The organism is Klebsiella oxytoca, from assembly GCF_009707385.1.
Classification (GTDB): Bacteria; Pseudomonadota; Gammaproteobacteria; order Enterobacterales; family Enterobacteriaceae; genus Klebsiella; species Klebsiella oxytoca_C.
In genome coordinates this window covers 2,359,584-2,415,574 of sequence record NZ_CP046115.1, presented here as the reverse complement: position 1 = coordinate 2,415,574, position 55,991 = coordinate 2,359,584, and the positions used below count along the sequence as shown (strand labels likewise).

Below are 55,991 nucleotides of genomic sequence, written 5' to 3'. Positions count from 1 at the left end.
TCGGTAAGCGGCATAATGTCCTGCGGACAATCGCGCAGCGGCGGCAGGTACAGCGTCAGCACGTTCAGACGATAATAGAGATCTTCGCGGAACAGCCCCTTTTGTACCAGTTCCACCAGGTTTTTCTGGGTAGCGCAAATCACCCGTACATCAACGTGGACTTCATGATCTTCACCGACGCGGCGGAAAGTCCCATCGTTAAGGAAGCGCAGCAGTTTAGTCTGCATACGCGGCGACATTTCACCAATTTCATCCAGCAGAACCGATCCGCCGTTAGCCTGCTCAAAGAACCCCTTTTTCCCCTGGATAGCGTCGCCGAACAGCTCGCTTTCTACCGCGTCTTCCGGGATGGAGCCGCAGTTCAGCGCCAGGTAAGGTTTCCCCGCGCGCGGGCTGGCCAGATGACAGGCGTGGGCCAACAAATCTTTGCCGGTACCGGTATCACCAACGATCAGCAGCGGCGCGCTGAGCATGGCCAGTTTGCGCGCCTGCTCAACGACGTGGCGCATTTTTGGCCCAACGGCGAGGATCTGGCTAAAGGCGCTGGTATCCTGGATAGTCATCGTTTGCAGCTGGCGTCCCATACGCACCGTCGAGCGTAGCATAGCGACCGCGCCGGTTAGCACCTTTTCGCCGTGCTCGCCTTCGAGATAGACCGGAGTGATCTCCAGCAGGAAATTCTGCCCGTTGACCACCACATGTTCGGCATGTGACTCCTGCGGACTGTTTTCCAGCCAGCGCTGGACGTTGAAATCGGTAATCAGCTGTGCGACCGGGTGATTGCGTAGTTTATCCTGGGTCTGACCAAACAGCTGACAGCTGGCCGGGTTAGCCAGTTCAACTTTTCCTTTGGTATCCAGCGAGAGAACCGGTTCCGGCATCGCCACCAGCAGCGCGCTGAGCGCCAGGTGTTCACGCTCTGATGGCATCCACGCGACGGTGCGTACGTCGGTGACGCCGGCGATGCGGCGAATTTCCGCCATCAGGCTGCTGAAGCTGGCAAACTCCAGCTCGGCGAAATTGAGATAGATTCGGCCAATAGGGTCAATCTCGATCCCCCGCAGGTCGATACCGCGCAGCACCAGTAAATCGAGTAATTCACGAGTCAGACCAAGACGGTCTTCACAAAAGACTTCAAGACGCATAGGAGTTTTCACCCTAAAAAGGCCAAGGACGGATGAATAATAGGACAGTTATTTGCTGGCGTGAAGATAGCTGTCAACAATTATTGACAGTATGGCGGAAAAATGGCCTTTCTGCCGTAAAGTTATGCGCTGGGAGGGAAAAATGGCAATGAGAACCGGTCATCACCGCCGCTGCTTTTCTCCCCGGATTGCGCTGCGCATCGCCGGGCTACAGGTGACAGCCTTCTGTAGAGCGGTATCCCGGCTAAAGCGTTCACGCTGTAAGCCGGGAATGCTTAAACGGCTTATTTGTCCGGGCTGCTTTTACTCTTCTGCAAAGTGTCTTTTAACTGGCCAATCAGCTCACGGCGAAAATCGCCCAGCCGCGGTTTATCGTCGGCGATCCACGGTAGAGGACGGCAGAGCTCCATGGCTTTAATTCCCAGCCGCGCGGTCAGCAGCCCGGCGCCGATACCCTGCGCCGCCCGCGCCGACAGCCTGGCCGCGAGATCCTGCGACATCCAGTCCATCCCCACTTCCCGCACCAGCTCGCTGGCCCCGGCAAAAGCGATATTCAGCAGCACCAGACGGAACAGGCGCAGACGGCTGTAGTAGCCCAGCTCAATGCCGTACAGGGTAGCGATGCGGTTGATAAGACGTAAATTACGCCAGGCGATAAATGCCATGTCCACCAGCGCCAGCGGGCTGACGGCAATCATCAGCGTCGACTCCGCCGCCGAGCGGCTGATTTCACGCCGCGCCTGCGCATCGAGCACCGGCTGCACGATCTGCGCGTACAGGCTCACCACTTCACGATCGTTCTGGGTTTCGTGGATCGCCGCATACCAGCGCTGCAGAGCCGGGTGCGATTGATCCAGCCCCGCCTGCTGAGCCAGCTTCTCGCAAAAGGCGCGTCCTTTGCCGACCGCATGGCTGTGCATCAGATCCCGCGCCTCATCACGCTCATGCGCACGCTGGCGCAGTCGCCACAGCCGGCGCCATTCGGTAGCTACTGAACCGACGCCGGCGCCAACGATCAGCGCCCCGGCAGCGCAGCCGCCGAGCGCGATCCAATCCTGAGTTTGCCAGGCGGTCATGGTCCATTGCACGCCCTGCGCCGCCACGCTGACGCCAAAGATAGCCAGACCAGCGCTAACCATTTTTCGCCACAGGCTACGCCTGGGCCGCAGCACCGACTCGACCACCGCTTCTGCCGCCCCTTCTTCTTCCTCAAGTACTTCAAGGCGCGCAGGAGCGAATTTCGCCGCGTCGGCACCGTCAAAAGCGCGGGCGGATTTCAGCGTTTGCGCTTTTTCCGCCTCCAGCGGACCGTCAAAATCGATACGCGGTTTCAAAGGTTCGGTCATCGCAATTTATCTCCGATCAAAAATTCCAGCGCCGCATCGAGGCGAATATGCGGCAGCGGTTTATCAACGTCCATCGCCTGCGGGCGGAAGTTTTCAAACTGAAAGCCCTGCTGCTCCCAGAATGCCTGCCCCGGCAGGCGGGCCGGTACCTCTCCTGGATAGACGGTCAACGGCTGTCCGTCGCTTAAGCGGTGGCCTCGCAGCGCGGGGATTTTTTCGCCGTTCACCTCGATAAGCCCGCTCTGCGTCGCCTGAATCGACGCCAGCCCCAGGCAGTCCATACTGATCCCTTCAAAAGCCGCGTTCTGCCAGGCATCCTGAATCAGCTGCTGCAGTAGCGAGACCATATTGCTGTGCTGATCGACGGTCACGTGATCCGCTTTGGTCGCGGCAAACAGCAGCTTATCAATAACCGGCGAAAACAGGCGACGGAACAGCGTGCGCTGGCCATAGTGGAAACTTTGCATCAGCTGCGTCAGCGCCAGGCGCATGTCGTTAAATGCCTGTGGTCCGCTGTTAAGCGGCTGCAGACAGTCAACCAGCACGATTTGCCGGTCAAAGCGCAGGAAATGCTCTTTGTAGAAGCCTTTAACCACTTTCTCGCAGTAGTATTTAAAACGCTCGCGCAGCATTCCGGCATTCGTCTGTTTGTCCGCCTGCGCCAGCCTGGCCTCGCCAAAGGCATCAACGTCTGGCCAGGGGAAGAACTGTAGCGCCGGAGCGCCGGCCATTTCGCCGGGCAGCACAAAGCGCCCCGGCTGAATAAAGTGCATCCCTTCACGCTTACAGGTATGCAGATAGTCGGTCCACGCCTCGGCGATCTCCGCCAGACGGCTTTCATCGGCGGGAGCAAGCGGATCCAGCCCTTCGCATAACTGCCGCCAGCGAGCAGACCATTCCCCCCGCTGCCCCTGCAGCAAGCCGGTCATCTGCCGTGACCAGGTCAGATAATCCTGAGCCAGCATCGGCAGATCCAGCAGCCACTCGCCAGGATAATCAACAATCTCCAGATACAGGGTCGACGTCTCTTTAAAGTGGCGTAGCAGCGACTCGTCAGAGCGATAGCGCAGCGCCAGGCGGATTTCGCTGACGCCGCGGGTGGGCGTCGGCCAGACCGGCGGCTGGCCGTACAGCTGGACCAGGCCTTCATCATAGGTGAAGCGCGGTATGCCGAAATCCCGCTGCGGTACGCGTTTGACGCCCAGCAGGCGCTCTTCTCTGGCCGCACTGAGCAGCGGTAGCCGCGCGCCGGCGTGAATATTCAGCAGCTGATTGACCAGCGCGGTGATAAAGGCGGTCTTGCCGCTGCGGCTGAGGCCGGTGACGGCCAGACGAAGATGCCGGTCAACCCCACGATTAACCAGCGCATTAAATTCTGTTTTGAGTCGCTTCATCGCCATCCTGTTGAGCCTGAAGAACGGGGGAAATACATATGAGGACTAATCAATAGAGTGCAATAGCCCCGCTGCGACGGGGCTGAAGATTATTTACTGGCGCTTTTCGGCCGATCTATCTGGCTAAGCCCACCGGCATTCACCACCTGCGTATAGCCCATTTCGGTCAACATTTGCTGGGCCTGACCCGACTGTCGACCAACGTTGCAATAGACGTTAATGGTATCGTTTTTATCCGGCACTTCGGCCGCAATGCGCGTTTTTAGTTCCGCCAGCGGGATATTCACCGCGCCCTCAACGTGTTCTTTTTGATACTGCTGCGGAATACGCACGTCAATCCAGTGCTCCGCCGCGGATACGGGTAAGGCAACCGCCAGCGCTAAACCGAGAAGCCATTTTCGTAGCATTTTATCTTCCTGATAGAGTGAGTTTTTAGGCCCTCATAACATACGCCATCCGCGACGTTTAGAAAACCGCAGCGCTGCCCGGCTGAGCATCGGTTCCAGAACAAGCATCAGCAGCATTTTCAGCGGCCGACGCGCGACGGATTTTACCGCCCAGCCTGCGACGCCTGCCGGACCGTAGCGCAGCGCGGTGAGCAGCACCAGCTTTCCTGCGATTTTCAGACCCGGTTTAACTTTTTGCCCGGCCTGCTGCCATTTCATGTTCATCGTTAACCTCAATTTCAATTACAGCTGACGAAAACGGCTACGTAACGAGAAGGTATCGGAGGTAACGTAGCGCTCCATTTCGCGCAAACGACGCTCACCGGCCGCCAGCTCTTTATCCGCCGCCGCTAACAGCTCCCCGCTGCTCGGCATTTTTTCACCATACAGTTCGCTTTCGGGCATCGGATCCAGCGCAAACGAGAGAATGATGTAGGCCACCACCACAAACAGGAACAGGCCAAAGATCATTGCCAGTACGGTAATCAGACGCACCAGCTTAACCGGCACGTCAAGATATTGCGCAATACCGGCGCAAACGCCTTTCACCATGCCCTGCTGCGGAATACGCCACAGTTTTTTACTCAAATCCAGTCCACCCATTATTTCTCTCTCCAGTTCGGATGCTCTGCATCAAGAATGGCTTCCAGCGCCTGAATACGTTCGCGCATACGCTTCGCGTCATCGGTCAGCTGCAGCAGACGCTGCTGTTCATTCTGCGATAAGCTGCCGCTGGCGGTGCGGTTGTTGTAATGCAGCCAGAGCCAGACCGGCAAAACAAACAGCACAAACAACGTCAAAGGGATGGCGAGAAAAAGCATGCTCATATGAACTCCTTGCAGATGGCGGCGGCACGTCTCGGTGCCGCCCGAATACATTACTGGTTATTTTGATTCATTTTGGCTTTTAACGCCGCCAGCTGCTCGCTGATTTCATCGTCCGCTTTCAGGTCAGCGAACTGTTGATCCAGCGATTTATCTTTGCCGAAACGGTGGCTTTCCGCTTCTGCTTCCATATGATCGATACGGCGTTCGAATGATTCAAAACGCGCCATCGCTTCGTCAATCTTGCCGCTATCCAGCTGACGGCGGACGTCGCGGGAGGAGTTTGCGGCCTGATGACGCAGCATCAGCGCCTGCTGACGAGCGCGGGTTTCGCTGAGTTTGTTTTCCAGCTCGCCAATCTCTTTTTTCATCCGCGTCAGCGTGTCATCAACCAGCTGCGCTTCATGTTCCAGGCTACCGATAAGGTCGGTCAGCTTCTGCTTTTCGATCAACGCCGCACGGGCCAGATCCTCTTTCTCTTTACGCAGCGCCAGTTCGGCTTTTTCCTGCCATTCCGCCTGCTGGGCAACGGCCTGTTCAATACGACGGGTCAGCTGTTTCTTTTCAGCCAGCGCCCGCGCCGAGGTCGAACGCACTTCAACCAGCGTGTCTTCCATCTCCTGAATCATCAGTCGAACCAGCTTCTGCGGATCTTCTGCTTTTTCCAGCAGGGAGTTGATGTTGGCGTTCACGATGTCGGCAAAACGAGAAAAAATACCCATAATTTCAATCCTCATAGTTCTGGTGTCAGGCATCGGCCTGTGCGATAGCTAATACAAATGCCGTGCCAACTTTTTATGTTATTGATTTTAATAGGTGTGGTTGTTATCTGGCCGGCACATTGCTACAGTGACCTGGTGAATCACACTACTAAATGGCGAAATTCATCATGGCGGATTACAAAGACAACCTGCTCGGCGAGGCCAATAGCTTTCTTGAAGTACTGGAACAGGTCTCCCGGCTGGCGCCGCTCGACAAACCGGTGCTGGTCATCGGCGAGCGCGGTACCGGCAAGGAGCTGATCGCCAGCCGCCTGCACTTTCTCTCTTCCCGCTGGCAGGGGCCGTTTATTTCGCTGAACTGCGCGGCGCTCAATGAAAATTTGCTCGACTCGGAGTTATTCGGTCATGAGGCCGGGGCATTTACGGGAGCCAGTAAACGTCATCCGGGGCGCTTCGAACGCGCCGACGGCGGTACCCTGTTTCTTGATGAACTGGCGACCGCACCGATGCTGGTACAGGAAAAGCTGCTGCGCGTCATTGAATATGGCGAACTGGAGCGAGTCGGCGGCAGCCAGCCGCTGCAGGTCAACGTCCGTCTGGTGTGTGCCACCAACGCCGATCTGCCGCAAATGGTGGAAGATGGGCTTTTTCGCGCCGACCTTCTCGACAGGCTGGCTTTCGATGTGGTGCAGCTGCCTCCTCTGCGCGAGCGTCAGAGCGACATCATGCTGCTCGCCACGCAGTTTGCTATCCAGATGTGCCGTGAGCTCGGACTGCCGCTGTTTCCAGGCTTTAGCGAACAAGCCGCCGCGACGCTGCAAAACTACCGTTGGCCGGGGAATATCCGTGAATTAAAAAACGTGGTTGAACGCTCGGTTTACCGCCACGGCAGCAGCGAAAGCGAGCTGGATAACATTATTATTAACCCCTTTCGCCAGCAGCACGCTGCGCCGGTCGCCGCAGCGGAGAAGACGCCCGGTCCCGCTCTGCCCCTCGATTTGCGCGCTTTCCAGCAGGAACAAGAAAAAAGCCTGCTCGAGAGAAGCCTTGAGCAGGCGAAGTACAATCAAAAACAGGCGGCCGAGCTACTGGGGCTGACCTACCACCAGCTGAGAGCATTGCTGAAAAAGCATCAGCTTTGAGCGTCGCGCGGCAGCAGCAGCGCGCTGACCGCTATTGACCCGAGACAGAGCGCGGCGTTAAACCACAGCGCATACTGCGCCGCGCGCGCCATCCCCAGCGGTAAAAACAGTGCAAAAAGTGACGCCGTCACGGCGATGCCCATCGCCCCACCGAGCGAGCTTCCCATTTTATAGATCCCCGAAGCCACGCCGACCTTACCCTCCGGAGCGTTGACCACCGCCGTATCCGTTGAAGGGGTGGCGTAGCAGCCGAGCCCGAAACCAAACAGCACGTTGCTGAAAAAAACCGTAACGACATAGGTCGATTTATCGAGAAATGTACACGAGATAAAGAGAATGCCGAGCGCGGTAAAGACCGGACCGGTCATCATCGGCAAACGCGCGCCGTAGCGTTGCAGTAGCTTCTCACCCACGCGGATCATCGCCAGAACGGTGACCAGATAGCCAAGCGTCATCATTCCGCTCTGCAGGGGGCTAAGCTGATGCCCCTGCTGCAACCAGATGCTAGCAATCATCATGGTACCGATGGCGCCGTTAAGCATAAAGTTCGACAGCACCGCAGCGCTGTAGGCCCGGTTACGGAACAGCGCAAAATCAATCAGCGCCGCGTCGCCTTTGCGCCGGCCGCTGCGGATAAAAAATAACCCCGCCGCCAGCGCGCCGGTCAGCATCGCCAGCGAGATGGCGCTGCTCCAGCCCCAGCCGTGACCTTTACTGATAAACAGATTCAACAGCACCAGAGAAAGGATCAGACTAAGCAGTCCGCTGATATCCAGCTTATGCTGCTGTGCGCTGGCGCTACGGCTTTCCGGAGTACCGCGCAGCAAGAATAGCGCCGCCAGCGCTACCGCAATGGAAAAAACAAAGATCCAACGCCAGCCCAGACCGGTGGCAATTGCTCCGCCGACAAACGAACACAGCCCGCTGCCGCCCCACGATCCGATAACCCAGAAGCTCACCGCCCGCTGCCGTGATTTGCCCTCGTACCAGGTTTTTATTAGCGCCAGCGTCGCCGGCATAATGCAGGCGGCGGAAAGCCCCTGTAAAACGCGCCCGCACAGAAATAGCGCTGGTCCCTGCGACAGAACCAGCATCGCGCTGCCGATAATGCTCAGAATCAACCCTAGCGTGGTCATACGCATACGGCCAAATTTATCCGCCAGACCGCCGCTGGCCACCACAAAGCAGCCGCTGAATAAGGCGCTCAGGCTCACCGCCAGAGTCAGCGTTTCCAGCGAAATATCAAGGCTGCTTTTCATTGCCGGAACCACGTTAATGACCGACTGAGCAAACAGCCAGAAGGTCAGAACGCTCAATACAATCCCCGTCAGCAGACGATCGGTGCCGACGAACTGCGCTTCGCTTAGCGATACAGAACTCATAACAGGGTCCTCTCGTTGCGGAAATTAACGCAAATAGTGTTCCGTCAGGGCGCACCACAGCGCGGCGCCTTTCAGCAGCAGGGCATCGTTGAAGTCGTATCCCGGGTTATGCACCATACAGCGATCCGCTTCATCTCCGGCCCCGATGGTGAAATAGCAGCCGTTCGGATTGCGTTCGAGCATAAAGGCAAAATCTTCGCTGCCCATAAACGGCTTCACCTCACCGACCTGCGTCTCGCCAAACAGCGAGGTCGCTACCTGACGGACCATCTCATTGGCTGCCGGGTTATTTCTTAAAACCGGGCTGCCGTTAACGTGCGTTAAAGTTGCGCTGGCGTTGAAACTTTCGGCCTGAGCGACGGCAATATCATGAATGCGATGCAATACCGTCTCGCGGACCTGTTCATTCAGCGTGCGCACCGTGAGTTTCATTAACACCTTGTCGTTGATAATGTTCGGCGCGTGCCCGGCCTGAATGCTGCCCACGGTCACCACCACCGGTTCAAACGGCGTGATATTTCGGGAAACGATGGATTGCAGCGCCAGGGTGATATGACAAGCAACGAGGGTGGCATCGACGGTGTGCTCCGGCACCGCCCCGTGTCCTCCCACACCTTTGACCTCAATATGCAACGTATCGGAGGAGGCCATCATCGCACCGTCGCGCAGGCCTATTCTGCCTGTCGGCTGCCCCGGCATATTATGCAGCCCAAAAATGGCATCGCAGGGAAACTGTTCAAACAGGCCGTCCTCCAGCATCACTCGACCGCCATAAAGCAGTTCTTCTGCAGGCTGGAAAATAAGCTGCAGCGTGCCGTTAAACTGTCGGGTGCGCGCCAGGTATTCAGCGGCATACAGTAAGGTGGTGGTGTGGCCATCATGACCACAGCCGTGAAAACGCCCGTCGACCTGGCTGGACCACGCTTTGCCGCTCATCTCCTGCATCGGCAGCGCGTCCATATCCGCCCGTAGTCCCAGCCGTTTTTTACCGTTTCCCACGCTTAAGGTAGCGACCACGCCGGTGCCCGCCAGACCGCGATGAACCTGATAGCCCCACTCGCCGAGCAGACGGGCAACCTCCTCGCTGGTTTTATGCTCTTCAAAACCGATTTCCGGCTGCTGGTGGAAACGGCGGCGAAGCGCAACAAACTGCGCCTCGTTAACCTGTAATGCCTCAATAATCGGGTGTGTCATTTTTATTATTCCTGTGTTGTGTTTGCACGACACATTCGAGTTTATGCATCCCTGACGGCTTTAAAATGCGCTTTTTTGTTTTATAGTGACGGATTATTAATGAGTGTTTTTCATACAAAACGGTTATGACAAAAAACAACACGTTGTTTTTTGTCTTCAGGAGGTCGGCGGTGGAGCACCATTCAGTAGACTTTAAGGTTGCGGTTCGCGATATCCGGCAGTTAAGTCAGGAGGAAACCGATGGCCTGACGCTGATATGGTTGCTTGAAGGCAGCGTGGAACTGCACCACGGCGCTCAACATCAAGGCCTGCAGGCTGATGAACTGGCGATAGTCAATCGCGACCACCGCTGGAGCCTGAGCAGCAAAACGGCAAATGTAGTGATGGCGTTGTCGCTAAGCGCCGGGTGGCTAACGCGCCTCGACGGTGATTTTTTCTCCAGCGATTATCAGAGCCGCCCTGAAACGGCCGATGCCGAAGACTCGCTGCGTCATTTGATGCGGCAGCTGCTGGTTCTTAATCTGGTCAATCCGCAAACCCACTACCGGCTGGAAGCCAACCGCTGGCTCAGCGAAATCGCCCTTCTGCTGGCCTCACGATTCCGCCATCCTCTGACGGCCCAGCCACCGCGCGGCGCTGAACGTCGGAGTCAGCGAATCAACAGAGTGGTGGCACGAATCGACGGCAACTTTCAACGGCGACTGTCGCTGCAGGAGATAGCCGCAGCGGAGTTTGTTTCTGAAGCCTGGTTGTCGCGTCTGTTTCGTAAAGAGGTAGGCATTAGCTTTATGCAGTACATCACCGGGCTGCGGCTGCGCAAAGCAGCCGAACAGCTGACGACCACCCGCAAGTCAATACAGCAAATAGCGCAGCAGCATGGTTTCGCCAGCAGCCGGGTGATGAGTGACCTGTTTAAACGCGAGCATGGTCTGACACCACGCCAGTTTCGCCAGCGGCAAGCGCAGCCCGCGGTTGAATCACCCCGTCCGCCTGGCCATCAGCCCGATCGCTGGCAGGCGGTGTCATTCGACCGTCTTTACTCCCGGCTTAACGCGCCGCCAGCTCACGGCGTGGATAGCCCGCCGCTGCGCCTTAATCCCCAGCAAACCCGCCATCTTGATCTGCGTCAGCTACCGGCTCGCGCCGCGCCGCTGCGTCATACCCGAATGGTGGTTACCGTTCGTGAACTCGACGATCTGCTACGCGAGGATATTCGCCGCGAGCTGGAGCAGCTGCACGCCTCGCTCCCCATTTTCGCCATCGATATCCACGATCCTTTTCTGAGTAGCCGTCTGTTTGGTACCGGCTGGGACGATCCGCAAATGACCGGATACGCCTGCTGGTACAATCTGCAGCATATATTTAGCTGGCTGGCGACCATGGGCTGGGCGGTAATACTGCATACCGGGCTTACCACTCGCGGCGATCTGCTTCAACGCTTTCTGCGTTTATCCGCCAACCATTTTCCGCCGGCCACTCTGGCCAGCTGGCGTTTTGTCTGGCACTGGTCTCCTCAGGCCAGCGATGACGCTCGGGATCACGCGTGGCAGCAACAAAAGTCGATCCTGCACAAATTTTCGCCGCAGTCGGCGCTGGGGATCTGGCATCGTTTTCCGCAGTCGGTTGAGGACGATCCTCTTCTGCATTCGCCGCTGCTGGCAGAGGCTGATTTTCTTGCCTGCCAGGCCGATGCCAACGAACTGCTGGATCTGGCGCAGGTTGACGGCCAGAATCTGGCCGCCAGCGAACACTACCCGGTCCACAAATTGCGCAAGCTGCACAGCGCGCTGCGCCAGCGGCAGCTTCTGCTGCCGATCTGGCTACTCTCATGGAATACCCTGACCGGCGATACCCGCGATACCAACGGCCGTTTCTTTCGCGGCGCGCTGCTGATGGATAATCTGCTGGGGCTGGCGGATCAGGTATGGCTAGCAGGGTTCTGGCTGAATTCAGGTTTGCAGGGAGAAGCTCGAGCTAACGGCAAGCTTGATACCTCAAGCCTGGCGCTGCACTATCTCCACGGTCTGCCGCGCCCGGTCTACTGGGTTTTGTGGTTATGGCACAGGCTGCGGGGTGAGGTGGTAATCAACGACAAAAATTTGCTGCTACTGCGCGATAACGACAATTTCCAGCTGCTGTTGCGCAATACGGTCGTGTTTAACCCCTGGCTCTCCAGCGAAGAGGCGTTTATTCAGCGCTTCAGCCAGCCCTGGAGCGTGCATATCAGTGGCCTTGAGGGGCGCTGGCGAATCAAACAGCACCTGTTCGATCGACAGCACGGCGCGCTCTTCCCGCTGTTCGATAATTTCCGTAGCCAAAGCGGGCCCGATGATGAAGACTATCGCTGGCTGATGCACCGCGCGCGCCCGGCGCTGCGGGTCAGTGAAGAAACGCCGGACCGCGACCGTTGGCTGCTCGTCGACTCGCTGGAGAGCAACGCGCTGGCGCTATATGAATTTACTTCTCTCGGTGATTAATCAGTGACAGTGTCACAACAGCCCACTCTTCTATCAGCGTCAGCACGGACGAGGAATGAGACTTTCAAAAGAGCGAAACCATCCGATGATGGTTAAAAAATTGTAACTAGTAAGATTCCTTGATGTGAACTATCATCTGCGCATCTTGAGCCAATGGACTGAAAATACAGATGATTCCGGTTAACTCCTCCACGCTTAGCCGCTATGCAGCACACGTCAGCCTGGTCCATACCATGAAGAGCCACAAAGCTCCGGCCCTCTCGGTGATGATGATCTTTTCAGACCTGATGATTCGCTCAACCGAGGATTCCTATCGGCAACAGGGCTGGGAAATAACCCCGCATAAAAGCGGCCTGGTACTGCGAACTTATATCGCTAACCATCACGATGGCGGAATGCTGGAAATTACGCCCAAAGACTATATCGCTCGATATAACCGACTCCTTCCGCTGTAACCCTTCATTTCTCCAGCCAGCCGTGCTTTCACGGCTAGCTGGAGAAACCGCTAATAAACAGATACCATGTGGCACTTATTGGGGCGCCAGAGAGCAAAACAGCGCCATGCTTGATACGAATTGAGCCTTCGAACCGTACTGCATATGAATCTACAGAATGACTTTCTTAATCAACGCCTCGCTTGTCTGCTGCCAAACGCAGGGTGATTTAAGAGGTATACTCGAAGTTAACAAGCGGTATGAATTTGAATCAGTTGGCCAAATATCCAACGCAGCCATCGCTTACATTATCTCCATAAGCAATAAGGTGGTGGTAAATGTCATTTAATATTAATAAGATAGAGCCCTGCTCTATAATCAAAAAGAAACTATGCGCCTGAAATTGTCTTCTCTCCTGGCAGCGGTAACTCTGCTGTGCGGGCAAGCTTTTGCCACGCCCACGCTGCCTGCGAACGCGGATATTCGTGATAGCGGCTTTGTTTATTGCGTGAGCGGTCAGGTTAACACCTTCAATCCACAAAAGGTCAGCAGCGGCCTGATCGTTGATACCCTGGCCGCCCAGCTCTACGACCGACTGCTGGATGTCGACCCTTATACCTACCGCCTGGTCCCTGAACTGGCGGAAAGCTGGGAGGTGCTGGACAACGGCGCAACCTACCGCTTCCACCTGCGTAGCGGCGTGCCTTTCCAGACCACGTCCTGGTTCAAACCGACCCGTAATTTTAATGCCGATGACGTCATTTTCACCTTTGGCCGGATTTTCAATCGCGACCATCCGTGGCACAACGTTAACGGCAGCAGCTTCCCCTATTTCGACAGTTTACAGTTTGCCGACAGCGTAGAGAGCGTACGTAAGCTGGATAATCAGACCGTCGAGTTTCGTCTTAAGCGTCCGGATGCCTCTTTTCTGTGGCACCTGGCGACCCATTACGCCTCAGTGATGTCGGCAGAGTATGCCACCAGGCTGGCCCACAACGATCGTCAGGAATTGATCGACCGTCAACCGATCGGTACCGGTCCGTTCCAGCTAGAAGAATACCGCAGCGGTCAATACATCCGCCTGCAGCGCCACCCGGCCTACTGGCGCGGCAAGCCGCTGATGCCGCAGGTGGTGGTCGATCTCGGTTCCGGCGGCACCGGGCGCCTGTCAAAATTGCTCACCGGCGAATGCGACGTGCTGGCCTGGCCCGCCGCGAGCCAGATCTCGATTTTGCGTGACGATCCGCGCCTGCGCCTGACGCTGCGCCCAGGGATGAATATCGCCTGGCTGGCGTTTAACACCGCCAAGCCGCCGCTTGATAACCCGGAGGTCCGCCATGCGCTGGCGCTGGCGATTAACAATCAGCGTCTGATGCAGTCAATCTACTACGGCACGGCGGAAACCGCGGCCTCTATGCTGCCTCGCGCCTCCTGGGCCTACGACAACGATGCCAGGATCACGGAATATAATCCGACGGAAGCCCGCGCCCGACTTAAAGCCCTGGGGCTGGAAAAACTGACGTTGAAGCTGTGGGTACCGACCAGTTCGCAGGCGTGGAACCCTAGCCCGTTGAAAACCGCCGAGCTTATTCAGGCTGATATGGCGCAAATTGGCGTTAAGGTGGTGATTGTGCCGGTTGAGGGGCGCTTTCAGGAGGCCAGATTAATGGACATGAACCACGATCTGACGCTTTCAGGATGGGCTACCGACAGTAACGATCCGGACAGCTTTTTCCGCCCGCTGCTGAGCTGCGCGGCGATTGCCTCGCAAACCAACTATGCTCACTGGTGTAATCGCCAGTTCGACGAGGTGCTGCAAAAAGCGCTTACCTCCCAGCAGCTGGCCTCGCGAATTGAGGCGTATAAAGAAGCGCAGCACATTCTTGCTACTGAACTGCCGGTGCTGCCGCTGGCATCCTCCCTGCGTTTGCAAGCCTACCGTTACGACATGAAAGGTCTGGTACTGAGCCCATTTGGTAACGCCTCTTTTGCTGGCGTTTCGCGGGAAAAAGAAGACGAGGTGAAAAAACCATGATTATTTTTACCCTGCGTCGCCTGCTGCTGCTGTTAATTACGCTTTTCCTGCTGACCTTTGTCGGTTTCAGCCTGAGCTACTTTACTCCCCACGCGCCGCTGCAGGGGGCCTCGCTCTGGAATGCCTGGCTGTTCTGGTTTGAGGGCGTACTGCACTGGGATTTTGGCGTTTCCAGCATCAACGGGCAGCTGATTTCCGAGCAGCTTAAAGAGGTCTTTCCCGCCACGATGGAGCTCTGTATCCTCGCCTTCGGCTTTGCGCTGGTCGTCGGAATTCCCGTCGGCATGCTGGCGGGGATTATGCGAAATAAATGGCAGGATACCCTGATTAGCGCCCTTGCGCTGCTGGGCTTTTCTATTCCTGTATTCTGGCTGGCGCTGCTGCTGACCCTGTTTTTCTCCCTCACCCTGGGCTGGTTTCCGGTCTCAGGACGCTTCGATTTGTTGTATGAAGTGAAGACGGTTACCGGCTTCGCGTTGATCGACGCGTGGCTTTCCGATTCACCGTGGCGCCATGAAATGATCGTCAGCGCGGCGCGTCATATGGTGCTGCCGGTACTGACCCTGGCGGTCGCACCGACAACGGAGGTGATCCGTTTGATGCGCATCAGCACCAGCGAAGTGTATGACACCAATTATGTAAAAGCCGCCGCCACTCGCGGCGTATCGCGACGGACGATTTTACATCGCCACGTACTGCACAACGCCCTGCCGCCAGTGATCCCGCGCCTGGGACTCCAGTTTTCCACCATGCTAACGCTGGCGATGATTACCGAAATGGTTTTCAGTTGGCCCGGACTGGGGCGCTGGCTAATCAACGCCATTCGTCAACAGGACTACGCCGCTATTTCCGCAGGCGTGATGGTTATTGGCGCGCTGGTGATTATTGTGAACGTAATATCCGATATTTTGGGTGCGATGGCGAACCCACTGAAACACAAGGAATGGTATGCCCTACGATAGCAATTATGTAAATTGCAAATAAATCATTTAAAATCATTAAGTTAATTAATTATTTTTTGATTTCAAATTGATTTAAATACACAAATTTGTACACATTATTTTCTTCGTTCGCTCCGACAGTCGTTTGTTGATCTGGCTGTCGGAGCTATCCCCCTTCAAACCATACCTCCTATATTTTCAGTCTGAAGACTGGAGGTAACCATGTGTGGACGTTTTGCTCAATCACAGACTCGCGAAGAATATCTGGCTTATCTAGCAGAAGAGGCTGAGCGGGATATCGCCTTTGACCCCGAACCGATCGATCGTTACAACGTGGCGCCCGGTACCAAAGTTCTGTTGCTGAGTGAACGCAACGAAGAACTGCACCTCGATCCGGTTCATTGGGGTTACGCGCCAGGGTGGTGGGATAAGCCAGCGCTCATTAACGCTCGCGTAGAAACCGCGGCGACAAGCAGAATGTTTAAGCAGCTATGGCAACATGGCCGGGCGATCTGTTTCGCCGATGGTTGGTTTGAATGGAAGCGTGAAGGAGACAAGAAACAGCCTTACTTCATCCACCGTAAAGACGGCAAGCCCATATTCATGTCGGCGATCGGAATCACCCCATTTGAGGTGGTGATGAGGCGGAAGAGTTTCTCATTGCCACGGCCGCAGCTGATAAAGGCCTCGTTGATGTACATGTTCGGCGCCCACTTGTCCTGGTACAGGAAGCCGCCTGAAAGTCTTCAATACGGCCCCGATGGGTGTGAGGCTCCTAGTTTTATCCGTGTCATAACCTGCCGGAGATATTGACTACACTTGAGATGATGCCGGTATTATGAATACGCGGCAGGCTGTAACAGATACTCTCTTTCGGCAATAAGGAGGCGCCCATGGCGTCCTGCTCTCCTCCCGATGAAGTTATACTAGACTCTGCTATTGATAAGGCTCTTGCCACGCTGCCACCGCTTCCCGAAGGCGTAATTATAGCTATTGGATGGGCGATAAGCTCAGAGCAAGGCGTGGTAGTGGATGAAGATATTCACTTTCGTGGTCAGGCTCTGCAGTACGATGGTACAAAAACCGCGCCTGACCAACAGACATTATTTAAGCTGGCTTCAGTCAGTAAACTCTTCACCGCGCTGGCTTATTCTTATTCGTTATCCGATCCGGATTGTCAGATTAATGAGGAGACGACACTACAGTCGTTGATGACGTTCTCCGGAACGATGGCGCCAGCGCTTAATCCGCTGCCTCTGTTATCTCTAGCGAATTACACCAGCGGGCTGCCAGCTGATAATGTAAGCTCACCTCCGCCAGGACTGCACCCTGACCCGAGCCCCTATAAGATATACAGTGTTGATGAAATGCAGAGCTTTTTGGATAGCACCCACTTCTTCGTTTTTCCGCGCGGAGAGTTTTATCATTATTCCGATCTGGGATTTTCTTTGCTGGGTGCAGCCGTGGCAAGGGCCTATGGTATGGATAATATAAATGACTGGATGAGAGCCTATCTTTTCGAGAATACGACGATGAATATGACGGCGTCACGTTATTGTCCGCTTCCTCCAGAGTCCAGGCCGGACAATTTCCCTGTCGGTTTTGAGTATATTCAGGGGGATAAAAAATATAACGAAGTTCAGGAATTTTATGATGGATTGTTTGGCGCTTATTACGGAGGTGGCGGCGTGATGCTCCCAGCCGCAGATATGATGACCTGGATGAAGTTTAACATGGGATGTTTGGCACCGTTCCCTGATACCCCGCAGATACTTGCCCGAATGCAGAACAGTTCGACGCCGGTACGTACTCCGAATGATGAGGCGTTAGGATTAGGATGGTTTATTTCCCAGGAGCAACCGTTGCTTGCTAAGAATGGCGATTTGCCAGGGGTTAATACTGCTATTGTGATTTCGAATAGTCCTCAGCCGGGAACAGTATCGTCATCCGTTGGTGTGTTTGTCTTAATCAACCTTTCTGGTGCTGGCGATTTGGCGACGAATATCGCAACGCAAATATTTCAGACTATCAACCGAAGCCCAGTCATTCCACCAATTACGGGAGCCTGATTTAGCCGGGGGATTGTTCCGCCGCAGATACGCGGCGGAATTATGAATATTGTCGTCGTTTAGCCACTTCTACCAGGCCGCAGCTCAGCAGGTAATAAACCAGTCCGGTAAATATAAATATTCCCATCGTGTAGATTTATGTCTATTTAAATGGAATATTCTCTTTTAGAGACCCTAAGACATACACTTAAAGAGAACTTCGCAATTCGCTCATAGCGGCCTCCACTAGCTACAGAACCAGCAATAACACATTTCAAAAGGTATTTTTATGGCGGCGATCGGCAGCGTACCTTTTGAACGCGGCGACGAAGCTGAAGGATTTTTGATTGTGACCGCCGCAGCTGATCAGGGTCTCGTCGATATTCACGACCGCCGGCCACTCGTCCTGGCACCGGAAGCCGCACGCGAATGGATGAGGCAGGATATCGGAGGGAAAGAGGTGGAGGAAATAATTGCTGATGGTGCTGTGTCAGCGGACCATTTCACCTGGCATCCCGTCTCCCGTGCGGTGGGTAACGTTAAGAATCAGGCGCCGGAATTAATTGAAGCTATTGAGCGCCTATAAATTCATAATGTCCGCAATGTGTCAAGCGGACATTTGTATACGCGACAATTTTGAATTTTCTAAGTAAAACTGGACTTCCTACTTAGTATGGAGGCCTCTAGAAATAATCATTTTAAAATCCGTTAACATTTGGTAATATGTATTCGATAGCTATCTTTATTTCCTATCTCCACTACGGTTCTGAGATAGGAAAGTTGATATGGATGTCGTAATGATGACGACACCAATGGTGCTCTGTTTGTCGCTGATAAAAGCTGAGGTCTCATGATTAATGTATTTATATCCTATGCAAGAGAAGATGTTTTAATTGCAAAAAAACTAACCGAAGAGCTTAGTCGATATGATTACAATGTATTTTTGGACCAACAATCGATTCGGCTTGGGTCTCATTGGCAAGAGGATATACTAAAGCATTTAAAAAACGCTGATGTATTTATCGCACTTGTTACTGAACATAGCGATAAGTCTTACTATTTTAATATAGAGGTTACTGGTGCTATATCCTATGTTGCTAATAGCAATCGGGATAAGCTTGTTTTGCCAGTGGTACTGGATAAAGAAGCTCTTAATGATAGTGATCTTGGGGCGTTCCAGGCATTATTCGCACGTTCTGATGATATGACAAACCTCGTTAATGAAATTGTAAATGCTATCAGCCGCTTCGAAGGAGCCCGAGTAGCTCAGGAAGAGAGAAAAGAAATTCGAGCAAAAGTTCTTAAAGATGAATCAGCCGATTATATAAGTGAAACAATTGAGGATCTTAAGGCGCGCGAAAAAGATGGTCGTCAATTATCTTCAAGATGGCATTTTGCTGGATATGGGGCATTAGTAGCTTCTGTCCTTTTCGTATTAATTCTTTGGTTTTTAGCTGAGCGTTCATTTGTACAATCACCTCTTGATACTACTAGACTGATTTTCGATGCTATTAAAGGTGTAACAGTTGTAGCGTTACTTTTGGGCTTGGCAAGGTATTCATTTTTAATGGCAAAAACGCATCAATTAGAAGCTTTGAAGAATGCCGATCGACTGCACGCAATTTCGTTCGGGAAGTTCTATATGCGCGTTTTTTCTACGCAAATATCTCAAACTGAATTGAAAGAAGTATTCCAACATTGGAATACTTCAGGGGCATCAGATTTGTCGCATCTTGATGTAGATAAAATTGATTCAAGATTTATTGAACTCTTTGGGAAAATCTCTGAAAAATTTGATATTAAAAATAAATCTTAACTAAAGATTCTACTTATCAAGACTAGCAATCAAGTTAAGTCCGTTCCTCGCTCAAGCTGTGTGAAAACGTTTGTGATTGCAGAAACAGCCAAGAGCAGAGCTGAAAAACGCACTCATACGTAAAATCTGACGCTGCTTGAGCAGTCGAACGGTTCTACATTTTGCATAGCCTCACGCACTTCGGTGCTCGGTCTGAGTTTTCACTCGGTCTGCGCTCTGAACGGACTCCTGTAGGAGTAGAATCGGCGATAGTACAATGCAATACTGATGGGCTGAATCACCTGACTTTGAGCAAGTCACTATATCTCGTGGTGTACCGAGGCGAAAGCATTTCTCGCTTCATCTGCCAGGCGGCCTGGATTCCCTGTCCTGCAAAATACAGCGTCCCCCTACCATCCTTTGCGTTGAGATGGTCGAGAACCTCCATCAGTTTCTCGCTGTTCTGCCGTGGTGCGTTCTCATCAAAGAGGTTGAGCTGCGCTACGCCCTGGCTGTAGAAATCGCCCAACATTACACCTGCTTTCTGATAACGTTGCCCATCTCGCCAGATTGCATCAAGGCATTTCGTCGCCGCGGTGATTATGTCCCTACTGTCTTGTGTAGGCGTTAGCAGCTTTACTGATGCACTGTTGCCGTAATACGGCTCGTTCAGGGCAAAAGGACTGGTTTTAACGAACGCGGAGATAAACCGGCAGTACTGATGTTCGCCACGGAGTTTCTCAGCTGCCCGCGAAGCGTATGAGCATATAGCCTGCCTCATCTGCTCGTATTCAGTGACTCGTTCGCCAAATGACCTGCTACAAACAATTTCCTGTTTTACCGGTGCAAATTCTTCAAGGCCAAGGCATGGTTCGCCACGTAGCTCCCGCACTGTGCGCTCAAGAACAACATTAAAATGCTTCCGGATAAAACGGATATCTGTGTCGGCAAGTTTTAGCACCGTGTCTATCCCCATAGCCTCCAGCTTTTTGCTAATACGGCGCCCAACACCCCATACTTCATCAACCGGCAGGAGAGCCATTAACTTTCTCTGCCGTTCCAGATTCGACAAATCAACCACACCCCCGGTCTGCCGCTGCCACTGTTTCGCAGCGTGGTTAGCCAGTTTTGCCAAGGTTTTAGTCTGGGCTATGCCAACACCAACGGTAAGATGCGTCCTGCGATGCACAGTCTCGCGAATTTCCCGGCCAAAGTCGGTAAGGTCGCGGCAGTTACGGACACCGGTAAGATCGCAAAATGCTTCGTCGATACTGTAAATTTCGCATCGCGGGGCCAACTCCTCCAGGGTCGTCATTACACGGTTAGACATATCCGCATAGAGCTCATAGTTGCTACTAAACGCGATAATGCCGTGCCGGCTGAACATATCCTTCTGCTTGAAATATGGCTCCCCCATTTTGACGAAGGGCTTCGCCTCAGCAGAACGAGCTATCACGCATCCATCGTTATTCGAGAGGACGACAACTGGCCGTCCTTTCAAATCTGGCCTGAATACCGTTTCGCATGATGCATAGAAAGAGTTCACATCACAGAGCGCAAGCATAGTCAGCCTGCAGATTTAACGATGTATGTGACAACACCAAACACATCCAGTGTATCTTCGCTTCCGACGATAATCGGGGAATAGGCGCTATTCATTGGGTTAAGCTGTACCCGGGGATGCAACTGTAGTTTTTTTACCGTGAACTCACCATCAACAGCCGCGATGACGATATTTCCATGTACAGGCTTACGGGAACTATCGACGACGAGTAAATCCCCTTCACTGATCCCCCCCTCAATCATGCTGTCGCCAGCAGCTTTCACAAAATACGTCGCACTGGGGTGATTAACTAATAACTCATTCAGGTCAATGCGTTGCTCAATGTAATCCTGTGCAGGACTCGGAAATCCGCACTGCACAAGGTCACTATATAGCGGAATCAGGATAACCCTGCGTAACTCGACTGGCGTGTAGAACTGCATAATATACTCGCTCACATAAATACTGTTTATATATACAGTAGTTTTATCTTAGCGACATATCAATATAGGTTTTGGCTATCAATTTTAGTCATTGAAGTAACGTATTGATGACTCAGGAAAGGCGAGTACTAGCACCATTTTCACTTGTCGATTTTCTACTCAACCATGATAGAGGATAGATTTCAGGCCTCCCGTTTGCGTGCTACTTCTTGACACTGTGTATTTATACAGCATGGGTTTGAGGAGTATTTAACAAGAGGATGAAAAATGAACAATTCCATAACGAATGATGATTTACGTGCCGACTTAATTTCAAGCGAGCAAGGGATGGGTGACAGCCTTGTTAACACGCTCCCAGGAGTCAATTCAGTAAAGCCCGCTTAGTAAAAGATAAGCTAGACGATTTTCCTTGTATCTTAGATTACGCAACTGATAGCGTAAATGATGATACAATGCGCTTTAAAAGAGTTCTTCAGGAAGGTCATAAAGTTGTTAAATTGCCACAACGTTCAATTGCAGGAGCCCTGAGAGTCGGTGAACTGGATATTACTTCTCCATTGGTTATTGAGGGACAAGGTGTAACTTCCATTAACTCACTTAGCTCTACTATTATTAAAATTGCAGACGCATCATATGGAATACAATTTCTAGGAAATAAAGATAACCGGCCTCACGGTGGCGGACTTCGTTATATTGATATTCGGGGAGAAACAGATAACTCAACAGGTATACTTCTTCGTGTAGAATCGTGGTCATATTTTTGGTGCGAAATGCTAGCGCTACAAAATCTTGCGGGCTGGGGTTTATCATTGCGAAATGTTGCTGAAGGCGGCATTAATACTTATCTTTGCAGAAGGCTGGGTAGCGATACTACAGGATGTATACAGTTTGAAGATTATCTGGATAACAAAAACAACAATGTGAACAATTTTAGTCTTACACGTGGAACGCTTGGGTTTAACTCTGGAAACTGGATTTATGGAACTGATTACTCTAATCTTGATGCCATCTGGATTGATAAAAACAAGTTCGAATATGATGATAAGCCTGCATCTGGAAACATTACTTCAAAGCATGTTATATATTTAGGACAGGCAAACAGAGTAAGTATCGACCATAATGTATTTACTAACTATAAGCTTACCAACACTAACATTTACTCTCATTGTATAAAGATTGGTGAAAACTCTCGTGTACAACCTACCATCACGAAAAATAAATTTCACGGTTGTGACAATGTCTTGATTGAGATAGCTGGCGGCTCTGTCGGTGGCAGCGAAAACGAATCTAATCGAGGTAATGCAACAGCAGATGGAACTTTTATTTGCACATCTAACCTTCCTCAGGATATCCAACCATTGATATTTCATTCTAACAATGGAGTTAAGAATAAGAGATCCCACTTTGATGTACTAGGATTTATTTCTTCCCATCAAATGATTGGAACTGTCAATAACCCATTTGTACCTGATTCAAGCTCTATGACTCACTACCTTACCGTAATGTCAGTTCCTGCTTCTACCGAAATTCGTCGCGGAACGATATCCTCAGCACTTATTTCTGAAAAAGATTTTGTTCATATCAGTGCCCGCTTGAAGAATGTATCAGATATAACCTCGGATGTTATACTTACTCTTGATGGTGTTAATTACGGGCCAGTGAGTGTCTCAGCTGATGGCATTTGGAAAAACTATAAATGGCAAATTCGACCTGATAAAATATCAGTTGGGGCATTCATCCTAACAAATGGAGCTGCTCCAGTACTATTCGATGGTGTTTTTATCGAAAGGAAAGAATATTTCGACTGGTCTTTTGCATGGAATCCTGGAGCTATTGCTGCTGGTCAGTCAGCAACCTCCCCTGTACAAAGCGTGAAAGACACAATTGGATTTCTACCATGGGTAGTTAAAGCAACTGCCAACGGGTCTACATCGGGAGCTGAACTACAGGAAAGTGTGGATACATTAGGTAACGTAACTATTATTTGCAGGAATAATACTACAACATCGATAACCCCCTCATTTTCTCGGATTCGTATACGATATGAATCTTAATTTCAAATAGCCAAGTTACACATATATTTTAAACAATATTAATAAACATAGGGGATTATTTTTTACGAATTTATCACTATTTCGGCCAACAATCTGAAGAAAATTTTTGCTAGATATGCCCCCTCCATAGCATTTGGCTCACCTGCGGGCTCTTGCATACGCTTCGCAAGTGAGCCACCTTACCCAACAGGCAAATATTTATAAATGGTCTTTACCCCTACCTCGATCACGTTGGCCACTTGCTGGCGGGTGGCTCCGTTCGCCAGCATTCGGCGGCATCATTCGACGACCTCTTTCAGTCATTACTCGCCGGCGATCACCTATCCGGCTCTGCTCTCTCTACTGCTTTTCAGGTTTTTGGGTGTCAGGCTATCAATTCGTTCACCATCTCAAGTAGCGCATTCATCACGCAGAAAGAGCTAGCAATCAAGTATCTATCGAGCTCATCAGGCTCTAAAAACTTCCCCTACGCGCATGCAAGCGGAAAGCTCATTTCTGAAAAGAATAAATTCGCAGTTATCTCTCTTGCAAAAAATACTGTTTATTTATACAGTTATTTTAATACAATACATAACCGATAGAGAGTTAATATGAGTAATCTTTTTGATGACAATAGTTTACGAGCTGACCTAAGCTCAAGTGAAGAAGGGTTGGGCAGTGCTCTTTCTATGCATCATGACGGAAAAACAGTCGCCAAACACATCGACGACTATCTCGATTTAAGGCGTAACATCACAACGCTTGCAGCTCTGAAATTAACCGCTGACGGCTGGACTGATCAAACGGCGGCATTCCAGGAGATACTTGATACATTTGCAGCCGGGGATGATTACTGGCAAATTGACGGTAACGGTCAAACGATTGTCATCAGTGATATGATAACAATTGACGTAGCCCGTGTCGGATTATGCAACATTGTAATCAAACATACCATTGTGTCCTCTCCGACCCCAATATATGCCCTTAAAATAAATGGTTCTGCTTTCAGTGATCGGAGAAGCAAGGGGAGATTCGCTAAATGGGAAGGCGTATGGCTGCAGGGTGCTGTTAGCAGAAATCAGGGGAACGTGCATGGAGTTCTGATATCCCCCACCAACTCAATTGCACAAGTTGCAATGAGAGATATTGACATTCAGCGCTTCGATGGTGGCCTGGTACTGGATACTAATACTTATCTACCGATATTTGAAAACTGGACAATTCACAACTGTAATATATGCCTGACAACAACTACGTATACTGAGTATAAAGCCACGGGCACTCCCGGCACCGCTTTATCCAATTCAGGTGAAAACATTCGTTTCAATAACTGCCTGTTTTCAGATTCAAATATGCTTGCTCGCCCTATGGGTATCGAGGGCTTTTTTCACTTCCTGAATACGTCATTCGATTACAGCGGATCATCATCTAGCCAAAACTATGACCAGTTTGCAGATTTCCGCCAGGGCTCTAGTGTGTATTGTACAGGATGCCATTTCGAATCCGGCAATGCCTCCGATAACTGGAGAGGTAATGTATTTCGTGTTAATACTTCTGTCGGGGTATCTCTCGATAAATGCACTATCCGCGCAAGCAATACATATAATGCGGCTCCGTACTTCTTCTACGACGAGGGTACCTATGGTCAGTTCTCAATGGATGACTGTAACGTATGGGGCCAGGGCGTTGTTTGGTGGAGTAACCGTGGACTGACAAAGTTCTACCCAATGATTAACGTCCAGTCGTCGGCCGTCCGTGGGTATATTTCTGAGAAAAGCGACTTAATTACTGACCCGGATTTTAGCCAGTCATCAGGAATCGACCTGGTTGATAACTGGCATGTTGTTGACGGTACACGGTCCGGGGCAGTGGTCAGTGATATTCTGTCCTGTGAAGTTGTTACACACACTGACGGAGAAAATAATACTTATAGCTCTCTGAAAATAACGAAACTGAAAGCATTGACAGGTGCAACTCTTCGTCTATACGTAAAGGCGCCGAGAACAGACTTTGCACCACTTGGGCATGTGTCAATTTGCTCAGATAATATCCTGACGCCTACAGGTGTTGTTTCCGTTACGGTGGGCCTTGCTAAAACAAAAGGTCTATTTGATATGTATGGTATGCCGGTTCTCACAAAGGTTGTGCCAAAATACTCAAAGACAGTGCCTTCAATTAATACCACTATGACCAGAGTAAACGCTCGTGGAGTACTGACAAAATCAGATGAAAATAATGGTTATGACTATATATTCCTGTCTGTGAACCTCGGCGGACTGGCTGCGAAAGATGTTGTTTATATCTCAGGCGTAAATGTCGAAGTACCTAAAAGAGCATAATATGATTCCGTTTCAAAACCGCATTTACAGGAATGAGTTTGCTATAACTAAATTAGATGAGATCAGTGATGGTTTTATTTTTATTGCCTCATCCAGCGCTTTCGGTTCACCATCTGAAAACTTAATCAACGCCATCACGGATTACAGGAAAGAAGATGTGTCGGATGGTTACCTAGTACAGGTTATTTAGTAACAAACACCATTATTAGTGGGAAAGCATAACTTAATTTACCCAGGATTTTAAGATATGCATAAACCTTTCCTTCTAAATTTAGCCTTTTAATAGGAGAACCTAAGTAAGTTTGCGGCTATCATAAAATTGATAGCCGCATTTAGATAAATCCCCCGGTACCACCAGGGGAGTTTTACGTCATTACGGCAGCGCAGATGGACTTGTGGGTATAGTGTCACTGGAGTATTTACCGCCAGCACCAAAATTGACATTAAGCAGTTGCTGTTCCGCAGCAGTGAGTTCTGTAAAGGTCATCCCGGATGCCGTTACATCAACCAGATGGCACCGATAAAGAATCCAGGATTTACAGGCGTTATTTACCAACGAACCGAACCCGGACGCAGCCCCCCACACGGGTAAATCCTGATAATAAACCGTTGAGGTCAGGTCTGCCCCTGCCTTATCTGAGAGCTGACTGTGCAAGCCTGCCTCATCTGAAATCATGTTAGGAAGCCGCGAGATAATCAGCCGATTTGCTGAGGGGGATACCTGCGATGAAATAATGCACTCGACCGCCTGTTGCGCGCCTGTGCCTCCACCTGTCCTCGTTACCTGATAATGCATGAATAATGCAAACTGGCGCTCATTCTGATGTGCTGCGATATATTCCATGATGCCGGGGCACTGGAAGCGCCCACGGTGTCCTACCTGTTGATTGAGCAGCGACACGATACCGTGAATTCCCCCTTTATCCGTCCTTTCAAACAAGGCTTCTGGTGCTTCACCAGTAGTTACCAGCGAGTTATTCCATGCTAGCCGCAAATCCTTCGCCGTTTTAGCCGTCAGTTCCTCCGCCACTTCAGCAGCCAGATTATCTGTATACGTCGTAACTGCTGTGGCAGAAAAATTAAAATCTGCGGCTATTTTCTCAGCATCGAGCAGCATCAGCGATCCTGCGCAGAGTCCAGGATAGTTGTATAAAATAGGCAGGCGAGTATCTGTGAAATTTGCGCCATTCAGACTAACCATTTGTCCCATATGTCACCTCATTTAAAGAAAAAGTTATTATTCAGAATGTCCGCTATTCCCTCGCGGGCTGGGATGTTGGTATAGCTGTTACCCAGGTTAAAACCATTTCCACCATATGCCAGCGCCTGGCCGCCAGTCGGACTCATATGGGTAATATCGATGGCGATTTCTGACCATGTTCCGTTATTGTTCACGATGACATTACCTACAGTTCCTGCTGCAATGCGCAGGTAGTAATCAGCGTGTGATCCACCGGTTGGCGTTCCTGCGTTGCTCCATGTTCCCTGGTAGTTCAGCATGTTTGTTGTCAGTCCTGCTGGCATCTGAGCGTTGGCAAAAAATGACCAGGGAAGCACGCCATATTTCGCGGCGACCTGTTTCTCTGTCATGCCAGGGAATGTTGGATCGAAAGCGTCTGTTGCTGCGGATAGCATGATTTCGTATACAACTGCGTGTTGTTCAGGGAAAACACGGCGATACCACTCTGTGAGCTCATAGAGATAGCCGGTCTGCGCAAACTGATTTTCGTGCTGTGAGTAAACCAGCCTGACTCCGTTCCATGTCGCCTCACGCTGACCCATGATTGTCAGAAACAGGACGCGGATGAACAACGCGCCGGCAAGCCTGTGTATCTCCATTGAGCCTTCGCGGATCTGCGCGGCCCGGGCATCGGTTTTGGGTTGGTTGTTCTGTCCATGCCATGCCGCCATCGTCTGGCCAGCCCACCGATCCCCCCAGGAAATAATCTCCTGCTTCAGCATGCCGACGACCTGATCGCTTGTTGACCCACCGTAAGAACGGACTTCTCCACTTCGGCCCGTAGCAGCGATAATTGTTGCACCAGATGAACCGCTGCCAAACATTGAATCGCCAATCAGCAGCAACTTTTTGCCCAGGCCTTTACGCAGAGCCGAGGCGACCTGCGTTTGAAGGCGTATACCGACCGTGGTTGCTTCTTTATCCGCGCGCCGGAATTCCCACTCATCCGCATTCGCAGCACATCGCAGGCTGATACTTTGCCCGGCTGGAACCGTCACGGCTTCATCATTCGCAATTCGCACCCAACTGATGCCGTCAAATATTGCGTAGTCACCTGCCGTGTAACTTTCCCCGCCTGTATTCCCACTGGCAGATGCCTGGTAAACCACATTCGGACGGTCTGACGCCGGATAGCCTGCTGCCGGGGAAAACTCCCCGCCATAAAGCAGGAGATCACTGGTAGTGTTCAGAGCAGCAAATTGTGGCTGCAGGAATCCACCGCCTGCGGTTTGCAAGGTCAGGAATAACAGTGCGTCACCAGGAGAGAGCGTCATTCCTGCAAATGTTCCAGCCGAGGTGACCAGATACCAGGTATCGTTCTTTCGCGCTGCTCCTGAGCCAGGGGAACGCTGAATACGCCAGCTGGTGCCGTCATAGACCAGCAGATCGCCGAGATAGACGGACTGGCCGTTCCAGTTGCCCGGAACGGTTTCCGAAACGCTGGAGTTGACGTTGTATGCTTCGTAGCTGTAATAGTCGCCAGCAGAAAAAGAACCGGATGGAGTAGAGATAGTCGGACTGGTCAGCCGACCGCGGCGGTTAGTCGATGGCACGGCGCCAGGGTCATACGGCGCACCCTGCGCTTTCCCTGCGACTTTCAGACCAAATGAACGGCGGTACTCCATGATTCAGGGATCGACGTGTCGTCATCTTCATCATCATCTGACGTCTGCCCGATAAGCGAGATTGCATCCCCGGAAACAGCAACGGCATCAGCGCTGATGCTCACGTTACCCGGGTGTAGTTGGTACCTCCTCCCCCATACCTCCTGACACGACCAATCCTTTACCATAAATGTTTGAGTCAGCTTTAATCACTCCTCCGGTAAAGACGCCACCAGTGGTATTTAAGTTATGTCCAAACTTTATACCTGTATACTGTGGTGTTCTTACTGTAACCGTCAGTCATATAGTCCTTAACACTAACTATTTTATAGATACCATCAAGCTCTTTCTGAACAGTAGTACCGGCAGCTGTAACAACCAAGCTTGTGCCAGAGTTGGTGAATAAATTACCTGCGATTGAAACTTTCGATTGTGACAAAGGCATATCTGGTTCTCCAAAAAAACGATAGGAATTAAGGGGTATAGTGATATAGATTAAAACGTTCGCTGCCTGGTGTTATATATTCGCCGGGATCATCGTCCAGAACTGTCAGCCGCATATAAACTCCAATAAAAAAACCCCGCATAAACGAGGCTATTAAAATCATACTGCTAGTGATTAAATATATTTATCCAGTTGCTTCGCAAGTATTCTGTTAAACAATTCTTTAGAAACGGTTACTAATGTCCCGATACTTGCATCTTTGAAACTTGTTTTTAATGTTGCCCAAACTTCTTTATTCCGTATAGCCTCTAAAAAATCATGTCCGTTTGCTGTGAGACGTAGGGGTAAAACAGACCAAGAACCTCCGTCATCTGCTGATTCAGAGAATCCAAACCCACTACGCCCATCAGTTCTTGCTATCAAGTTGCGATCATCCAACAAGCGCATATGGAATAAAAACTCTGTGGTTTGATAACTAAATCCGAGATCATGCAAATGTCGTATATCTGTTTCTGGTTTATCAGAACACTCAAAAGCTTCTAGCAACCCCTTCAAATACTCATGGTCTATTTTCATGCAAAATCCTCTGTCGCATTTCCTCGGATACTTTAGCATTATCACAGGCACTCAGTGAATGCCTGCTGTAATGCCTTACTTAACCGTTTCGATGGTTGAGCCGTGGGAATTCATCACATATACCTGGTCGCCGGGATAGATGAACTGGTATCGAACACCGTCGAATGCCTTGCGCTTTGCGTGCTCAGGGCTTTCGAAGTCTTCTACCAGAATGGCAATGGCATCTTCATCCAGAACACCCTCGCGCTCGCTGACGATTAACTCTTCTTCCTGAAGCGCATCTGTGCATTGTGGGTCTGAATAGACACCTGGCAGCCAGATAGCGAAATCAGGGTTTGAGTGATCGTTTGTCTGCAAGAGAATATCGTCGAAACGCTCACACCCCGCGCGGGCAATGGTCACACTCGGCTGTTCGCAGATGTGGGTCACGCCGTTGATAATAGTCTTAACTGTAAACATGGTATTTCCTTCTTCTTCTGGTAATAAAAAGCCCCGCTATTGCGAGGCTCTGAACTCATAACTTGATTTTGCGAAGCACAGGTAGTCAGAAAGTATCGTGGCATGTCCTATGCATAAATCCCTCCGGCAATTCCGATTACTACAGCAAGTAACAGTAAAGTGATTGCTGTTTTCGGCATTAAAACACCATAAAAGGAGAAAGCTAGCCCTACGAAAGCAACAAGCAGCACCGGCCACATATCCAATAAAAGAAAGAGATAGCCTTTGAGGGCACTGTCAATTAGCACGCCCACATCACGAATTCCTTTAAGAAACAATACCGCTTGAATTTTATCACGAACAACCCTCACATGATCCGTTAATCGACCATCATGAGCTTACTCATTATTGATAGGTTCCCTTGGATAGTTAGCATGCACTGGTTTCTGAAGCCTCTATCGACACAGAAAATCATGATTTACCTCTTCGTTTTCGGATTCGGTGCACGCACTAACGTAGTACTATCCATATCTTCATATAATCATTAACATCATTCCCGCTCAAAATTGGCGGGATTTTTTTATCTGTCTTTCTTTACGCTGTCCGGCATTACTGTATCAACGATACTGACCAGCACTACACCACCAGCAATTACCGTCTTTTGGATGCCCGAAGGAAGCTAATAATCACTCTGTTCGGCGGTTTTCTTGCTGTACCCTACACGAATAGCGGCCTGTGTGATGGCTATGAAAAAGGCCGCAAAAGAGATGCGGCCTTTTGTCGTGCACAGTTATCGATTAAATAAACTCTCAGGAGCCACCGGGAGAGATGTATCTAAATGAGTAACTGACCTCCGACAGACTGGTGTTGGGACGGAGGTGCAATGAGAGTAGTGTGTTTCATTTTTTTTCATACCAGCAACCACGCAATATTGGCAGTTCTTCTTGTTAATCGATAATTACTATTCAATTAGTCTGGCCAGACAGATGATTGTCCTGCAAGGGGTTATCACGCTTACACAATTAAAATCTTTAAAAAAACATTAAGCGATTCACTCGCCATCGAACAGGTGCGATGGCCTTGCTCTGACGAAATTAGCTTTAATCTTTCGTTGCCATCTTCCGTATAAACAAAAATAGTCACAAAAAAATAAAGGTTAAAAAGTGAGCTATTTACTGTCCTGTGGTGTATGGTTAGCAATCACTCACGAGGATAAAAACCATGTCTATACTCAAAGACAAGATACGTACACTCAGGCCTGTAAAAAGCACCTGTCCTCACTGCTCTCGCCAGTCCACATATAGCCTGTCGAGAATTAAAAACGATATAACATTGATCTGCCCATACTGCGGAAATATTTTCCTTCCCTCAGAAAGTAAACCTATCAAGTAACTGATTGACTGCTTTTCTGAAGCTTAAGTACATTCTTAGGCTTCAGTAACCGAAACCACTCAACAATCAGCATCAGGGCGCGCTACAGCTCGACACGCCCACATACAGGCTTCCTGCATTTTGGTGCGAGCAATATCAAGGCAACGTAACGCCTCATTACGCTCGGACTCTTCTTTAACCACTCCATCCATAGTGGAATTGTGCTCTGTATCCAGAAGATTGCAAAAGTGACGACTCACATCTTTCAGGCGATTCATCCGCTCAATGTCGCCCGTGGTTAATGTGCGGTAGCCCTTAACGGTACTGCCGTCCTGCGGTTTAGCTTCGCTCATTTCGTAGCCTTTTCGGTTGGTTGCGGGCAGTTAGCCTGCACTGATTTGTTGTGCGCCAGAATGTCTCGCTTCGTCTGCATGTCCAGCGCGTCGATATCATGATCAGTCAGGTAGATGATCCGCACCCAACTGCACGCGGTATCAACCACCACCGGGGCGGGTGAATTGTTCGCGCAGCTCGCGATCAACATCGACATTGCCCATACGTTTAACGCTCTCTTCAACATCGCGGGCCTCTTTTGTTACTTCAGCTTTTCGCTCTGCCGCGGCGATGCTGGCAGCGGCGTGCTCTTCGGTACGCTGTTGTTTGGCTTTGGACTCCGCTTTATTTGTGCCGCGAGCATGTCCAATACCGAAAGCGCCAGCTATTAAACCAAACAGAATGGCCACCAGCCCCGCGATAGCTTCTATTCCCATGATCATCCCACCAGTACCGATTTTGCTTTCAGGAAACGTGCACGGCGATCATCAATACCGTTCTGTCCACCGTTGATAATCTGGGTCACGCGCCCTAAATCACCTAGATATTTCAAACACCCTTTTGAGGTGTAAAACCAGGCAGCGCTGCGGGCTGCGTTAATATCCTTCTCCAGTAACTCAGGATTGCTGACTAAATCCAGTTTCAGTGCATTACCGCACTTCATGTAATTATCGAGGAAGGTGATCCCGATAATTCCACGCCCGCGAAACTTCCAGCCATCGCCTGCAGCCTGATTGCCAAAGCGATTGCTGTAGACCAGATTAGCGATCGCTCGTTGACGTTCGAGCGGTACAACTTTTTCGTAAGTTTTACGTCCTAAAGTGTTCGCCTGGTCCTGAGTGATGCGCTTTGCCTTCACAAAACCAGCCAAGCCGGCAACACTATAGTTAAAGCTTTCGACCAACTGGGTAAATGACGTGCTTTCGTGTCCACACTGCGCTATGAACATCGCTCGATCGAGAGGACTAGTGATTCTGAATTCGTTCATTGCAGTATCAATGTGCGGAAACCAGCGCGCAGCTAATCCGGCGCTAATACCAGCCGCCCTTTGAAATTGTGATTGGTTCATCAGTTCCTCAATGCATCTATCAGGCGGGCAACATTTCCCCTGAACCAGAGAACCGCGCCGCAGATAAGAATGTTAGCCATCACCACAAGCCAATTTGATGACTCGTAAAGGCCAAACAGGAAACGAAAAGGGATGCTGGCATAAACCAGCACCATCAGATAAGCCAGCACAGATATGCCAGGACGGTGGCGCGCGTTCCCTCGCTGATAAAACATCAAGGCAAGCACGATAACGGCACATATGATGGAATTAGCCAGCGCTGAATGATCATTTACCACTTGACCCCCCTCCCCGAAATCGGGTCAGCATATTGAACAAGCTATTAAGGTCCTGGCTATGCAGGAAAGTGAGCACTTTTATGATTAGAGCAGAGATTAATACAGCTCCCAGGGCATCAAGCGGTCGCTCGCGGTATCCTGTCCAGCTTGTAAGCTTCGAACCCACCAGACCGGCCCCCAGAACACCAACAATAAATGAAGTTAGGAAGTAACCGCTCAAACGAATACGACTCACATTTGCCGCTGTGGCAACATAAAACACCGCTCCAGCAAACGCACCGAACACAACACCATAATCAATACCGGTTAGCAGCATCAAGGGTAACGCGAACGCGATGCTCTGAGAGAAAGGCCGCCACCAAAATAAATTTACTCAATAAAACCAGCCGTCAGACGTTTCCTTGGTTTCTGGCAGAATTTGCTCAATTCGTTCTTCGTCGCCCTTATCACCACCAAGAACGCTGAGACCATCCATACTGGCGCGGCGAAGTGACAGCGAGAAATCACAATACTTCTCATCAATTCTGCGCATCAGTTCTTCCTGCAACGCCGCTAAAGCACCTTCAGGCAACTTCTTGTTCTTATCGATGGTTACTTCGATTCTCATAGTCTCCCTTCCTGCGAAAATACTGTATAAATACACAGTACACCTAACTCACTGAATGAGCAATAACTTAAGAGCACAAATCGTTAGTTATTGTCAGTAATGAGAAAAGAAAACCCGCCGTAGCGGGTTGATTTTATAGTCTTTTTAGACAAGAGCTTTATATATGGGCAGGAGCATAAATCGCGATGAACAAAATTCAATCAACTCGTGTGAGTTCAAAAGAGTCATTTAGAAGTACACTTTTTTAAATACATGGAGGCCAAATGTAAGTGCGATTGACAGTACAATTATTTGATAGAAGCCTCGGACAAGTGCGCCATACTCTTTGAATGTTATCTATAGACAAGTTCAAGAAAAAAGATGCCTAAGTCATATAGTCTAGGAAAATCCATTTTTATTAAAAAATCATTATAAATGTCTTAATTGTCAATACCCTTAAGAAAATCATTATGAAAGAGCATGAACTCATAATCACCTCCTTTTTTTCTAACCAGTTCAATTTCAAAATCTGGCCACGGATATTTATAACGCAAAAAAAGGCATTTTGACTCAATATCTATCGCCCCCTTAAGACCAAAAGAAAAACATTCAACAATATTGTGCTCTTTAATTTTCTTCACTATAACCAACGGACTTAATTTCTTGTTCTCAGAGCACAAGTTTAGATATGCACGGTTGAAAACCACCTCATTTCCTCGTGAATCATTTGCCATGATAAATCCTCAGTCATCCCTATGTAAAAGACTTAAAAATCAAGTAACAGAAGACTCCGGTACTTGATGGTTCCATTTTGCAGAAGACAATAGCAGCTTTAATGGAGTAAAGATTCAACTATTTTCAAATTGAGAACTTTCCAAATCATTTAAACTAAAACACATATTAATTAGCGCACCACGCGAATTTAATTCAATAATTTCAAACGATAATTTCAAACACAGTCGCATTCTCAGCTTTATAATACATCAGGCGGCTACATCCTTCTTTTGACATAATTCAGGTAAATTAGCCCTCACCAATGCCTCAGCAATAGAGCCTTAAGTCATAGGCGTCGTCCATTGCGGCCAGCGCCATGCGCGCCAATTCTTCAATTTCAGCATGAGACGGCGGCAGTGTCATTGCACGATGAAAGTTAGCGATTAGCTCAATGCGCTCTCTGATTAATTTGCTGGTCATTTGTTAGCCCTCACCCATTCCTTCGTTGTGCTGAGGATTTTTCCGATGACTGAATCTCTGAAGGTCAAAATCAATGGTCGCCCGCAGGTCGCGGAACAAACCAAGACGCCCGTAGCGAATGACCTTCCCGGTTCTGACTGCAGCCTGGAAATACCGGCCAGCTGTATCCCGGCACATGCGTAGTTCTGCACAAGCTTCTTTCACCGTCAGGCGCCCTTTCTCGCGGGTTAGTTCGATAATCGCCTGGACGCAGGCCTGCTTTTGTTCACGTGATTTGTTAGCCATGATTCCGTCCTCTCCCCAGACCGAACTTCGCGCGGATCTCCGCGATTTTGTTTAATCCCTGCTCGTTACTCAGCGGACGTCCGCCGAGTTTTGGGATCTGCTTAACCGGTTCTGGAATCGTTTCTCCAGCGTTCAAGCGACGAACCATACGCAACAGCTCACCCGATGCTTTACGACGTAGCTCTGAATCGCTGAGGCCGTTTGCGCGCATATCGGTATACAGTCCGGTTACCATCCAGTACTGTTCTCTTCACCGAACTGAAAGGTAAAGCCGTGCAGCGCTACTTCATGGTTGATGCGAAGAACAAAGTTGAGGCCGCAATAAATTCTCTTCCTAACCCTGGGGATCCAGAAGCCGAAGTTTTATTCACGAAGGCTGAAAGCACATTGACCTCATCGCGCCGCCATCTTGGTGATGAACTGTATGACCAGTTCCGCATCACCCTTGACGACATGAAACCGGAATACGTGGGCTAACCAGATTGGGAGGGGTGCCCTCCCGATTAAGGAATGTTTATGCGACTAATAAACCGAAGCAAGCAATCTCCTCTCGGACGCCAGGCCTGCGAAACGGCACTGGCGAAGCACGTTGAGCTATACGGCGATTATGGACGTCAGAAGACAAAGCGGACCTACACCATTGAGGTTAATGGCTCAAAGATTACGGTTGAGGTAGTAAACAGAAAATGCAGTTATGTGGCCACAGCAATGAACTGCGCACGCAGGCTGCAGCATCTGCCAGGACAATCTAATTAAAGGTTTTTTATGAATAACACCTCGCATTTTAAAGATGAGATATTGATAACCGATGACGTTTTGTCCAGGTACAAAATTTCACGCAGCACGCTGTATTTCTGGAGTACCCTCTCCCGGATGCCGGCCTACTTTTCTCAGCCATTCCCCAAGCCGAAAATAAACGGCAGTCCTAAGAGGTGGAGACTTTCAGACCTTCTGGCCTGGGAAGATAACGTGGGTATCAAACCAGAGGCTGACCAATCAGCTTTTCAAGATGAGTCTGCCATACCGCAAGCCAATGCCGCTGTTCATCCAGATAGTCATGCAGGTTATACCGCGCCATGACCCCAGACATATGATGACCAAGCAATTTCTCAATCACATGTGGCGGCGCGCCTAATTCAGAAAGGCGCGTTGCTATTGTTCTTCTAAGGTCGTGAAGCGACCACGTTTTCATTCCCGTTTTGGCTATGATTTGAGCCGAGAACAAGGCAACGTTGGGTTGCTGCGGAGGACGATCGTCTTCTGGCCCTTTGTATCGTGACAGTGTCACAACATGATTTGAGACGGATGTTTCCTTTTCTGTCTTCATCATGTTGACCACCGCTTCAGGTAGCGCCCGCCTTACTGACTTACCGGTTTTGTAATCACTTGCTGGAATAGTCCAGGTTCCCTCCTGGAAATCAAACCATTCCCATTTAGCTGTTCTTATCTCAGTACTCCGGCAACCGGTCAGGATAAGAAACTTCATAATCAGCTGCTGCCTGTACTTCATTTCCGGCAGCGTATTCCAGACCGTTTTGATTTCTTCGTCACTTAACCAGCGATCTTTAACCGCAGCAGTAAGCCCAACGTCAGAACGCCTTAAGCTTTCTATGGGGTTTACGTTAATAACTCCTCTGTTGGAGCAGAAACGGAATGTACGCTGCATTAAACCCAGCATCTGACCGGTAACCACCCTTCTTCCCATATCATCAAAAAGGCTTAGCCAGTGTGCTTTCGTTGTCTGGTCAACAATCATGTCACCGAGCACAGGAGCGATATGATTATTAAAGTCCCGGCGATTAACTTTTATTTTGACCAGTCCTTCTGGAATGCAGTAATACTTTTCCCAGTAGTCGAACGCTTCTTTAACTGTCAGTGCTTCTGTTTTTTTCTGTTTCTCCAGCACTGTTTTCCGTCTCGGATCCAGTCCTTCCGTCAACCACGCCCTGAACTGCTGCCGGCGCTCTCGGGCCTGAGATAATGATATGGTTGGATAATCGCCAATCGTCAGCTGAACGGCTTTCCCGTTCCATCTGTAACGATAAAAGAATGTTATACTGCCGGAAGTAGACAACCTGACATTCAAGCCGTGAGCGTCTGAAATGACCTCAATTTTGTCTCTTTTTTTGCCAAGAGATTTTCTAAGTTTTGTGTCGGTAAGCAATGTGTACACTCCGGAAGATGATATACACATCAGTGTACACATTATACGTAAATTGATAACCTTCAAATTAATGCAAAATAAAGAATCTTAAAGCGCAAAATTGAAGTAACGTGTTGTTGGTATTGAAGAATTTTAAAAGACATCAATCATGATTAACAAACATAAAACAGGTTTATATGCCCTACGATAGCGTCTATCTGGAGAAGCGCCCGCCGGGTGCGCTGCGCACCGTATGGCGAAAATTCTACGGTGATACTACCGCTATGGTCGGCCTGTACGGCTGTGCGGCTCTGGTACTGTTGTGCGTTTTCGGCGGCTGGTTCGCGCCTTACGGCATCGACCAGCAGTTTCTTGGCTATCAGCTGCTGCCGCCGTCATGGTCGCGCTACGGTGAGGTGTCATTCTTCCTTGGTACTGACGATCTGGGTCGCGACGTTCTTAGCCGTCTGCTGAGCGGCGCGGCGCCAACGGTCGGCGGGGCATTTGTAGTGACGCTGGGCGCCTCTCTGCTGGGCCTGGTACTTGGCGTGATTGCCGGTGCGACTCACGGCCTGCGTTCTGCTGTGATGAACCATATTCTCGACACCCTGCTGTCGATTCCCTCCCTGCTGCTGGCGATTATCGTCGTCGCCTTCGCGGGCCCGCATCTTAGCCACGCAATGTTTGCCGTATGGCTGGCGCTCCTGCCGCGCATGGTGCGGTCGGTTTACAGCATGGTGCATGATGAACTGGAAAAAGAGTACGTCATCGCCGCGCGCCTCGACGGGGCGTCGACGCTGAATATTTTATGGTTCGCGGTGCTGCCGAATATCACCTCTGGCCTGGTCACCGAGATCACCCGGGCGCTGTCGATGGCGATCCTGGATATCGCCGCGCTGGGTTTCCTCGACCTCGGCGCTCAGCTTCCTTCCCCTGAATGGGGAGCAATGCTCGGCGATGCGCTGGAGCTGATTTACGTCGCACCGTGGACGGTGATGCTGCCGGGCGCGGCAATTATGATAAGCGTCCTGCTGGTTAACCTGCTGGGCGACGGGATCCGCCGCGCAATCGTCGCCGGGGTGGAATAATGCCGTTACTCGATATTCGTAATTTAACGATTGAATTTAAAACCAATGAAGGCTGGGTGAAAGCCGTCGACCGCGTCAGCCTGACCCTGGCTGAAGGGGAAATTCGCGGCCTGGTCGGAGAATCCGGCTCGGGTAAAAGCTTAATTGCCAAAGCAATTTGCGGCGTCACCAAAGACAACTGGCGGGTGACCGCCGACCGCATGCGTTTCGACGATATCGATCTGCTGCGCCTGTCAGTACGCGAGCGGCGTAAGCTGGTGGGCCATAACGTCTCGATGATCTTTCAGGAGCCCCAGTCCTGCCTCGACCCTTCTGAACGAATCGGCCAGCAGCTGACGCAGAACATTCCCGGCTGGACCTTTAAAGGACGCTGGTGGCAGCGCTTTGGCTGGCGTAAACGGCGCGCGATTGAGCTCTTACACCGGGTGGGGATCAAAGATCATAAAGATGCGATGCGCAGCTTTCCCTACGAGCTGACGGACGGAGAGTGCCAGAAGGTCATGATTGCTATTGCGCTGGCAAACCAGCCTCGCCTGCTTATCGCCGATGAACCGACCAACGCCATGGAGCCGACGACTCAGGCGCAAATTATTCGCCTGCTGACGCGATTGAACCAAAATAACAACACCACGATTCTGCTAATCAGCCACGATATGCAGATGCTCAGTAAATGGGCGGACAAAATTAACGTCATGTACTGCGGGCAAACGGTGGAAAGCGCGCCGAGCGAAGAACTGGTGACCATTCCTCATCATCCATATACGCAGGCGCTGATTCGGGCGATCCCGGACTTCGGTAGCGCCATGCAACACAAAAGTCGGCTCAACACCCTGCCGGGGGCTATTCCGCTGCTCGAACAACTGCCTATCGGCTGCCGCCTCGGGCCCCGTTGCCCCTACGCCCAGCGCGAATGTATCGAAACGCCACGCCTGGTGGGCGCGCGCAACCACCTCTATGCCTGTCATTTCCCGCTGAACATGGAGAAAGAGTGAAATGGTCGAAACGTTGCTTGAAGTACGCAATTTGAGTAAGACCTTTCGCTACCGTACCGGTTGGTTTCATCGGCAAACGGTAGAAGCCGTTAAGCCGCTGAGCTTCACCCTTCGTGAACGCCAGACGCTGGCGATCATCGGCGAGAACGGCTCCGGCAAATCAACGCTGGCGAAAATGCTCGCCGGAATGGTCGAACCCAGCACCGGCGAACTGCTGATTGATGACCATCGGCTGGAGTTTGGTGATTACTCTTTCCGCAGCCAGAAGATTCGCATGATCTTTCAGGATCCGTCGACATCACTCAACCCACGGCAGCGTATTTCGCAAATCCTCGATTTTCCGCTGCGTCTGAATACCGACCTCGAGCCAGAGGCGCGGCAGAAGCAGATTATCGAAACGTTGCGCATGGTTGGCCTGCTGCCTGACCATGTCAGCTACTATCCGCATATGCTGGCGCCGGGGCAAAAACAGCGTCTGGGCCTCGCGCGGGCACTGATTCTGCGTCCGAAAGTGATTGTCTGCGATGAGGCGCTGGCGTCGCTGGATATGTCTATGCGTTCGCAGCTGATAAACCTGATGCTGGAGCTGCAGGAAAAGCAGGGTATTTCCTACATTTACGTGACTCAGCATCTGGGGATGATGAAGCATATTAGCGACCAGGTACTGGTGATGCATCACGGTGAAGTGGTCGAGCGCGGCAGCACCGCCGATGTTCTGGCGTCTCCGCTACACGAGCTGACTAAACGTCTTATTGCCGGCCATTTTGGCGAGGCGCTTACCGCCGATGCCTGGCGTAAAGACGGTAAATAATCCGAGGCATACATTCAGATGATTGTTCCGGTTCAGTTTTCGACCCTGCCCGTCACGCCGTGGAAAAACGGCGCGGGCGAAACGCGCGAAATTGTCAGCATCCCTTCGCCGGATGCGCCGTTTATCTGGCGCGCGAGCATCGCCACGCTGGAAAATGACGGCCCGTTTTCTCTTTTTCCCGGCGTCGACCGGGTCATCACCCTGCTTGAAGGGCAACCGCTATGGCTACGGGGCGATAATATCGCCCAGCGCCTGGAGCTCTGGCAACCCTGGGCGTTTGCCGGTGAGTGGCCTCTTGCCAGCGAGGGGATTAGCGGACGCGGCCTGGACTTCAATATAATGACCCAGCGTTCGCGCGCCCGCGCCCGGGTCAGCGTCGTCACGCAGCGGCAGCGGCCCGGCGCGGAGGGCATCGCGTGGATACTGCAGGGCCATTGGCTGTTGGCTGACACCGTCTGTGTGGCCGGGTCGGGGATCTGGTGGCAGGACGAACCGCCGGGCGAACTGATTCCACACGCTGCGCATGCCCGCCTGCTACTGGTTGAAATAGAACGCCGCTAGCGCCAGATACCTATAATCTTAAAGGGGATACTCTGGTACAGATGGTAGCCATGTGCGCCATATAGCGAGGGGAATGGCAGAAAAATATCGTGACAGAGGGGGTCGTCAGTGAGATATAATTCTTGGCTAAATTTGAGTTATTTTGAAATAACAACGTTAATCAAATGATTGTTAAAGTAAAAATAAGCAATAACGATAAGGATTAAAAGCTATGGGTTTTCTTTCCGGTAAGCGCATTCTGTTGACTGGCCTTGCCAGCAAACTGTCCATCGCCTGGGGCATCGCGCAAGCTATGCACCGTGAAGGGGCTGAACTGGCGTTCACCTATCAGAACGAAAAACTGAAAGGTCGTGTGGAAGAATTTGCCGCCGCGCTGGGCTCTAACATCGTCCTGCCGTGTGACGTATCTGAAGATGAGAGTATTGAGTCACTGTTCACCGAGCTGGCGAAAGTGTGGCCAAAATTCGACGGTTTCGTACACTCCATCGGCTATGCTCCGGCAGATCAGCTGGACGGCGACTACGTTAACGCAGTAACGCGTGAAGGTTTTAAAATCGCTCACGATATCAGCGCCTACAGCTTTGTTGCGATGGCGAAAGCCTGCCGCGGTATGCTGAACCCGGGCTCCGCCCTGCTGACCCTTTCCTACCTGGGCGCAGAGCGCGCTATCCCGAACTATAACGTAATGGGCCTGGCGAAAGCTTCTCTTGAAGCAAACGTCCGTTACATGGCTAACGCCATGGGTCCGGAAGGCGTTCGCGTTAACGCCATCTCCGCCGGTCCAATCCGTACTCTGGCGGCTTCCGGTATTAAAGATTTCCGTAAGATGCTGGCGCACTGCGAAGCGGTTACCCCGATTCGTCGCACCGTCACCACTGAAGACGTCGGTAACAGCGCAGCCTTCCTGTGCTCTGACCTGTCTGCAGGCATCTCCGGTGAAGTTGTTCACGTTGACGGCGGCTTCAGCATCGCCGCAATGAACGAGCTGGAACTGCAATAAGTTGCCCACCCTCCTCGCCCCAGTGAGGAGGGTTTATCCCCGCGTTCTTCCTCTGTTATTCCAATCCGCTATTTGTTAGCACGTATCAATATTTTCTCCCGCATCAGGGTTAAGCCAGGATAGTTCCCTATAGCATGACCGCGAAATGGCGGTTTGCCACATATCGAACAAGGAACGCCCATGGAGCAACGCCGCGTTTACGGCAAAAACCACTGGTATCATGAGACCCAGTCAACAATCTGCCCGGTGGATGTCTTGCCGCTCGTCCCTGAAGCCGCCCATGTCGAAGATCGTTTTCTTCTCGATCTGGCTCTGCCTGAAGAGCTGCGCAAAGCGCATGCGCGCTGGCTTCCGCTGGCTCGTCGGCTGGCCGATGCCCTTTTTCCCACGACGGTGAGCGTTAATCGTCTGCAGACATTTAGCGCCTATGACCGGCTCAGCACGGCGCTGACCGTCGCTCAGGTATATGGCGTTCAGCGCCTGTGTAATCATTATGCGGCCCGGCTGGCGCCGCTTCCAGGCCCGGACTCCTCGCGTGAAAGCAATCGTCGCCTGGCGCAAATTACCCAGTACGCGCGCCAGCTCGCGAGCTCGCCTGCGCTGATTAACGCGCAGTCCCGCCATCAGCTTGATGAAGTCGGCCTGACCAGTCGCGATATTATCCTTATCAATCAGATTATTGGTTTCGTTAGCTTCCAGGCCCGCGCTATCGCCGCGTTCCACGCGGCTCTTGGTTACCCGGTGCGCTGGATCCCCGGAATGCCGCAGCAGGACGACGCGCCAGAAACCCTTTTCGTCGCCAGTGACTGCGACTGGCATCCAGGGCTCGACGATGCAGATTTACGCTATGCCGACGATGAGCGCCAGTCGCTGTTAGCGGGCTGGCAAAAACATCCGGGCCTGTTCGAGCTGGCTCCGCTGCTGGCGGCTCAGGAGCCTCCGCTGGATATGCAGGAACAGCTTCTGAGCCACCTCAGCGAGCCGCAGCCGTTCGCCGCGCAGGTGGCGCTGATTGCTGCGCGCATCAACGGTAGCATCAGCTGCTTTAACGCCTGGGCCTCGCGATGTCCGAACCTGACCGCGCTTTCGGGCGCGTTACGCGGCAATCCATCCAGCGTTCACCGGTGGGGGGAAAACCCGGCATTCGAGCGCCAGCTGTTACAATCCATCCAGCTTTTAACCCGTTCCCCTGACCGCTTCAGCGCAGCCCACCTGAATCCCCTGATTGAATACGGGCTCTCCCGGACATCTGCCATCGATCTTCTCGCCTGGTGCGGGCTGTGCGGATGGATGAATCGTCTAAAAATCGCCCTCGGGAATGTGAGTCAGCAGACGTAAAATGCTGAAACAGCGCTTGCTGCGGCAGGCATATTCGCGTAAAAATGTCAGCCGCTCTTTTAGCCACGAAAATACGAAATTATGTTTCAGGACAACCCGCTGCTAGCGCAGCTTAAACAGCAACTGCATTCCCAGACGCCACGCGTTGAAGGCGTCGTTAAGGGGACGGAAAAAGGATTTGGCTTCCTCGAAGTCGACTCTCAGAAAAGCTATTTCATTCCGCCGCCGCAAATGAAGAAAGTGATGCATGGCGATCGTATTATCGCCGTGGTCAACACTGAAAAAGAACGCGAAAGCGCTGAACCGGAAGAACTGGTTGAGCCGTTCCTGACGCGTTTTGTCGGCAAAGTTCATAAGAAAGACGATCGTCTCTCTATCGTTCCTGATCATCCGCTGCTGAAAGATGCCATTCCCTGCCGTGCCGCTCGCGGCGTAGAGCATGATTTTAAAGAAGGTGACTGGGCCGTTGCCGAAATGCGCCGTCATCCGTTAAAAGGCGACCGCGGTTTCTATGCTGAACTCACCCAGTATATTACCTATGGGGACGATCATTTCGTGCCGTGGTGGGTCACTCTGGCTCGTCATAATCTGGAAAAAGAAGCGCCGGACGGCGTTTCAACCGAGATGCTTGATGAAGGACTTAATCGCCGTGACTTAACGGCGCTGGCTTTCGTGACCATCGACAGCGCCAGCACCGAGGATATGGACGATGCTCTGTACGCCGAGCTCGCCGCTGACGGTAAACTGCACCTGACCGTCGCCATTGCCGATCCGACCGCCTGGATTGCCGAAGGCAGCAAGCTGGACAATACGGCAAAAATTCGTGCCTTTACCAACTACCTGCCGGGCTTCAATATCCCGATGCTGCCGCGCGAGCTGTCTGATGACCTCTGCTCTCTGCGCCCCAACGAGGTTCGTCCGGTACTGGCCTGCCGCATGACGCTGGCTGCTGACGGTACCATTGAAGATGATATCGAATTCTTCGCCGCGACCATCGAGTCTAAAGCCAGGCTGGCCTACGATGACATTTCCGACTGGCTGGAAAAAACCGGCAGCTGGCAACCGGAGAGCGAGACTATCGCTCAGCAAATAAAGCTGTTGCACGATGCCTGCCTGCGCCGTAGCGAATGGCGGAAAAACCACGCCCTGGTCTTCAAAGATCGCCCGGATTACCGCTTTGTGCTGGGTGAAAAAGGCGAAGTCCTGGATATCGTTGCCGAACCGCGTCGTATCGCTAACCGCATCGTTGAAGAGTCGATGATTGCCGCTAACATCTGCGCTGCCCGCGTGCTGCGCGATAAGCTTGGCTTTGGCGTTTACAACGTCCACACCGGGTTCGATCCGGCGAATACTGAACAGCTGGCAGCCTTACTGAAAACTCACGATGTACATGTGGATCCGGTGGAAGTTTTAACGCTTGAGGGCTTCTGTAAACTACGCCGCGAGCTGGACGCGCAGCCGTCCGGTTTCCTCGACAGCCGGATCCGCCGCTTCCAGTCGTTTGCCGAAATCAGCACCGAACCGGGCCCGCATTTTGGCCTGGGTCTGGAAGCCTATGCAACCTGGACCTCTCCAATCCGTAAGTATGGCGATATGATTAACCACCGTCTGCTGAAAGCGATTATCAAAGGGGAAACTATTTCACGTCCGCAGGATGATGTTGCGGTGCAAATGGCAGAGCGTCGTCGCCTTAACCGCATGGCGGAGCGCGACGTCGGAGACTGGCTGTACGCTCGTTATTTGCATCCGCAAGCGGGTACGGATACTCGTTTTGCCGCTGAAATCATTGATGTCAGCCGCGGCGGTATGCGCGTACGTCTGATTGATAACGGCGCGGTTGCTTTTATTCCGGCCCCGTTCCTGCATGCCGTGCGTGATGAACTGGTGTGCAGCCAGGAAAGCGGGACTGTGCAGATCAAAGGCGAAGTTGTCTATAAAGTTACGGATGTGATCGATGTGACGATTGCCGAAGTCCGTATGGAAACTCGTAGCGTTATTGCGCGTCCTGCCGCCTGATAAAGTGCCCTTTGCGGCTCCCGGGCAGGGAGCCGCATTATCGTCCCACCCGTTATTTTTCCGCGCCTTGCCCGCTAATCATCATCGATGAGTTAGATTGTTCGTTTTTTCGCTTCTCTTTTTCATCCGTTTTTAGCATCATTGATTTTATTCATATTTGTAACCAGGATAACGCCATGTCAGATTTGAATGCCCGTCTGCTCGCCCAACGTATCGATACCGTGCTGGATATTCTGGTTGCCGGGGATTATCACTCCGCGATCCATAACCTGGAAATTCTCAAAGCCGAACTACTGGCGCTTTCCAGCGACGAACAGGAAAATAAACCCGGTCAGCCTAAAGCGCCGTGGGAAATTTGATAATCCTTATCGCCGCGGTCGGTTTTACACAGCCGATCGTTAGCCCAAACAGCCCTTAACTGTGATGTTGCTATGAACGCCCGACAACAAAGTATTTTGCAAATGGTCATCGATAAAGGCCGTATGAGCGTGGCCGATCTCGCGAAGATGACCGGTGTCTCTGAAGTCACCATTCGCCAGGATTTGAATTCATTAGAGAAGCAGAGCTACCTGCGCCGTACCCACGGCTATGCCGTTCCGCTGGATAGTGAAGATGTGGAAACCCGCATGATGACCAATTTCGCTATAAAGCGAGAGCTGGCCGCGCGGGCAGCTGAGCTTGTGTCGTCCGGTGAGACGATATTTATCGAGAACGGTAGCTGTAATGCCCTGCTCGCCCGTACGCTTGCTGAACGCGGCGATATCACAATTATCACCGTCAGCAGCTATATTGCGCATCTGCTTAAAGAGACGCCGGGTGAAGTCATTCTGCTGGGCGGTATCTATCAAAAGCGTAGCGAAAGCATGGTGGGCCCGCTAACGCGGCAGTTTATCCAGCACGTCCATTTCAGCAAGGCCTTTATCGGCATTGACGGCTGGCAGGCAGAAACCGGTTTTACCGGAAGAGATATGATGCGCGCCGATGTAGTCAACGCGGTGCTGGAAAAAGGCTGTGAGGCGATTGTGCTGAGCGACAGCTCAAAGTTCAGCGTTGTTCATCCTTATCCACTCGGCCCGGTTGGTCGTTTTAACCGCATTATTACAGACGATAATCTTAATGATATCGTTCGCAACCAGCTCACTGATTGCGGATTAACCGTTGATATCGTTAAACATCCCTGATTTTCTCTTCCGATTCCACCTCAACTGTGCCGGCGATATCCGGCACAGGCTTTGTCTGAGACTTTTCCGACACCTGAATTCAGACTTTTTACCTCCCTGAAAAATTTATAGAAAGTAGAATTAATGTTAGCGATATAACAGGAAGTAACTATCACCTGCGTGAATAGAGTAACACCTGCGCAACTAAAGCTTCATGGAATAACCCCTGAGCAGGAGTAACCAGCTATGCTTAAGGGAAGTTGTATCCATGAATAGATTATTCAGGAGAAAAAAAATGATGACTTCAATGAACAAAAAAATGGCCGCTGTGGTTCTGGCCGTCACTGTTGCAATGTCTCTGAGCGCTTGTTCTAACTGGTCTAAACGCGATCGTAACACCGCTATCGGCGCAGGCGCCGGTGCTCTCGGTGGTGCGGTACTAACTGACGGCAGCACCCTGGGTACCCTGGGCGGTGCAGCGGTCGGCGGTATTATCGGCCACCAGGTGGGCAAATAATTTTAACCACCAACAATAAAGCGAAACTTTTTATTAGCTGACATGCACACCAGCAGAAAAATGAAGGCCACGATATTTATCGTGGCCTTATTTATTGGTTAACCGCCGGCAAGCTTAACTTTCATTCCTTTGGCTTCCAGAAGCGATTTCAGCAAATCGCGTTTATCGCCCTGAATCTCAATCACGCCATCCTTAACCGCCCCGCCGCAGCCGCATTTCTTTTTCAGCTCTGCAGCTAACTTAGCCAGCGTCTCGTCATCTTCGTCTATTCCGCTAATCAGGCAGACGCCCTTTCCCTTACGACCGCTGGTCTGACGCTGAATACGTACGATGCCGTCACCTTTTGGACGCGCTTGTACCTGCCTGGGCTCATCAATACGACCGCCGTCCGTCGAATAAACCAGACGACTGTTGGAATCGCTCATCATGCCCCCTTGTTCAATGATGCATTGATATCGCGCAGCGTGGCGGCTGGATCGACAGACTGGGTGACGGGACGACCTATCACCATGTAATCAACGCCCGCCGCCTGTGCCTGTTCAGGCGTCATGATGCGACGCTGATCGCCAGCATCGCTACCCTGAGGGCGAATGCCCGGCGTTACCAGTTTGAACGCCTGACCAAGCTCCTGTTTGAAGCGCACGGCTTCCTGAGCCGAACAAACTACGCCATCCAGCCCGCAGCGCTGGGTCAGCGCCGCCAGCTTCGCCGCATGGTCGGCCGGAGAAAGCGTAATCCCCAGATCCTGCAAATCGCTGGCTTCCATGCTGGTTAACACGGTAACGGCGATCAGCAGCGGCGCATCCTTGCCGAATGGTAGCAGGGCTTCACGCGCGGCGGTCATCATACGTGCGCCACCGGAGGCGTGGACATTAACCATCCAGACGCCGAGCTCAGCCGCTGCGGCGACCGCGCGTGCGGTCGTATTCGGAATATCGTGAAATTTAAGGTCGAGGAAAACGTCGAAACCGCGCTGGTGCAGGTCACGAACAAACTGCGGACCCAGCAAAGTAAACATCTCTTTACCCACCTTCAGGCGACAGTCGCGCGGGTCGATACGGTCGACAAACGCCAGCGCTTTATCACGGTTATCATAATCGAGAGCAACGACGATGGGAGAGGATGTGACAACACGAGAAGAGGATGCAGCAGTAGACGTCATGACCGGACCTTAATTGTTGATGAGCGCCGGTTCGGCGCAAAAAAGGTAAACGGGCAGCATTCTACCTGCGATACGCCGAAAATAACAGGCTGCTTTTCCCTCCCTGCCGGACGCTGTGGGTGCCGTAGCCGGAGGAGACGACTAAAAAAACTTAAGTATGTTGTAACTAAATTGCGGCTTTTTTTTGATGCTATTGCCCATCGAGCCCGCGAATAGGCTTAATGGTTGACCAGGAGCGGCAGGACGGACAGTGCCAGTACAGCGTATGCGCGGTAAAACCACATTTCTGGCAGCGGTAGCGCGGCTTGCTGCGGACTTGTTCTCCAACCATATGACGCAGAACGCCCAGGCTCTGTTTCGCACGCCCCTCTTCGGCTTCATTGATGTGGTAATCGATCAACTTATGGAACACGCGCATCGTCGGATGTTGCTCCAGCTGACGGGTGACGTAATTTTGCGCGGACTCAATCCCTTCACGCTGCTCAAGAATTTGCGCCAGCATAAGGTCAGCCGTGGCCCCGGTATTTTCCTCCGCGCAGCGGCGCAAAAAAGCTTCCCACTCGTCGGTTTTCCCCGACTGCTGGTAACAGACCTGCAGCATGTCGAGGGTTTCTCCGACCAGTTCTTTATCCTGTTCGAGGACCCGTTCCAGACTCTCAATCGCTTTCGCGTAGTCGCCCTTTTCCATCCACACCCGCCCCATCATAATGGAAACGCGCGCGCTGTTGCGATCCGCGGCGGCGCCTTTTTTCAGCAACGCCATCGCTTTATCGAGATCGTTGCCCGCCATTTGCTGCAGCGCCAGTTCACACCAGAAATTGGCGATTTCGCCGCGATGCTTCTCTTTCCCCAGCTTAACCAGGCGTTCGGCTACTTCTATCGCCGACTGCCAGTCGCTGGTTGCCTGGTAAATTTGCAGCAGCTGCTGCAGAGCGCCCAGACGGAAATCTGTCTCATCCACCAGCTGCTTGAACATGCCCTCTGCCCGGTCATACAGACCTGCGGCCATATAATCACGTCCCAGCTGTTGAACAGCCAGCAGGCGCTGGTCGTAAGTTAGCGCCGCGCTTTCCATTAAGCTTTGGTGAATACGAATAGCGCGATCGACTTCGCCGCGCGAGCGGAACAGGTTGCCAAGCGTAAGGTGGGCTTCGACGGTGCCGGTATCTTCTTTCAGCATATCGAGGAACAGATCGACGGCTTTATCCTGCTGATTGCTCAGCAGGAAGTTGACCCCTGCAACGTAGTCACGTGACAGACGGCTCGCATCGTCCTGTTTGGACTGTTGTGCACTTCTGCGCCCCATGTACCAGCCATAAGCAGCGGCAACGGGCAAAAGCAGAAACAACAACTCCAGCATAGATGATTATTCCTTCACCGCAGGAACACCGGCTTCTACAGGTGCAGCGCTGACGGGGGCAATCTGGTGCTCCAGACGCTTAATTTTACGCTCGGCACGCGCCAGCGAAACGCGAACGCGTAGCCAGAAAAGGCCGCAAACCAGCCAGCCGATGGCAAAACCCGCGGCAAAAAGCACGGCCAACAGCGTCGAAATCCGGAATTCACCCTGCGCGAGCAAATAGTTGAACGTGACCATCTGATCGTTCTGCGCACCAAGCGTTACTGAAATGACGAAGATTGCTAACACCAGTAAGAAAATAAGTAAATATTTCACATGACTTCCCGTTATGTGGGTTGCGCGAAAAAGTCTCGCGTTCAGCCCTATAAAGTATCATTTTCGCCGCAGCGGTGAAATGGAAATGCATGACACCAGTACAGGATATGCGGCCTGATACTGGTAATATCAACATTATTCCGGTGCTGCCGCCCTTTTTTTAATATCCTGAACCTCTTCGCCCGGGGGCGATAATGGTCCGCAGAACCGTTGGGCAAGCCAGGTCGCAAGGGTCACCAGTAGCCAGGAAATCAGCGTCGCGACGATTAAATCCTGCGGCCAGTGCATACCCAACGCCAGACGGCTTCCCATCACCGCCGTCGCCCACGTCAGCAGCAGCCCAATGGTTACCCAACGACGTCGCGGCCACAGCAGGCCCACGCCGAGCAGGGCCCAGCTGGCAGCGAACATCGTATGCCCTGAAGGGAAAGCGAAGCCGGTCTCTTTTTGCCAGTGCTTACGCAAAAAATGAGGAATTTTTTGCTCTTGCGCCAGCTGCTCATGCACCAGTTTAGCGCGATCTTTGCGTTTCAACGCGTAGAATTGATTGACCGGAAGCTGATGCGCCTTTTCCAGCCAGATAACAAACGGACGTGACTCCTGAACCCGATCTTTAATCAACGACTTCACTCCCTGCCCGACCAGTATCGCTGCGGCCAAAATGAGAAACAGCACTATCGCCGCTCGCAGACGAAAACGCAGGCACCAGAGGAACCAGGCGCACAGGATAACGTGAGTAATGATGCCCCAGGGCTGGGTTACGGTCTCGGTGATCCAGTACAACAGCTTCATGACATCAGCCGATAGTCCCGGATGCCATTTCCAGCCGGAAATCCAGACCACGGCGGGCATGATTAATAACAAGGCCGCGCCTACGGCGGTTCGTCTGGCAATCAACAGCATCTTGTCTCCTTATCATTGAACTCAATATCATAACGGAAAGTAGCTCGTTTGTGCGCTTTGCGCGCAGGTGACCGTACGCAATTAGGAGAACGTCGCGCCGTTGTGGCAAAATAGCGGCAAACAGAAGCACAGTCAGGTGCTGATAGAATCTGGAGAATCACATGCAGCTTAAACGTGTGGCAGAAGCCAAACTGCCAACCCCATGGGGCGATTTTCTCATGGTGGGTTTTGAAGAACTGGCAACCGGGCAGGATCACGTCGCGCTGGTTTTCGGCGATATTTCGGGGCAGTCCCCGGTTCTGGCTCGCGTACACTCTGAGTGTCTAACGGGCGACGCCCTTTTTAGCCTGCGCTGTGATTGTGGATTTCAGCTGGAAGCGGCGTTGTCGCATATTGCCGAAGAGGGGCGCGGCATCCTGCTGTACCATCGTCAGGAAGGACGTAACATTGGCCTGCTGAACAAAATCCGCGCTTACGCCTTACAGGATCAAGGCTACGATACCGTAGAAGCCAACCACCAGCTGGGTTTTGCCGCTGATGAACGCGATTTTACCCTGTGTGCTGATATGTTTAAGCTGCTCAACGTCGACCAGGTTCGTTTGTTAACCAATAATCCGAAGAAGGTTGAAATTCTCACCGAAGCGGGTATCAACATTGTTGAGCGCGTTCCATTAATTGTCGGCCGTAACCCCAAAAACGCGCACTATCTCGACACTAAGGCGGCCAAAATGGGGCATCTGCTCAGTAAATAATCCACCGCAAACATGAAGGGCCAGCATATGCTGGCCCTTTTGCTTAAAACGAGATGAATTACAGCATATTACGGATCACATAGTGCAAAATACCGTCGTTCTGGTAGTAGGTCAGCTCAGTGGCGGTATCGATACGGCAGCGGCAATCAATGATTTCCTGCTTGCCATCCGCACGCGTAAGCGTAACCGGCACCGTCATACCGGGCTTTAACGCCTGCAGGTTGCGGATATCAATGCGTTCTTCCCCGCTTAGCCCCAGCGTTTTACGCGTCACGCCCTGCGGAAACTCCAGCGGCAGGATCCCCATCCCAATCAGGTTGGAACGGTGGATTCGTTCGAAGGACTCGGCAATAACCACCCTGACCCCAAGCAAACGAGGTCCTTTAGCCGCCCAGTCGCGGCTGGAGCCAGAACCGTACTCTTTGCCTGCAATAACCGCCAGCGGCGTGCCCTCTTTTTTATAGAGCATTGCGGCATCGTAAATAGCGACAGGTTGACTATCCGGAAGATGGCGCGTCATCCCTCCTTCAACGCCGGGGACCATTTCGTTACGAATACGGATATTGGCAAACGTACCGCGCATCATCACTTCATGGTTCCCGCGACGGGAGCCGTAGGAGTTAAAATCGATGCGTTCGACGCCGTGATTTTGCAGATAACGCCCCGCCGGACTATCGGCTTTAATGCTCCCCGCCGGGGAGATATGGTCGGTGGTCACCGAATCGCCCAGCATGGCCAGAATACGCGCTCCCTGAATATCCTCCACCGGCTTAGGTTCAACGCCCATATCGTCGAAGAATGGCGACAGGCGAATGTAGGTTGAATCATCCTGCCAGTCGTAGGTATCAGAACGTTCTACTTTGATCGCCTTCCACTCGGCGGTTCCTTCAAAGACTTCGGCGTACTCTTTACGGAACATCTCCGTTGAAACTTGCTCAACCGCACGCGCGACTTCGCTCCCGCTCGGCCAGATATCTTTTAAATAAACCGGTCGACCATCTTTACCCGTACCTAAAGGCTCACGGGTCAGGTCGAGATTCATATTTCCTGCCAGAGCATAGGCAACTACCAGCGGCGGCGAAGCCAGCCAGTTCGTTTTTACCAGAGGATGAATGCGGCCTTCAAAGTTGCGGTTCCCGGAAAGCACGGCCCCAACGGTCAAATCGCCCTGCTTGATGGCGCGCTCGATCGGATCAGGCAAGGGTCCTGAGTTACCAATGCAGGTTGTACAGCCATAACCGACGAGGTTAAAGCCCAGCTCATCCAGATAGGGGGTCAGCTTCGCATGGGCCAGATAGTCGGAAACCACCTTCGAACCCGGCGCCAGCGACGCTTTCACCCACGGCTGCGGCTTCAGTCCCAGCTCAACGGCTTTCTTCGCCAGTAAGCCGGCGGCCATCAGCACGCTAGGGTTAGATGTATTGGTACATGAGGTAATAGCGGCAATCACCACCGCGCCGTCCGGTAACGAATATTGCTGTCCGTTCAGCGTATAGTCGATTGGCCGTTTATCTTTCTGCGCGTGGTTAACCTCCAGCTCGGTGCTGGCGGCAAAAGCTTTAGGTACGTCTCCGAGGGCAACGCGATCCTGAGGACGCTTCGGACCTGCCAGACTGGCCTCGACGCTCCCCATATCCAGCGCCAGAGTGCTGGTGAACACCGGCTCGTCTCCGGGCTGACGCCACATCCCCTGCGCTTTCGCATAGGCTTCAACCAGCGCCACCTGCTCCTCGCTGCGTCCGGTCAGGCGCATATAGTCAAGCGTAACGGCATCAATCGGGAAGAAACCGCAGGTCGCGCCATATTCCGGCGACATATTGGCAATAGTCGCGCGGTCCGCCAGCGGCAGAGAATCGAGGCCATCGCCGTAAAATTCAACAAATTTACCCACTACGCCATGTTTGCGCAGCATCTGGGTAACGGTCAGCACCAGGTCCGTGGCGGTGATACCTTCCCGCAGTTTTCCGCTTAGCTTAAAGCCGACGACGTCGGGGATGAGCATCGACACCGGCTGACCCAGCATCGCAGCTTCCGCTTCAATACCGCCTACCCCCCAACCCAGCACGCCCAGACCGTTGATCATGGTAGTATGCGAATCGGTCCCGACCAGCGTGTCCGGGAAGGCTACCCATTCACCGTTTTGCTGCTCACCCCATACCGCCCGGCCAAGATATTCCAGGTTAACCTGGTGACAAATTCCTGTCCCCGGCGGAACTACGCTGAAGCGGCTAAACGCCTGCTGCCCCCAGCGTAAAAAAACGTAGCGCTCATGGTTGCGCTCCATCTCAAGACGGACGTTCTCTTCAAAAGCATCATCATCGCCAAAACGGTCTACCGTGACGGAGTGGTCAATCACCAGATCGACGGGAGAAAGCGGGTTTACTTTGGCGGTATCTCCTCCCAGGCGTTTTACCGCTTCGCGCATCGCCGCCAGATCGACCACGGCGGGAACGCCGGTGAAGTCCTGCATCAGGACGCGCGCCGGACGGTAAGCAATTTCTTTGTCGGCATGGGCATGTTTCAGCCATCCGGCGAGGGCGTGAATATCTTCGGCGGTAACTGATTCACCGTCCTGCCAGCGCAGAAGGTTTTCCAGTAGCACTTTGAGGGATTTGGGCAAACGCGAGAGATCGCCCAGTTCTTTGGCAGCCAGCGGTAAGCTGTAGTAATGCCAAATTTTATCTTTAACCTGTAACGTATCCTTGCTGGCTGCTCGTAGGGTTGACGACATAGCTCCTCCTTTACCTTAGGGATAGCATCCCCTGATCCTCCTCAGGGTCATTATTAAAGATAACACATCTTTCACGTAACACTTTGATAACAACTCAAATTGCTAAAATGGGTAAAAAACATTCAGACAGGAAATTTGAATAATAAGAGCGGATATATTGCGAAAGGTTGAAGAAGAAAGGTTTGTTTCGGCATTCGCATCGTATTCATGCGCGAGGACAAAGAAGAACTAATCGCCTCTAACATGGGCGATTAGTTCTATCAGATGAATTTATCAAGAGAGTCAAAAAAGAGAAAACGCTATCTTCCTTACTGCTGTTTTTTTATCAAATAGAAAGAGTTCTCAATATTTCATTTATCACAAAACTGACATAACCATTCTGACTGGAAATGCGCTCTAACTAAGAAACCAAACATTGCAGACAATCAGAGCAATGACGCTCCAGAACATCGCAAGCCCAAGGATAACGGCGCTCCAGGCCTTACTTCTCAAAACCGGATCTATCTCGGTCTTGTCACGTTCCTGTGACATCGCTAACTTCATATAATCGATATCACTCATCATTTTTTCACCACCAATCGCTAGAATCAACCAACCACAGATAAATATTAATTATGTATTCGACGTTAATCCAGCGAATTCCCCGGCCAAAAGATATCTTTCATCAATATTTTGATCGTGGCAGGGATATTTGCAAATGTGGTAGGAGGAGTTAATGAAAATTGTGATTCAGGCGAGGTTTAAATATTCATTTTGGAGCCACTATAGTTTTTTGGCATCCTCGAAAGGATGCCATTATTTTTTCGGTTATTTTTCCGGCAATTTAATATCTTTAAACATCGCTTCAATATCTTCATTTGAGCGTAAAGCGACGGCCGTGTCGACCACATCCCGCGTCAGGTGCGGAGCAAATCGTTGAATAAAATCATACATATAGCTTCGCAAGAAGGTACTTCGGCGGAAGCCTATCTTGGTAGTGCTGTGGCTGAAAATACCGTTAGCATCCAGCTTGACCAGATCCGGATCGGAAACGGGATCCACCGCCATGCTCGCTATCACGCCGACCCCCAGGCCAAGCCGCACATAGGTTTTAATCACATCGGCGTCAGTAGCAGTAAATACGATTCGCGGCGTTAGACCGGCGCGATTAAAGGCGGTATCCAGCTCAGAACGTCCGGTGAACCCGAAGGTATAGGTCACCAGCGGATACTGCGCCAGCTCCTCAATCGTTACCGCCTCTCGCGACGCCAGAGGATGCTCGGGAGTGACGACTACCGAACGGTTCCAGTGATAACACGGCAGCATCACCAAATCATCGTAGAGATGGAGCGCTTCGGTTGCGATAGCAAAGTCGGCATTACCTTTCGAAACCGCCTCAGCGATTTGCGTTGGCGATCCCTGGTGCATATGCAACGAGACGCGAGGATAGCGTTCGATAAAACCTTTGATGACGCCGGGTAGCGCGTAGCGGGCCTGAGTGTGGGTGGTTGCAACGTACAGTGACCCTTTGTCAGGCCAGGTATGTTCGCCGGCCACCGACTTTATCGCATCCACCTTCGATAAGACTTCACGAGCGATGCGTATGATCTCCTGGCCCGCAGGGGTAACCTGGGTCAGATGTTTGCCGCTGCGGGCGAAAATCTGAATGCCCAGCTCATCTTCCAGCATGCGAACCTGCTTGCTGATGCCGGGTTGCGAGGTATACAGGCCTTCGGCGGTAGAGGAGACGTTCAGATTATGGTTAACAACCTCAACGATATAGCGGAGCTGCTGTAGTTTCATGGCTGATATCCGATAGCGCGTAAAATGAACCCGCTTAATACATTTTACGTTCAGGCCACTTCCTGGCCGGCATTTTGGCCCAACCATCCCTGCGACTCGCCATTCTGGCGCCACAACGTATCCTGAAAACGATGATGTATAAGACGATTTAATAATAAAAAAGAGATTAGCTATAACCACTATATCATTTATATCTACTGTGTATAGATACTAACGAAAAATAATAAGCCGGTTATAAGGCGGATAAGATAATGAGAA

General features: G+C 51.5%; 58 protein-coding genes and 6 pseudogenes (1 of these 64 only partly in view). 26 read left to right on the top strand and 38 right to left on the bottom strand.

The window, feature by feature from the left end; all coding sequences use genetic code 11:
• From tyrR to pspA, 8 genes are all read right to left on the bottom strand, one after another.
• Nucleotides 1-1,145: the 5' portion of a transcriptional regulator TyrR gene (gene tyrR / locus GJ746_RS11170; protein ID WP_154680251.1), read on the bottom strand. Its footprint begins 397 nt before the window's first position; the window shows 1,145 of its 1,542 coding nt (coding positions 1-1,145); the start codon lies at nt 1,143-1,145; the stop codon falls past the left edge of the window.
• A 284-nt stretch (nt 1,146-1,429) separates the two neighbouring features.
• Nucleotides 1,430-2,491, bottom strand: a complete 1,062-nt coding sequence (locus GJ746_RS11165; RefSeq protein WP_154680250.1) for a YcjF family protein — start codon at nt 2,489-2,491, stop codon at nt 1,430-1,432.
• Nucleotides 2,488-3,885, bottom strand: a complete 1,398-nt coding sequence (locus GJ746_RS11160; RefSeq protein WP_154680249.1) for a YcjX family protein — start codon at nt 3,883-3,885, stop codon at nt 2,488-2,490. Before GJ746_RS11160 ends, GJ746_RS11165 begins: the two co-directional genes overlap by 4 nt.
• 89 nt (nt 3,886-3,974) lie before the next feature.
• Nucleotides 3,975-4,292: a thiosulfate sulfurtransferase PspE gene (pspE, locus tag GJ746_RS11155; RefSeq protein ID WP_154680248.1), complete on the bottom strand. Its 318-nt coding sequence runs from the start codon at nt 4,290-4,292 to the stop codon at nt 3,975-3,977.
• A 33-nt stretch (nt 4,293-4,325) separates the two neighbouring features.
• A complete protein-coding gene (gene pspD, locus GJ746_RS11150) occupies nt 4,326-4,556 on the bottom strand; it encodes a phage shock protein PspD (RefSeq protein ID WP_139538234.1) in 231 nt (76 codons plus the stop codon).
• Nucleotides 4,557-4,574: 18 nt separating this feature from the next.
• Nucleotides 4,575-4,934 carry an envelope stress response membrane protein PspC gene (pspC, locus tag GJ746_RS11145; RefSeq protein WP_154680247.1) on the bottom strand — a complete coding sequence of 120 codons (360 nt, stop codon included), beginning with the start codon at nt 4,932-4,934 and terminating at the stop codon, nt 4,575-4,577.
• A complete protein-coding gene (gene pspB, locus GJ746_RS11140) occupies nt 4,934-5,158 on the bottom strand; it encodes an envelope stress response membrane protein PspB (RefSeq protein WP_004101459.1) in 225 nt (74 codons plus the stop codon). The genes pspC and pspB overlap by 1 nt, the downstream gene beginning before the upstream one ends.
• A 50-nt stretch (nt 5,159-5,208) precedes the next feature.
• Complete coding sequence (gene pspA / locus GJ746_RS11135) at nt 5,209-5,877, bottom strand: phage shock protein PspA (protein WP_154680246.1); 669 nt, start codon at nt 5,875-5,877, stop codon at nt 5,209-5,211.
• A gap of 152 nt (nt 5,878-6,029) precedes the next feature.
• Here pspA and pspF point away from each other — a divergent pair, with 152 nt between their 5' ends.
• Nucleotides 6,030-7,019 (top strand): phage shock protein operon transcriptional activator, encoded by a 990-nt coding sequence (gene pspF / locus GJ746_RS11130; RefSeq protein ID WP_195908824.1) that lies wholly within the window; start codon nt 6,030-6,032, stop codon nt 7,017-7,019.
• Here pspF and GJ746_RS11125 read toward each other — a convergent pair.
• Both GJ746_RS11125 and GJ746_RS11120 read right to left on the bottom strand, forming a co-directional pair.
• Nucleotides 7,010-8,401 (bottom strand): MFS transporter, encoded by a 1,392-nt coding sequence (locus GJ746_RS11125; protein ID WP_154680245.1) that lies wholly within the window; start codon nt 8,399-8,401, stop codon nt 7,010-7,012. The genes pspF and GJ746_RS11125 overlap by 10 nt on opposite strands.
• 24 nt (nt 8,402-8,425) lie before the next feature.
• The gene (locus GJ746_RS11120) at nt 8,426-9,595 is read right to left on the bottom strand and encodes a M20 aminoacylase family protein (RefSeq protein WP_154680244.1); all 1,170 of its coding nucleotides are present in this window, start codon (nt 9,593-9,595) and stop codon (nt 8,426-8,428) included.
• Nucleotides 9,596-9,765: 170 nt separating this feature from the next.
• Here GJ746_RS11120 and GJ746_RS11115 point away from each other — a divergent pair, with 170 nt between their 5' ends.
• From GJ746_RS11115 to GJ746_RS11080, 8 genes and pseudogenes are all read left to right on the top strand, one after another.
• A complete protein-coding gene (locus GJ746_RS11115) occupies nt 9,766-12,072 on the top strand; it encodes a helix-turn-helix domain-containing protein (RefSeq protein WP_154680243.1) in 2,307 nt (768 codons plus the stop codon).
• A gap of 170 nt (nt 12,073-12,242) precedes the next feature.
• A complete protein-coding gene (locus GJ746_RS11110) occupies nt 12,243-12,527 on the top strand; it encodes a hypothetical protein (RefSeq protein WP_154680242.1) in 285 nt (94 codons plus the stop codon).
• Between the two features lie 370 nt (nt 12,528-12,897).
• Entirely contained in the window at nt 12,898-14,541 is a 1,644-nt protein-coding gene (gene sapA / locus GJ746_RS11105) for an ABC transporter substrate-binding protein SapA (RefSeq protein ID WP_154680241.1), read from the top strand.
• Nucleotides 14,538-15,503 (top strand): putrescine export ABC transporter permease SapB, encoded by a 966-nt coding sequence (gene sapB / locus GJ746_RS11100; RefSeq protein ID WP_154680240.1) that lies wholly within the window; start codon nt 14,538-14,540, stop codon nt 15,501-15,503. Before sapA ends, sapB begins: the two co-directional genes overlap by 4 nt.
• Nucleotides 15,504-15,704: 201 nt before the next feature.
• Nucleotides 15,705-16,219: pseudogene (locus GJ746_RS11095) on the top strand (SOS response-associated peptidase family protein); the annotation flags it as partial.
• 156 nt (nt 16,220-16,375) lie between these two features.
• Nucleotides 16,376-17,551: a serine hydrolase domain-containing protein gene (locus GJ746_RS11090; protein WP_154680239.1), complete on the top strand. Its 1,176-nt coding sequence runs from the start codon at nt 16,376-16,378 to the stop codon at nt 17,549-17,551.
• Between the two features lie 262 nt (nt 17,552-17,813).
• Nucleotides 17,814-18,116 (top strand): annotated as a pseudogene (locus GJ746_RS11085) (SOS response-associated peptidase family protein); the annotation flags it as partial.
• Nucleotides 18,117-18,380: 264 nt separating this feature from the next.
• On the top strand, nt 18,381-19,346 hold the full coding sequence (locus GJ746_RS11080; protein ID WP_135647319.1) for a toll/interleukin-1 receptor domain-containing protein: 966 nt from the start codon (nt 18,381-18,383) through the stop codon (nt 19,344-19,346).
• 277 nt (nt 19,347-19,623) lie between these two features.
• On the opposite strand, the gene GJ746_RS11075 is transcribed toward GJ746_RS11080, so the two are convergent.
• Complete coding sequence (locus GJ746_RS11075) at nt 19,624-20,889, bottom strand: Y-family DNA polymerase (RefSeq protein WP_154680238.1); 1,266 nt, start codon at nt 20,887-20,889, stop codon at nt 19,624-19,626.
• 2 nt (nt 20,890-20,891) lie between these two features.
• Nucleotides 20,892-21,311 (bottom strand): translesion error-prone DNA polymerase V autoproteolytic subunit, encoded by a 420-nt coding sequence (locus GJ746_RS11070; protein WP_154680237.1) that lies wholly within the window; start codon nt 21,309-21,311, stop codon nt 20,892-20,894.
• A gap of 452 nt (nt 21,312-21,763) precedes the next feature.
• Here GJ746_RS11070 and GJ746_RS11065 point away from each other — a divergent pair, with 452 nt between their 5' ends.
• Complete coding sequence (locus GJ746_RS11065; protein WP_154680236.1) at nt 21,764-23,365, top strand: hypothetical protein; 1,602 nt, start codon at nt 21,764-21,766, stop codon at nt 23,363-23,365.
• 179 nt (nt 23,366-23,544) lie between these two features.
• On the opposite strand, the pseudogene GJ746_RS11060 reads toward GJ746_RS11065, so the two are convergent.
• A pseudogene (locus GJ746_RS11060) lies at nt 23,545-23,704 on the bottom strand (helix-turn-helix domain-containing protein); the annotation flags it as partial.
• A gap of 251 nt (nt 23,705-23,955) precedes the next feature.
• Between GJ746_RS11060 and GJ746_RS11055 the strand changes: the two are divergent.
• Both GJ746_RS11055 and GJ746_RS11050 read left to right on the top strand, forming a co-directional pair.
• Nucleotides 23,956-25,683, top strand: coding sequence for a hypothetical protein (locus tag GJ746_RS11055; RefSeq protein WP_154680235.1), 1,728 nt, complete (start codon nt 23,956-23,958; stop codon nt 25,681-25,683).
• 1 nt (nt 25,684) lies between these two features.
• A complete protein-coding gene (locus GJ746_RS11050; protein ID WP_154680234.1) occupies nt 25,685-25,873 on the top strand; it encodes a hypothetical protein in 189 nt (62 codons plus the stop codon).
• A 183-nt stretch (nt 25,874-26,056) separates the two neighbouring features.
• On the opposite strand, the gene GJ746_RS11045 is transcribed toward GJ746_RS11050, so the two are convergent.
• From GJ746_RS11045 to GJ746_RS11025, 5 genes are all read right to left on the bottom strand, one after another.
• Complete coding sequence (locus GJ746_RS11045; protein ID WP_154680233.1) at nt 26,057-26,893, bottom strand: hypothetical protein; 837 nt, start codon at nt 26,891-26,893, stop codon at nt 26,057-26,059.
• An 8-nt stretch (nt 26,894-26,901) separates the two neighbouring features.
• Nucleotides 26,902-28,548: a hypothetical protein gene (locus tag GJ746_RS11040; RefSeq protein ID WP_154680232.1), complete on the bottom strand. Its 1,647-nt coding sequence runs from the start codon at nt 28,546-28,548 to the stop codon at nt 26,902-26,904.
• A gap of 598 nt (nt 28,549-29,146) precedes the next feature.
• Entirely contained in the window at nt 29,147-29,548 is a 402-nt protein-coding gene (locus GJ746_RS11035) for a DUF2513 domain-containing protein (protein ID WP_154680231.1), read from the bottom strand.
• A gap of 75 nt (nt 29,549-29,623) precedes the next feature.
• Nucleotides 29,624-30,007 carry a hypothetical protein gene (locus tag GJ746_RS11030; protein ID WP_154680230.1) on the bottom strand — a complete coding sequence of 128 codons (384 nt, stop codon included), beginning with the start codon at nt 30,005-30,007 and terminating at the stop codon, nt 29,624-29,626.
• Between the two features lie 107 nt (nt 30,008-30,114).
• On the bottom strand, nt 30,115-30,357 hold the full coding sequence (locus tag GJ746_RS11025) for a hypothetical protein (protein ID WP_413773429.1): 243 nt from the start codon (nt 30,355-30,357) through the stop codon (nt 30,115-30,117).
• An 850-nt stretch (nt 30,358-31,207) separates the two neighbouring features.
• Here GJ746_RS11025 and GJ746_RS25380 point away from each other — a divergent pair.
• Complete coding sequence (locus GJ746_RS25380; protein ID WP_227852769.1) at nt 31,208-31,378, top strand: YnfU family zinc-binding protein; 171 nt, start codon at nt 31,208-31,210, stop codon at nt 31,376-31,378.
• 59 nt (nt 31,379-31,437) lie between these two features.
• Here GJ746_RS25380 and GJ746_RS11020 read toward each other — a convergent pair whose 3' ends face one another.
• The 11 genes and pseudogenes from GJ746_RS11020 to GJ746_RS10975 form a co-directional block, all read right to left on the bottom strand.
• Nucleotides 31,438-31,710, bottom strand: coding sequence for a hypothetical protein (locus GJ746_RS11020; RefSeq protein ID WP_154680229.1), 273 nt, complete (start codon nt 31,708-31,710; stop codon nt 31,438-31,440).
• Entirely contained in the window at nt 31,707-31,901 is a 195-nt protein-coding gene (locus tag GJ746_RS25375; RefSeq protein ID WP_227852767.1) for a hypothetical protein, read from the bottom strand. Before GJ746_RS25375 ends, GJ746_RS11020 begins: the two co-directional genes overlap by 4 nt.
• Nucleotides 31,852-32,127 carry a hypothetical protein gene (locus GJ746_RS11015; protein ID WP_154680228.1) on the bottom strand — a complete coding sequence of 92 codons (276 nt, stop codon included), beginning with the start codon at nt 32,125-32,127 and terminating at the stop codon, nt 31,852-31,854. The genes GJ746_RS25375 and GJ746_RS11015 overlap by 50 nt, the downstream gene beginning before the upstream one ends.
• Nucleotides 32,128-32,129: 2 nt before the next feature.
• Nucleotides 32,130-32,759, bottom strand: coding sequence for a glycoside hydrolase family 19 protein (locus GJ746_RS11010; RefSeq protein ID WP_154680227.1), 630 nt, complete (start codon nt 32,757-32,759; stop codon nt 32,130-32,132).
• Complete coding sequence (locus GJ746_RS11005) at nt 32,759-33,037, bottom strand: phage holin family protein (protein WP_154680226.1); 279 nt, start codon at nt 33,035-33,037, stop codon at nt 32,759-32,761. The genes GJ746_RS11010 and GJ746_RS11005 overlap by 1 nt, the downstream gene beginning before the upstream one ends.
• Nucleotides 33,027-33,350: pseudogene (locus tag GJ746_RS11000) on the bottom strand (phage holin family protein); the annotation flags it as partial. The pseudogene GJ746_RS11000 and the gene GJ746_RS11005, both read right to left, overlap by 11 nt.
• 60 nt (nt 33,351-33,410) lie before the next feature.
• The gene (locus GJ746_RS10995) at nt 33,411-33,644 is read right to left on the bottom strand and encodes a DinI-like family protein (protein ID WP_154680225.1); all 234 of its coding nucleotides are present in this window, start codon (nt 33,642-33,644) and stop codon (nt 33,411-33,413) included.
• 419 nt (nt 33,645-34,063) lie between these two features.
• On the bottom strand, nt 34,064-34,357 hold the full coding sequence (locus GJ746_RS10990) for a hypothetical protein (RefSeq protein WP_154680224.1): 294 nt from the start codon (nt 34,355-34,357) through the stop codon (nt 34,064-34,066).
• 307 nt (nt 34,358-34,664) lie between these two features.
• A complete protein-coding gene (locus GJ746_RS10985; RefSeq protein ID WP_154680223.1) occupies nt 34,665-34,817 on the bottom strand; it encodes a hypothetical protein in 153 nt (50 codons plus the stop codon).
• A 3-nt stretch (nt 34,818-34,820) separates the two neighbouring features.
• Nucleotides 34,821-35,102 (bottom strand): DUF977 family protein, encoded by a 282-nt coding sequence (locus GJ746_RS10980; protein ID WP_154680222.1) that lies wholly within the window; start codon nt 35,100-35,102, stop codon nt 34,821-34,823.
• Nucleotides 35,095-35,343: pseudogene (locus GJ746_RS10975) on the bottom strand (replication protein P); the annotation flags it as partial. The pseudogene GJ746_RS10975 and the gene GJ746_RS10980, both read right to left, overlap by 8 nt.
• Between GJ746_RS10975 and GJ746_RS10970 the strand changes: the two are divergent.
• Nucleotides 35,343-35,579 (top strand): annotated as a pseudogene (locus tag GJ746_RS10970) (enterohemolysin); the annotation flags it as partial. The pseudogenes GJ746_RS10975 and GJ746_RS10970 overlap by 1 nt on opposite strands.
• Before the next feature lie 39 nt (nt 35,580-35,618).
• Nucleotides 35,619-35,858: a DUF4060 family protein gene (locus GJ746_RS10965; RefSeq protein WP_049101131.1), complete on the top strand. Its 240-nt coding sequence runs from the start codon at nt 35,619-35,621 to the stop codon at nt 35,856-35,858.
• Nucleotides 35,859-36,078: 220 nt separating this feature from the next.
• Here GJ746_RS10965 and GJ746_RS10960 read toward each other — a convergent pair whose 3' ends face one another.
• Entirely contained in the window at nt 36,079-37,296 is a 1,218-nt protein-coding gene (locus tag GJ746_RS10960) for a tyrosine-type recombinase/integrase (protein ID WP_195908823.1), read from the bottom strand.
• Between the two features lie 146 nt (nt 37,297-37,442).
• On the opposite strand from GJ746_RS10960, the gene sapC reads away from it, so the two are divergent.
• The 10 genes from sapC (at nt 37,443) to osmB (ending at nt 46,728) form a co-directional block, all read left to right on the top strand.
• Nucleotides 37,443-38,333, top strand: coding sequence for a putrescine export ABC transporter permease SapC (sapC, locus tag GJ746_RS10955; protein WP_154680220.1), 891 nt, complete (start codon nt 37,443-37,445; stop codon nt 38,331-38,333).
• On the top strand, nt 38,333-39,325 hold the full coding sequence (gene sapD, locus GJ746_RS10950) for a putrescine export ABC transporter ATP-binding protein SapD (protein ID WP_154680219.1): 993 nt from the start codon (nt 38,333-38,335) through the stop codon (nt 39,323-39,325). The genes sapC and sapD overlap by 1 nt, the downstream gene beginning before the upstream one ends.
• Before the next feature lies 1 nt (nt 39,326).
• A complete protein-coding gene (gene sapF, locus GJ746_RS10945; RefSeq protein WP_154680218.1) occupies nt 39,327-40,136 on the top strand; it encodes a putrescine export ABC transporter ATP-binding protein SapF in 810 nt (269 codons plus the stop codon).
• Between the two features lie 18 nt (nt 40,137-40,154).
• Nucleotides 40,155-40,697, top strand: a complete 543-nt coding sequence (locus tag GJ746_RS10940) for a HutD family protein (RefSeq protein ID WP_154680217.1) — start codon at nt 40,155-40,157, stop codon at nt 40,695-40,697.
• A gap of 211 nt (nt 40,698-40,908) precedes the next feature.
• Nucleotides 40,909-41,697: an enoyl-ACP reductase FabI gene (gene fabI, locus GJ746_RS10935; protein ID WP_154680216.1), complete on the top strand. Its 789-nt coding sequence runs from the start codon at nt 40,909-40,911 to the stop codon at nt 41,695-41,697.
• A 180-nt stretch (nt 41,698-41,877) separates the two neighbouring features.
• On the top strand, nt 41,878-43,035 hold the full coding sequence (locus GJ746_RS10930) for a carboxymuconolactone decarboxylase family protein (protein ID WP_154680215.1): 1,158 nt from the start codon (nt 41,878-41,880) through the stop codon (nt 43,033-43,035).
• An 81-nt stretch (nt 43,036-43,116) separates the two neighbouring features.
• Nucleotides 43,117-45,051, top strand: a complete 1,935-nt coding sequence (locus GJ746_RS10925) for an exoribonuclease II (RefSeq protein WP_154680214.1) — start codon at nt 43,117-43,119, stop codon at nt 45,049-45,051.
• 176 nt (nt 45,052-45,227) lie between these two features.
• Nucleotides 45,228-45,410: a hypothetical protein gene (locus GJ746_RS10920; RefSeq protein ID WP_154680213.1), complete on the top strand. Its 183-nt coding sequence runs from the start codon at nt 45,228-45,230 to the stop codon at nt 45,408-45,410.
• A gap of 72 nt (nt 45,411-45,482) precedes the next feature.
• The gene (locus GJ746_RS10915) at nt 45,483-46,232 is read left to right on the top strand and encodes a DNA-binding transcriptional regulator YciT (protein ID WP_154680212.1); all 750 of its coding nucleotides are present in this window, start codon (nt 45,483-45,485) and stop codon (nt 46,230-46,232) included.
• A 277-nt stretch (nt 46,233-46,509) separates the two neighbouring features.
• The gene (gene osmB / locus GJ746_RS10910; RefSeq protein WP_004139496.1) at nt 46,510-46,728 is read left to right on the top strand and encodes an osmotically-inducible lipoprotein OsmB; all 219 of its coding nucleotides are present in this window, start codon (nt 46,510-46,512) and stop codon (nt 46,726-46,728) included.
• Between the two features lie 98 nt (nt 46,729-46,826).
• Here the strand turns inward: osmB and yciH are convergent, their stop codons facing one another.
• From yciH to pgpB, 5 genes are all read right to left on the bottom strand, one after another.
• Nucleotides 46,827-47,153, bottom strand: a complete 327-nt coding sequence (gene yciH, locus GJ746_RS10905; protein WP_154682695.1) for a stress response translation initiation inhibitor YciH — start codon at nt 47,151-47,153, stop codon at nt 46,827-46,829.
• A complete protein-coding gene (pyrF, locus tag GJ746_RS10900) occupies nt 47,153-47,890 on the bottom strand; it encodes an orotidine-5'-phosphate decarboxylase (RefSeq protein ID WP_154680211.1) in 738 nt (245 codons plus the stop codon). Before pyrF ends, yciH begins: the two co-directional genes overlap by 1 nt.
• A gap of 190 nt (nt 47,891-48,080) precedes the next feature.
• The gene (gene lapB, locus GJ746_RS10895) at nt 48,081-49,250 is read right to left on the bottom strand and encodes a lipopolysaccharide assembly protein LapB (RefSeq protein ID WP_154680210.1); all 1,170 of its coding nucleotides are present in this window, start codon (nt 49,248-49,250) and stop codon (nt 48,081-48,083) included.
• Between the two features lie 6 nt (nt 49,251-49,256).
• Nucleotides 49,257-49,565 carry a LapA family protein gene (locus GJ746_RS10890; protein ID WP_154680209.1) on the bottom strand — a complete coding sequence of 103 codons (309 nt, stop codon included), beginning with the start codon at nt 49,563-49,565 and terminating at the stop codon, nt 49,257-49,259.
• Between the two features lie 135 nt (nt 49,566-49,700).
• Nucleotides 49,701-50,468, bottom strand: a complete 768-nt coding sequence (gene pgpB / locus GJ746_RS10885; RefSeq protein ID WP_154680208.1) for a phosphatidylglycerophosphatase B — start codon at nt 50,466-50,468, stop codon at nt 49,701-49,703.
• 161 nt (nt 50,469-50,629) lie between these two features.
• Here pgpB and ribA point away from each other — a divergent pair, with 161 nt between their 5' ends.
• Nucleotides 50,630-51,220, top strand: coding sequence for a GTP cyclohydrolase II (ribA, locus tag GJ746_RS10880; protein ID WP_004121245.1), 591 nt, complete (start codon nt 50,630-50,632; stop codon nt 51,218-51,220).
• A 58-nt stretch (nt 51,221-51,278) separates the two neighbouring features.
• Here ribA and acnA read toward each other — a convergent pair whose 3' ends face one another.
• The 3 genes from acnA to cysB all read right to left on the bottom strand — a co-directional run bounded on the left by acnA (nt 51,279) and on the right by cysB (nt 55,733).
• Nucleotides 51,279-53,951: an aconitate hydratase AcnA gene (gene acnA, locus GJ746_RS10875; protein WP_154680207.1), complete on the bottom strand. Its 2,673-nt coding sequence runs from the start codon at nt 53,949-53,951 to the stop codon at nt 51,279-51,281.
• A gap of 396 nt (nt 53,952-54,347) precedes the next feature.
• The gene (locus GJ746_RS10870) at nt 54,348-54,515 is read right to left on the bottom strand and encodes a YmiA family putative membrane protein (protein ID WP_154680206.1); all 168 of its coding nucleotides are present in this window, start codon (nt 54,513-54,515) and stop codon (nt 54,348-54,350) included.
• A gap of 243 nt (nt 54,516-54,758) precedes the next feature.
• Nucleotides 54,759-55,733, bottom strand: a complete 975-nt coding sequence (gene cysB / locus GJ746_RS10865) for an HTH-type transcriptional regulator CysB (protein ID WP_154680205.1) — start codon at nt 55,731-55,733, stop codon at nt 54,759-54,761.
• Nucleotides 55,734-55,991: the final 258 nt, after the last annotated feature.

What these genes read in the sequence shown, in the direction of transcription:
- GJ746_RS25375 (WP_227852767.1), bottom strand. Translation starts at nt 31,901, where the DNA reads ATGTTGATCGCGAGCTGCGCGAACAATTCACCCGCCCCGGTGGTGGTT.
- sapF (WP_154680218.1), top strand. Translation starts at nt 39,327, where the DNA reads ATGGTCGAAACGTTGCTTGAAGTACGCAATTTGAGTAAGACCTTTCGC.
- lapB (WP_154680210.1), bottom strand. Translation starts at nt 49,250, where the DNA reads ATGCTGGAGTTGTTGTTTCTGCTTTTGCCCGTTGCCGCTGCTTATGGC.
- GJ746_RS11090 (WP_154680239.1), top strand. Translation starts at nt 16,376, where the DNA reads ATGGCGTCCTGCTCTCCTCCCGATGAAGTTATACTAGACTCTGCTATT.
- GJ746_RS11010 (WP_154680227.1), bottom strand. Translation starts at nt 32,759, where the DNA reads ATGAACCAATCACAATTTCAAAGGGCGGCTGGTATTAGCGCCGGATTA.
- GJ746_RS10990 (WP_154680224.1), bottom strand. Translation starts at nt 34,357, where the DNA reads ATGGCAAATGATTCACGAGGAAATGAGGTGGTTTTCAACCGTGCATAT.
- GJ746_RS10925 (WP_154680214.1), top strand. Translation starts at nt 43,117, where the DNA reads ATGTTTCAGGACAACCCGCTGCTAGCGCAGCTTAAACAGCAACTGCAT.
- ribA (WP_004121245.1), top strand. Translation starts at nt 50,630, where the DNA reads ATGCAGCTTAAACGTGTGGCAGAAGCCAAACTGCCAACCCCATGGGGC.
- pspB (WP_004101459.1), bottom strand. Translation starts at nt 5,158, where the DNA reads ATGAGCATGCTTTTTCTCGCCATCCCTTTGACGTTGTTTGTGCTGTTT.
- yciH (WP_154682695.1), bottom strand. Translation starts at nt 47,153, where the DNA reads ATGAGCGATTCCAACAGTCGTCTGGTTTATTCGACGGACGGCGGTCGT.
- GJ746_RS10940 (WP_154680217.1), top strand. Translation starts at nt 40,155, where the DNA reads ATGATTGTTCCGGTTCAGTTTTCGACCCTGCCCGTCACGCCGTGGAAA.
- GJ746_RS10995 (WP_154680225.1), bottom strand. Translation starts at nt 33,644, where the DNA reads ATGAGAATCGAAGTAACCATCGATAAGAACAAGAAGTTGCCTGAAGGT.
- GJ746_RS11050 (WP_154680234.1), top strand. Translation starts at nt 25,685, where the DNA reads ATGATTCCGTTTCAAAACCGCATTTACAGGAATGAGTTTGCTATAACT.
- GJ746_RS11030 (WP_154680230.1), bottom strand. Translation starts at nt 30,007, where the DNA reads ATGTTTACAGTTAAGACTATTATCAACGGCGTGACCCACATCTGCGAA.
- sapA (WP_154680241.1), top strand. Translation starts at nt 12,898, where the DNA reads ATGCGCCTGAAATTGTCTTCTCTCCTGGCAGCGGTAACTCTGCTGTGC.
- GJ746_RS11120 (WP_154680244.1), bottom strand. Translation starts at nt 9,595, where the DNA reads ATGACACACCCGATTATTGAGGCATTACAGGTTAACGAGGCGCAGTTT.
- GJ746_RS10965 (WP_049101131.1), top strand. Translation starts at nt 35,619, where the DNA reads ATGCGACTAATAAACCGAAGCAAGCAATCTCCTCTCGGACGCCAGGCC.
- GJ746_RS10930 (WP_154680215.1), top strand. Translation starts at nt 41,878, where the DNA reads ATGGAGCAACGCCGCGTTTACGGCAAAAACCACTGGTATCATGAGACC.
- GJ746_RS11070 (WP_154680237.1), bottom strand. Translation starts at nt 21,311, where the DNA reads ATGCAGTTCTACACGCCAGTCGAGTTACGCAGGGTTATCCTGATTCCG.
- acnA (WP_154680207.1), bottom strand. Translation starts at nt 53,951, where the DNA reads ATGTCGTCAACCCTACGAGCAGCCAGCAAGGATACGTTACAGGTTAAA.
- GJ746_RS11110 (WP_154680242.1), top strand. Translation starts at nt 12,243, where the DNA reads ATGATTCCGGTTAACTCCTCCACGCTTAGCCGCTATGCAGCACACGTC.
- GJ746_RS11045 (WP_154680233.1), bottom strand. Translation starts at nt 26,893, where the DNA reads ATGGGACAAATGGTTAGTCTGAATGGCGCAAATTTCACAGATACTCGC.
- sapB (WP_154680240.1), top strand. Translation starts at nt 14,538, where the DNA reads ATGATTATTTTTACCCTGCGTCGCCTGCTGCTGCTGTTAATTACGCTT.
- pyrF (WP_154680211.1), bottom strand. Translation starts at nt 47,890, where the DNA reads ATGACGTCTACTGCTGCATCCTCTTCTCGTGTTGTCACATCCTCTCCC.
- GJ746_RS10960 (WP_195908823.1), bottom strand. Translation starts at nt 37,296, where the DNA reads ATGTGTATATCATCTTCCGGAGTGTACACATTGCTTACCGACACAAAA.
- GJ746_RS10870 (WP_154680206.1), bottom strand. Translation starts at nt 54,515, where the DNA reads ATGATGAGTGATATCGATTATATGAAGTTAGCGATGTCACAGGAACGT.
- GJ746_RS25380 (WP_227852769.1), top strand. Translation starts at nt 31,208, where the DNA reads ATGTCTATACTCAAAGACAAGATACGTACACTCAGGCCTGTAAAAAGC.
- pgpB (WP_154680208.1), bottom strand. Translation starts at nt 50,468, where the DNA reads ATGCTGTTGATTGCCAGACGAACCGCCGTAGGCGCGGCCTTGTTATTA.
- GJ746_RS11080 (WP_135647319.1), top strand. Translation starts at nt 18,381, where the DNA reads ATGATTAATGTATTTATATCCTATGCAAGAGAAGATGTTTTAATTGCA.
- GJ746_RS11020 (WP_154680229.1), bottom strand. Translation starts at nt 31,710, where the DNA reads ATGAGCGAAGCTAAACCGCAGGACGGCAGTACCGTTAAGGGCTACCGC.
- GJ746_RS11165 (WP_154680250.1), bottom strand. Translation starts at nt 2,491, where the DNA reads ATGACCGAACCTTTGAAACCGCGTATCGATTTTGACGGTCCGCTGGAG.
- GJ746_RS11015 (WP_154680228.1), bottom strand. Translation starts at nt 32,127, where the DNA reads ATGGGAATAGAAGCTATCGCGGGGCTGGTGGCCATTCTGTTTGGTTTA.
- GJ746_RS10980 (WP_154680222.1), bottom strand. Translation starts at nt 35,102, where the DNA reads ATGGCTAACAAATCACGTGAACAAAAGCAGGCCTGCGTCCAGGCGATT.
- osmB (WP_004139496.1), top strand. Translation starts at nt 46,510, where the DNA reads ATGACTTCAATGAACAAAAAAATGGCCGCTGTGGTTCTGGCCGTCACT.
- GJ746_RS11125 (WP_154680245.1), bottom strand. Translation starts at nt 8,401, where the DNA reads ATGAGTTCTGTATCGCTAAGCGAAGCGCAGTTCGTCGGCACCGATCGT.
- pspF (WP_195908824.1), top strand. Translation starts at nt 6,030, where the DNA reads ATGGCGAAATTCATCATGGCGGATTACAAAGACAACCTGCTCGGCGAG.
- pspD (WP_139538234.1), bottom strand. Translation starts at nt 4,556, where the DNA reads ATGAACATGAAATGGCAGCAGGCCGGGCAAAAAGTTAAACCGGGTCTG.
- GJ746_RS10915 (WP_154680212.1), top strand. Translation starts at nt 45,483, where the DNA reads ATGAACGCCCGACAACAAAGTATTTTGCAAATGGTCATCGATAAAGGC.
- sapC (WP_154680220.1), top strand. Translation starts at nt 37,443, where the DNA reads ATGCCCTACGATAGCGTCTATCTGGAGAAGCGCCCGCCGGGTGCGCTG.
- fabI (WP_154680216.1), top strand. Translation starts at nt 40,909, where the DNA reads ATGGGTTTTCTTTCCGGTAAGCGCATTCTGTTGACTGGCCTTGCCAGC.
- GJ746_RS11035 (WP_154680231.1), bottom strand. Translation starts at nt 29,548, where the DNA reads ATGAAAATAGACCATGAGTATTTGAAGGGGTTGCTAGAAGCTTTTGAG.
- GJ746_RS11055 (WP_154680235.1), top strand. Translation starts at nt 23,956, where the DNA reads ATGAGTAATCTTTTTGATGACAATAGTTTACGAGCTGACCTAAGCTCA.
- GJ746_RS10985 (WP_154680223.1), bottom strand. Translation starts at nt 34,817, where the DNA reads ATGACCAGCAAATTAATCAGAGAGCGCATTGAGCTAATCGCTAACTTT.
- cysB (WP_154680205.1), bottom strand. Translation starts at nt 55,733, where the DNA reads ATGAAACTACAGCAGCTCCGCTATATCGTTGAGGTTGTTAACCATAAT.
- GJ746_RS10920 (WP_154680213.1), top strand. Translation starts at nt 45,228, where the DNA reads ATGTCAGATTTGAATGCCCGTCTGCTCGCCCAACGTATCGATACCGTG.
- pspC (WP_154680247.1), bottom strand. Translation starts at nt 4,934, where the DNA reads ATGGGTGGACTGGATTTGAGTAAAAAACTGTGGCGTATTCCGCAGCAG.
- pspE (WP_154680248.1), bottom strand. Translation starts at nt 4,292, where the DNA reads ATGCTACGAAAATGGCTTCTCGGTTTAGCGCTGGCGGTTGCCTTACCC.
- sapD (WP_154680219.1), top strand. Translation starts at nt 38,333, where the DNA reads ATGCCGTTACTCGATATTCGTAATTTAACGATTGAATTTAAAACCAAT.
- GJ746_RS11040 (WP_154680232.1), bottom strand. Translation starts at nt 28,548, where the DNA reads ATGGAGTACCGCCGTTCATTTGGTCTGAAAGTCGCAGGGAAAGCGCAG.
- GJ746_RS11065 (WP_154680236.1), top strand. Translation starts at nt 21,764, where the DNA reads ATGCGCTTTAAAAGAGTTCTTCAGGAAGGTCATAAAGTTGTTAAATTG.
- GJ746_RS11075 (WP_154680238.1), bottom strand. Translation starts at nt 20,889, where the DNA reads ATGCTTGCGCTCTGTGATGTGAACTCTTTCTATGCATCATGCGAAACG.
- GJ746_RS11160 (WP_154680249.1), bottom strand. Translation starts at nt 3,885, where the DNA reads ATGAAGCGACTCAAAACAGAATTTAATGCGCTGGTTAATCGTGGGGTT.
- pspA (WP_154680246.1), bottom strand. Translation starts at nt 5,877, where the DNA reads ATGGGTATTTTTTCTCGTTTTGCCGACATCGTGAACGCCAACATCAAC.